This window comes from Polaribacter sp. 2405UD43-2 (assembly GCF_058147125.1).
In genome coordinates this window covers 1-57,671 of the sequence record NZ_JBYVJX010000010.1, presented here as the reverse complement: position 1 = coordinate 57,671, position 57,671 = coordinate 1, and the positions used below count along the sequence as shown (strand labels likewise).

At 30.3% G+C, this 57,671-nt stretch carries 64 protein-coding genes (1 of these 64 running past the window's edge); 46 read left to right on the top strand and 18 right to left on the bottom strand.

Annotation, left to right across the window (positions count from 1 at the left end; all coding sequences use genetic code 11):
* Positions 1-413, top strand: the final stretch of a protein-coding gene (locus ACY2RX_RS12635; RefSeq protein ID WP_490104339.1) for a UDP-N-acetylmuramate--L-alanine ligase. The gene continues 940 nt to the left of window position 1, outside the view; 413 of the gene's 1,353 nt are visible here — the last part of the coding sequence; its start codon lies beyond the left edge, outside the window; it ends in the stop codon at positions 411-413.
* On the opposite strand, the gene ACY2RX_RS12630 is transcribed toward ACY2RX_RS12635, so the two are convergent.
* The 6 genes from ACY2RX_RS12630 to trkA form a co-directional block, all read right to left on the bottom strand.
* Positions 397-1,506 (bottom strand): nucleotidyltransferase domain-containing protein, encoded by a 1,110-nt coding sequence (locus tag ACY2RX_RS12630; protein ID WP_490104338.1) that lies wholly within the window; start codon positions 1,504-1,506, stop codon positions 397-399. The genes ACY2RX_RS12635 and ACY2RX_RS12630 overlap by 17 nt on opposite strands.
* Entirely contained in the window at positions 1,496-2,635 is a 1,140-nt protein-coding gene (locus ACY2RX_RS12625) for a hypothetical protein (protein ID WP_490104337.1), read from the bottom strand. The genes ACY2RX_RS12630 and ACY2RX_RS12625 overlap by 11 nt, the downstream gene beginning before the upstream one ends.
* Before the next feature lie 88 nt (positions 2,636-2,723).
* Positions 2,724-2,891, bottom strand: coding sequence for a hypothetical protein (locus ACY2RX_RS12620; RefSeq protein WP_490104336.1), 168 nt, complete (start codon positions 2,889-2,891; stop codon positions 2,724-2,726).
* A 27-nt stretch (positions 2,892-2,918) separates the two neighbouring features.
* The gene (locus ACY2RX_RS12615) at positions 2,919-5,951 is read right to left on the bottom strand and encodes a DUF8693 domain-containing protein (protein ID WP_490104335.1); all 3,033 of its coding nucleotides are present in this window, start codon (positions 5,949-5,951) and stop codon (positions 2,919-2,921) included.
* A gap of 93 nt (positions 5,952-6,044) precedes the next feature.
* Positions 6,045-7,544: a TrkH family potassium uptake protein gene (locus ACY2RX_RS12610; protein ID WP_490104334.1), complete on the bottom strand. Its 1,500-nt coding sequence runs from the start codon at positions 7,542-7,544 to the stop codon at positions 6,045-6,047.
* 1 nt (position 7,545) lies between these two features.
* Positions 7,546-8,895, bottom strand: coding sequence for a Trk system potassium transporter TrkA (trkA, locus tag ACY2RX_RS12605; protein WP_490104333.1), 1,350 nt, complete (start codon positions 8,893-8,895; stop codon positions 7,546-7,548).
* 195 nt (positions 8,896-9,090) lie between these two features.
* On the opposite strand from trkA, the gene ACY2RX_RS12600 reads away from it, so the two are divergent.
* The 4 genes from ACY2RX_RS12600 to ACY2RX_RS12585 all read left to right on the top strand — a co-directional run bounded on the left by ACY2RX_RS12600 (position 9,091) and on the right by ACY2RX_RS12585 (position 14,470).
* On the top strand, positions 9,091-11,346 hold the full coding sequence (locus tag ACY2RX_RS12600) for a tetratricopeptide repeat protein (RefSeq protein WP_490104332.1): 2,256 nt from the start codon (positions 9,091-9,093) through the stop codon (positions 11,344-11,346).
* A 169-nt stretch (positions 11,347-11,515) separates the two neighbouring features.
* On the top strand, positions 11,516-12,202 hold the full coding sequence (gene radC, locus ACY2RX_RS12595) for a RadC family protein (RefSeq protein WP_490104331.1): 687 nt from the start codon (positions 11,516-11,518) through the stop codon (positions 12,200-12,202).
* A gap of 62 nt (positions 12,203-12,264) precedes the next feature.
* Entirely contained in the window at positions 12,265-13,569 is a 1,305-nt protein-coding gene (locus ACY2RX_RS12590) for a polysaccharide deacetylase family protein (RefSeq protein WP_490104330.1), read from the top strand.
* A 1-nt stretch (position 13,570) separates the two neighbouring features.
* Positions 13,571-14,470, top strand: coding sequence for a hypothetical protein (locus ACY2RX_RS12585; RefSeq protein WP_490104329.1), 900 nt, complete (start codon positions 13,571-13,573; stop codon positions 14,468-14,470).
* Here the strand turns inward: ACY2RX_RS12585 and ACY2RX_RS12580 are convergent.
* From ACY2RX_RS12580 to ACY2RX_RS12570, 3 genes are read right to left on the bottom strand one after another with little or no spacing between them, the layout of a single operon-like run.
* Positions 14,460-15,272, bottom strand: coding sequence for a class I SAM-dependent methyltransferase (locus tag ACY2RX_RS12580; RefSeq protein WP_490104328.1), 813 nt, complete (start codon positions 15,270-15,272; stop codon positions 14,460-14,462). The two genes, ACY2RX_RS12585 and ACY2RX_RS12580, sit on opposite strands and share 11 nt — an antisense overlap.
* Positions 15,265-16,524 (bottom strand): MATE family efflux transporter, encoded by a 1,260-nt coding sequence (locus tag ACY2RX_RS12575; RefSeq protein WP_490104327.1) that lies wholly within the window; start codon positions 16,522-16,524, stop codon positions 15,265-15,267. Before ACY2RX_RS12575 ends, ACY2RX_RS12580 begins: the two co-directional genes overlap by 8 nt.
* A 1-nt stretch (position 16,525) precedes the next feature.
* Complete coding sequence (locus ACY2RX_RS12570) at positions 16,526-17,659, bottom strand: glycosyltransferase family 4 protein (RefSeq protein WP_490104326.1); 1,134 nt, start codon at positions 17,657-17,659, stop codon at positions 16,526-16,528.
* 74 nt (positions 17,660-17,733) lie between these two features.
* Here ACY2RX_RS12570 and ACY2RX_RS12565 point away from each other — a divergent pair, with 74 nt between their 5' ends.
* Genes ACY2RX_RS12565 through ACY2RX_RS12550 form a run of 4 tightly spaced genes read left to right on the top strand, consistent with a single transcriptional unit; the run spans position 17,734 to position 21,131 of the window.
* The gene (locus tag ACY2RX_RS12565) at positions 17,734-18,417 is read left to right on the top strand and encodes a YjjG family noncanonical pyrimidine nucleotidase (RefSeq protein ID WP_490104325.1); all 684 of its coding nucleotides are present in this window, start codon (positions 17,734-17,736) and stop codon (positions 18,415-18,417) included.
* 34 nt (positions 18,418-18,451) lie between these two features.
* Positions 18,452-19,003, top strand: coding sequence for a hypothetical protein (locus tag ACY2RX_RS12560; RefSeq protein ID WP_490104324.1), 552 nt, complete (start codon positions 18,452-18,454; stop codon positions 19,001-19,003).
* Positions 19,000-20,370: a DUF5723 family protein gene (locus tag ACY2RX_RS12555; protein WP_490104323.1), complete on the top strand. Its 1,371-nt coding sequence runs from the start codon at positions 19,000-19,002 to the stop codon at positions 20,368-20,370. The genes ACY2RX_RS12560 and ACY2RX_RS12555 overlap by 4 nt, the downstream gene beginning before the upstream one ends.
* A gap of 5 nt (positions 20,371-20,375) precedes the next feature.
* Positions 20,376-21,131: a hypothetical protein gene (locus ACY2RX_RS12550; protein ID WP_490104322.1), complete on the top strand. Its 756-nt coding sequence runs from the start codon at positions 20,376-20,378 to the stop codon at positions 21,129-21,131.
* On the opposite strand, the gene ACY2RX_RS12545 is transcribed toward ACY2RX_RS12550, so the two are convergent.
* Entirely contained in the window at positions 21,128-22,399 is a 1,272-nt protein-coding gene (locus tag ACY2RX_RS12545; RefSeq protein WP_490104321.1) for a replication-associated recombination protein A, read from the bottom strand. The two genes, ACY2RX_RS12550 and ACY2RX_RS12545, sit on opposite strands and share 4 nt — an antisense overlap.
* A 76-nt stretch (positions 22,400-22,475) precedes the next feature.
* Here ACY2RX_RS12545 and ACY2RX_RS12540 point away from each other — a divergent pair, with 76 nt between their 5' ends.
* The gene (locus ACY2RX_RS12540) at positions 22,476-23,150 is read left to right on the top strand and encodes a rhomboid family intramembrane serine protease (RefSeq protein WP_490104320.1); all 675 of its coding nucleotides are present in this window, start codon (positions 22,476-22,478) and stop codon (positions 23,148-23,150) included.
* 16 nt (positions 23,151-23,166) lie between these two features.
* On the opposite strand, the gene rlmB is transcribed toward ACY2RX_RS12540, so the two are convergent.
* From rlmB to ACY2RX_RS12510, 6 genes are all read right to left on the bottom strand, one after another.
* Positions 23,167-23,910, bottom strand: a complete 744-nt coding sequence (gene rlmB / locus ACY2RX_RS12535) for a 23S rRNA (guanosine(2251)-2'-O)-methyltransferase RlmB (RefSeq protein ID WP_490104319.1) — start codon at positions 23,908-23,910, stop codon at positions 23,167-23,169.
* A gap of 90 nt (positions 23,911-24,000) precedes the next feature.
* Positions 24,001-24,672, bottom strand: a complete 672-nt coding sequence (locus ACY2RX_RS12530) for a lipid-binding protein (protein ID WP_490104318.1) — start codon at positions 24,670-24,672, stop codon at positions 24,001-24,003.
* Position 24,673: 1 nt separating this feature from the next.
* Positions 24,674-25,360: a BT_2262 family domain-containing protein gene (locus tag ACY2RX_RS12525; protein ID WP_490104317.1), complete on the bottom strand. Its 687-nt coding sequence runs from the start codon at positions 25,358-25,360 to the stop codon at positions 24,674-24,676.
* A gap of 14 nt (positions 25,361-25,374) precedes the next feature.
* Entirely contained in the window at positions 25,375-26,895 is a 1,521-nt protein-coding gene (locus ACY2RX_RS12520) for a SusD/RagB family nutrient-binding outer membrane lipoprotein (protein ID WP_490104316.1), read from the bottom strand.
* A gap of 12 nt (positions 26,896-26,907) precedes the next feature.
* Positions 26,908-30,057 (bottom strand): SusC/RagA family TonB-linked outer membrane protein, encoded by a 3,150-nt coding sequence (locus ACY2RX_RS12515; protein ID WP_490104315.1) that lies wholly within the window; start codon positions 30,055-30,057, stop codon positions 26,908-26,910.
* Positions 30,058-30,221: 164 nt separating this feature from the next.
* Positions 30,222-31,886, bottom strand: coding sequence for a ShlB/FhaC/HecB family hemolysin secretion/activation protein (locus ACY2RX_RS12510; protein ID WP_490104314.1), 1,665 nt, complete (start codon positions 31,884-31,886; stop codon positions 30,222-30,224).
* 176 nt (positions 31,887-32,062) lie between these two features.
* On the opposite strand from ACY2RX_RS12510, the gene rpsL reads away from it, so the two are divergent.
* The 36 genes from rpsL to ACY2RX_RS12330 all read left to right on the top strand — a co-directional run bounded on the left by rpsL (position 32,063) and on the right by ACY2RX_RS12330 (position 55,360).
* Positions 32,063-32,437: a 30S ribosomal protein S12 gene (rpsL, locus tag ACY2RX_RS12505; protein WP_015482216.1), complete on the top strand. Its 375-nt coding sequence runs from the start codon at positions 32,063-32,065 to the stop codon at positions 32,435-32,437.
* Positions 32,438-32,524: 87 nt separating this feature from the next.
* Positions 32,525-33,004 (top strand): 30S ribosomal protein S7, encoded by a 480-nt coding sequence (gene rpsG / locus ACY2RX_RS12500; RefSeq protein WP_490104313.1) that lies wholly within the window; start codon positions 32,525-32,527, stop codon positions 33,002-33,004.
* Between the two features lie 5 nt (positions 33,005-33,009).
* On the top strand, positions 33,010-35,127 hold the full coding sequence (gene fusA, locus ACY2RX_RS12495) for an elongation factor G (RefSeq protein ID WP_490104312.1): 2,118 nt from the start codon (positions 33,010-33,012) through the stop codon (positions 35,125-35,127).
* 113 nt (positions 35,128-35,240) lie between these two features.
* Positions 35,241-35,546, top strand: coding sequence for a 30S ribosomal protein S10 (gene rpsJ / locus ACY2RX_RS12490; protein WP_068363283.1), 306 nt, complete (start codon positions 35,241-35,243; stop codon positions 35,544-35,546).
* Between the two features lie 443 nt (positions 35,547-35,989).
* Complete coding sequence (gene rplC / locus ACY2RX_RS12485; RefSeq protein WP_490104311.1) at positions 35,990-36,607, top strand: 50S ribosomal protein L3; 618 nt, start codon at positions 35,990-35,992, stop codon at positions 36,605-36,607.
* Positions 36,607-37,236 (top strand): 50S ribosomal protein L4, encoded by a 630-nt coding sequence (rplD, locus tag ACY2RX_RS12480; protein WP_288955439.1) that lies wholly within the window; start codon positions 36,607-36,609, stop codon positions 37,234-37,236. The genes rplC and rplD overlap by 1 nt, the downstream gene beginning before the upstream one ends.
* 4 nt (positions 37,237-37,240) lie before the next feature.
* Positions 37,241-37,531, top strand: a complete 291-nt coding sequence (gene rplW / locus ACY2RX_RS12475; RefSeq protein ID WP_109403432.1) for a 50S ribosomal protein L23 — start codon at positions 37,241-37,243, stop codon at positions 37,529-37,531.
* Between the two features lie 11 nt (positions 37,532-37,542).
* Complete coding sequence (gene rplB, locus ACY2RX_RS12470) at positions 37,543-38,367, top strand: 50S ribosomal protein L2 (protein WP_490104310.1); 825 nt, start codon at positions 37,543-37,545, stop codon at positions 38,365-38,367.
* 7 nt (positions 38,368-38,374) lie between these two features.
* Positions 38,375-38,653 carry a 30S ribosomal protein S19 gene (rpsS, locus tag ACY2RX_RS12465; protein ID WP_015482224.1) on the top strand — a complete coding sequence of 93 codons (279 nt, stop codon included), beginning with the start codon at positions 38,375-38,377 and terminating at the stop codon, positions 38,651-38,653.
* Positions 38,654-38,660: 7 nt separating this feature from the next.
* The gene (gene rplV / locus ACY2RX_RS12460) at positions 38,661-39,065 is read left to right on the top strand and encodes a 50S ribosomal protein L22 (RefSeq protein WP_397447313.1); all 405 of its coding nucleotides are present in this window, start codon (positions 38,661-38,663) and stop codon (positions 39,063-39,065) included.
* An 11-nt stretch (positions 39,066-39,076) separates the two neighbouring features.
* Positions 39,077-39,793: a 30S ribosomal protein S3 gene (rpsC, locus tag ACY2RX_RS12455; protein ID WP_490104309.1), complete on the top strand. Its 717-nt coding sequence runs from the start codon at positions 39,077-39,079 to the stop codon at positions 39,791-39,793.
* A 22-nt stretch (positions 39,794-39,815) separates the two neighbouring features.
* On the top strand, positions 39,816-40,247 hold the full coding sequence (gene rplP, locus ACY2RX_RS12450; protein WP_490104308.1) for a 50S ribosomal protein L16: 432 nt from the start codon (positions 39,816-39,818) through the stop codon (positions 40,245-40,247).
* Between the two features lie 11 nt (positions 40,248-40,258).
* Positions 40,259-40,450 carry a 50S ribosomal protein L29 gene (rpmC, locus tag ACY2RX_RS12445; RefSeq protein WP_068363305.1) on the top strand — a complete coding sequence of 64 codons (192 nt, stop codon included), beginning with the start codon at positions 40,259-40,261 and terminating at the stop codon, positions 40,448-40,450.
* Between the two features lie 20 nt (positions 40,451-40,470).
* Positions 40,471-40,728: a 30S ribosomal protein S17 gene (gene rpsQ / locus ACY2RX_RS12440; RefSeq protein WP_091891527.1), complete on the top strand. Its 258-nt coding sequence runs from the start codon at positions 40,471-40,473 to the stop codon at positions 40,726-40,728.
* A 1-nt stretch (position 40,729) separates the two neighbouring features.
* Complete coding sequence (gene rplN, locus ACY2RX_RS12435; protein WP_015482230.1) at positions 40,730-41,098, top strand: 50S ribosomal protein L14; 369 nt, start codon at positions 40,730-40,732, stop codon at positions 41,096-41,098.
* Between the two features lie 13 nt (positions 41,099-41,111).
* The gene (gene rplX / locus ACY2RX_RS12430; protein WP_114425995.1) at positions 41,112-41,414 is read left to right on the top strand and encodes a 50S ribosomal protein L24; all 303 of its coding nucleotides are present in this window, start codon (positions 41,112-41,114) and stop codon (positions 41,412-41,414) included.
* A gap of 8 nt (positions 41,415-41,422) precedes the next feature.
* Positions 41,423-41,974 (top strand): 50S ribosomal protein L5, encoded by a 552-nt coding sequence (gene rplE / locus ACY2RX_RS12425; RefSeq protein ID WP_490104307.1) that lies wholly within the window; start codon positions 41,423-41,425, stop codon positions 41,972-41,974.
* Positions 41,975-41,977: 3 nt separating this feature from the next.
* A complete protein-coding gene (gene rpsN, locus ACY2RX_RS12420; protein WP_091891535.1) occupies positions 41,978-42,247 on the top strand; it encodes a 30S ribosomal protein S14 in 270 nt (89 codons plus the stop codon).
* A 162-nt stretch (positions 42,248-42,409) separates the two neighbouring features.
* Positions 42,410-42,808, top strand: coding sequence for a 30S ribosomal protein S8 (rpsH, locus tag ACY2RX_RS12415; RefSeq protein ID WP_490104306.1), 399 nt, complete (start codon positions 42,410-42,412; stop codon positions 42,806-42,808).
* 10 nt (positions 42,809-42,818) lie between these two features.
* Positions 42,819-43,364: a 50S ribosomal protein L6 gene (gene rplF / locus ACY2RX_RS12410; protein WP_490104305.1), complete on the top strand. Its 546-nt coding sequence runs from the start codon at positions 42,819-42,821 to the stop codon at positions 43,362-43,364.
* 11 nt (positions 43,365-43,375) lie between these two features.
* Positions 43,376-43,726, top strand: a complete 351-nt coding sequence (gene rplR / locus ACY2RX_RS12405; protein WP_490104304.1) for a 50S ribosomal protein L18 — start codon at positions 43,376-43,378, stop codon at positions 43,724-43,726.
* Between the two features lie 3 nt (positions 43,727-43,729).
* Entirely contained in the window at positions 43,730-44,254 is a 525-nt protein-coding gene (gene rpsE / locus ACY2RX_RS12400) for a 30S ribosomal protein S5 (protein WP_490104376.1), read from the top strand.
* A gap of 11 nt (positions 44,255-44,265) precedes the next feature.
* Complete coding sequence (gene rpmD / locus ACY2RX_RS12395) at positions 44,266-44,448, top strand: 50S ribosomal protein L30 (RefSeq protein WP_114425983.1); 183 nt, start codon at positions 44,266-44,268, stop codon at positions 44,446-44,448.
* 10 nt (positions 44,449-44,458) lie between these two features.
* A complete protein-coding gene (rplO, locus tag ACY2RX_RS12390; protein WP_490104303.1) occupies positions 44,459-44,911 on the top strand; it encodes a 50S ribosomal protein L15 in 453 nt (150 codons plus the stop codon).
* 13 nt (positions 44,912-44,924) lie between these two features.
* Positions 44,925-46,247: a preprotein translocase subunit SecY gene (gene secY / locus ACY2RX_RS12385; RefSeq protein ID WP_490104375.1), complete on the top strand. Its 1,323-nt coding sequence runs from the start codon at positions 44,925-44,927 to the stop codon at positions 46,245-46,247.
* 1 nt (position 46,248) lies between these two features.
* Positions 46,249-46,464: a translation initiation factor IF-1 gene (gene infA, locus ACY2RX_RS12380; protein ID WP_015482241.1), complete on the top strand. Its 216-nt coding sequence runs from the start codon at positions 46,249-46,251 to the stop codon at positions 46,462-46,464.
* 79 nt (positions 46,465-46,543) lie between these two features.
* The gene (ykgO, locus tag ACY2RX_RS12375) at positions 46,544-46,660 is read left to right on the top strand and encodes a type B 50S ribosomal protein L36 (RefSeq protein ID WP_422160688.1); all 117 of its coding nucleotides are present in this window, start codon (positions 46,544-46,546) and stop codon (positions 46,658-46,660) included.
* Positions 46,661-46,767: 107 nt separating this feature from the next.
* Positions 46,768-47,133: a 30S ribosomal protein S13 gene (gene rpsM / locus ACY2RX_RS12370; RefSeq protein WP_490104302.1), complete on the top strand. Its 366-nt coding sequence runs from the start codon at positions 46,768-46,770 to the stop codon at positions 47,131-47,133.
* 83 nt (positions 47,134-47,216) lie between these two features.
* Positions 47,217-47,600 carry a 30S ribosomal protein S11 gene (rpsK, locus tag ACY2RX_RS12365; RefSeq protein ID WP_036825729.1) on the top strand — a complete coding sequence of 128 codons (384 nt, stop codon included), beginning with the start codon at positions 47,217-47,219 and terminating at the stop codon, positions 47,598-47,600.
* A 162-nt stretch (positions 47,601-47,762) separates the two neighbouring features.
* Positions 47,763-48,368, top strand: a complete 606-nt coding sequence (gene rpsD / locus ACY2RX_RS12360; RefSeq protein WP_490104301.1) for a 30S ribosomal protein S4 — start codon at positions 47,763-47,765, stop codon at positions 48,366-48,368.
* 95 nt (positions 48,369-48,463) lie between these two features.
* Positions 48,464-49,456, top strand: coding sequence for a DNA-directed RNA polymerase subunit alpha (locus ACY2RX_RS12355; protein WP_490104300.1), 993 nt, complete (start codon positions 48,464-48,466; stop codon positions 49,454-49,456).
* 124 nt (positions 49,457-49,580) lie between these two features.
* On the top strand, positions 49,581-50,066 hold the full coding sequence (rplQ, locus tag ACY2RX_RS12350) for a 50S ribosomal protein L17 (RefSeq protein ID WP_490104299.1): 486 nt from the start codon (positions 49,581-49,583) through the stop codon (positions 50,064-50,066).
* A gap of 312 nt (positions 50,067-50,378) precedes the next feature.
* On the top strand, positions 50,379-51,497 hold the full coding sequence (gene carA / locus ACY2RX_RS12345; RefSeq protein ID WP_490104298.1) for a glutamine-hydrolyzing carbamoyl-phosphate synthase small subunit: 1,119 nt from the start codon (positions 50,379-50,381) through the stop codon (positions 51,495-51,497).
* A gap of 128 nt (positions 51,498-51,625) precedes the next feature.
* Positions 51,626-52,912: a phosphopyruvate hydratase gene (gene eno / locus ACY2RX_RS12340; protein WP_490104297.1), complete on the top strand. Its 1,287-nt coding sequence runs from the start codon at positions 51,626-51,628 to the stop codon at positions 52,910-52,912.
* Between the two features lie 174 nt (positions 52,913-53,086).
* Positions 53,087-54,373, top strand: a complete 1,287-nt coding sequence (locus ACY2RX_RS12335; RefSeq protein WP_490104296.1) for a citrate synthase — start codon at positions 53,087-53,089, stop codon at positions 54,371-54,373.
* 72 nt (positions 54,374-54,445) lie between these two features.
* The gene (locus ACY2RX_RS12330; protein WP_490104295.1) at positions 54,446-55,360 is read left to right on the top strand and encodes a dimethylarginine dimethylaminohydrolase family protein; all 915 of its coding nucleotides are present in this window, start codon (positions 54,446-54,448) and stop codon (positions 55,358-55,360) included.
* Positions 55,361-55,626: 266 nt separating this feature from the next.
* Here the strand turns inward: ACY2RX_RS12330 and ACY2RX_RS12325 are convergent, their stop codons facing one another.
* Complete coding sequence (locus ACY2RX_RS12325) at positions 55,627-56,931, bottom strand: MFS transporter (protein ID WP_490104294.1); 1,305 nt, start codon at positions 56,929-56,931, stop codon at positions 55,627-55,629.
* A gap of 91 nt (positions 56,932-57,022) precedes the next feature.
* Positions 57,023-57,607 carry a DUF4996 domain-containing protein gene (locus ACY2RX_RS12320; RefSeq protein ID WP_490104293.1) on the bottom strand — a complete coding sequence of 195 codons (585 nt, stop codon included), beginning with the start codon at positions 57,605-57,607 and terminating at the stop codon, positions 57,023-57,025.
* Positions 57,608-57,671 lie beyond the last annotated feature (64 nt).

Below are 57,671 nucleotides of genomic sequence, written 5' to 3'. Positions count from 1 at the left end.
ATGAATCTACAGTAATTTTTAAAGATTTTGCGCATTCTCCAAGTAAAGTTTCAGCAACTACAAAAGCGGTAAAGAATCAATATTCAGAAAGAACAGTTTTGGCTTGTTTAGAATTGCATACTTATTCTAGTTTAAATGCAGAATTTTTAGCAGAATATAAGGGAGCATTAGATGCAGCTGATAAAGCTGTTGTTTTTTATTCTCCACACGCAATAAAAATTAAACAATTGTCAGCGGTTACAGCGCAACAAATAGCAAATGCTTTTGAGCGAGATGATTTAATTATTTATACAAATCCGCAGGAATTTAAAGATTTTTTGTTTAATCAAGATTTAGAACATACAGCAGTTGTTTTAATGAGTTCTGGTAATTATGGTGGTTTAGATTTTGAAGAGGTTAAGAATTTGGTTTAGGTTTTTTTAAACCTAATTGAACTAATTTTTCTTGTTGCCATTCTTTGTCTGTTATTTTTTTTAAAAGCCAATTTCTGTATTCTTTATCGAATAAAGATTTTTTAATAATTTCTAATCTTCTTTTTATAAAGAGTTTTCGATAAGTTTTTTTATGTTCATTTTTACTTAACTCATTGTTAATAATGTATTTGTAAAAGGTTTTAAGATACAATTCAGTTTCATTGGTTTTTGTGTAAGCTAAAGATTTTGATTTGTTAAAAATCTCAAAACATATAGCTAAAAAACAATTTAAAGGATTTTTTAATTTATCAAAATTTTCAAAAGCTAATTTTGCATTCGTTTTTTTTGAAAGTAAAAAAACATCGTAAGCATTTCTTAAAGCAATATTTTTATAATGGATGCCATCGTCATTAATCTGCTTAGCAATTATTGATAAAGCCAATTGATTTGCATAACTAAAAACTTTAAATCCGTTTACTTCTTGGCTATCAGTTTTAATAAAATTGTAGTTAAATTCTGATGCATATTCTTTAACCAAAAGCTCTTTATGAACTTCTACAGCTGCAATTTTATTTTCTTTTAAAAGCCTAGGATAGTGTTTAAAAGTAGTAAAATCTTGTACGTCTTTTTCAGAATCATAACCATTTTTTTTTAAGATGTTAACAGACCTTATAAAATTATTTTCCGAAACTAAAAAATCAATATCACCCACCATTCTTTCTGCAATATCTTCATAAAGTCCTTCCAAAAGGTTTCCTGTTCCTTTTAAGAAAATGGGCGTGATATTATTTTCTAGTAGTAATTCATTAATTTCTTTGGCTTGTTCAATAATTTGTTGGTTTCTTTCACGATTTAAGTCCGTTATATGTTTCATATAATCAACCAAATCATTGGGTAAAAAATGTAAGAAATTAGCACGTTTTAAATTGCAGTACAAAGCAGGAAAAACATAGTGACTTGTACTAACTTTTACAACATTATCCCAATCAATTTTATCAGATTTTAACTCTTTTTCAACAATAGCTTTATTACTGTTTTCAAGTGAAATTGTTAAGCATTTTCCAATAAAAAATAAGGTTTCTTTATACGTCATCATTAAAAATTTTAGCAACCGTTTTTATCATTTCATCATTATTAGAATAGGTTAATTGATAACAAGTTAAAGAAGCAAACCAGTCTAAAAATATCTCAGCATTTTCTTGAATTGGAGATAGCCAAGAATCGGGTACTAATTTTTGAAAAGCATCTATTTTAGAGATTTTATTACAAACTAAATCCGCATCTTTTTGGTATTTAATAAAAACCAATTGGTTACAAGGCAGATGGTTTAAAAAATTTGTATTATTTGGTTTCAAATACCTTACAATTTTGTTTAATCTTTTAAAATTATATTCGGCTGTAGTTTTTAATTCTGGGTAAATGGGTAATAATGTTTTTAAACTACTTTTTTTAATTGATATGGATGCAGGAAAACTGTAAACTTCTTGTTTTTTGGCATCCATAGGAACAAAATCGTCTGCCAAACAATTAAAACCATTTGCTTGTAAAAGTGCTAATGAAGTGCTTTTTCCATTGCCAGAATCGCCTAAAAATAAGATCGCTTTTTTTTCATTACTAACTGCAGATGCGTGGAAAACGCCCATCCATTCTTTTTCTTCTTTTTGATGAATTTTTTGAATGAGTTCCATAGAAAACTTACCTTGAAAGTAATGTATTTCTTTATTGTTCCATGCACCAATAAACTTTTTATTAGCATAAAAGAAAATAAATTTATTGTTTGTAAAAACATCAAATTCATTGTCAAATTTAGTTTGATGATCTATAACTAAATGAGCAAATTTAGGATGTACATAAGATAACTCTAGTTCATTTGAAAAGGAAACTTTAAAAATGATGCTATTTACCTTGTAATATTTTACATATTTAAACTCTTTAGGAGGTTTAATATCTCTGTAATCGTTTATTAAATAAGGTTCTACAGAGCTTTTAGGTTGATAAATCTTTTTTTCTAAATCCAAAATAAAATCGATGGTTTTATCTAAAGGGACAGACAGTTTTTTTGCTAATGCTTTAGCAATCTCTTTTACAGAAATTCCTTTGCTTAATCTTTTTAAAATATCTGCGGTAGTGTTTTCTAATACCAGATATTCATTACTATTTGCAAACCAAGCAATCGTTTTATTTTCGACTACTTTATATAAGAAATTTGATGTTTTTTTCATAAAAAATAAAAGTAGTTATTTTATCAATTATAAAAAATAAAAACGCCTTTAAATAAGGCGTTTTTTGTATATAAATATTTTTTAGTTTTTAAAATCCTGTTCCTGGGTCTTCAGGACTTGCAGCTTGTGCTTTTTGCGGATTTAAAATTAAATAGGTTCCTAAAGCTGTAAGGGTTGCATATTTACCGTAATTTCCAATCTTGTTAAGAGCTTCTTTACGAGTAATTTCTGTATTTTTATTTTCTTGTTTTTTCATTGTAACGGTTTTAAATTCTCGTAAAAGTTATTCTAATATAATTTTCTTAGTTATTTTGCCTTTAGAAGTTTGCACTTTAACCATATAAACACCTGTAGCTAAATTTGGTAAAGCAATATTATTAGAATTAGAAGCAACAAAAGATGTTTGCATTACATTTTTACCTAACATATTATACAATGAAACCTTAGTTTTACCTTGTTTTAAACCTACAATTTTTAAATTTCGTTGATTTGCAAAAATATGAATACTATTTAAAAATTCTGAATCAGTGTCTAAAACTGATGATGATTTTGTATGCAAATAAAATCTTCCTACTCCGTTAAATGCTTTTTTGGTAGTTATTTTATACTCACTATTAGCTTCATCTAAACGAGTAAATGTATTTGTTACTCTGTCTTCTAAATAGACCTTAATACCCGTTGGTAAATTTAGAGCTTCTGCAGAAAAAGTAATTTCTTTACCACTTATAGTATTTATACCAACAGGAATAATTAAATTTTCATAATCTTTAGGCAAAGATTGAATTTGATAGCTTTTACCTTGACTATCTTTTAAAAGATGAGAATAAATAGCAAAAGGATGAGATACACCACCAAATAATTCACCATCATAACCATTGTCAAAACCTTTAGTTGTTCCATCAATATAATAGATTTTTAAAAATCTAGAATTATCACCATCATTTAAAAATAAATGAACTTCTTGTTTAGATCCTTTTTGAAAAGTGTCTGTAGATTCATGACTTTGCATAGCTTCTGTAAATGTAACATTGTTTGTAGAATTGGCTTCTACAAAAAATCCTTGTCCAGGAGCAATTTTAAAATTATCTCCAGCTACTTTTGTTTGGTAAGTTCCTGAAGCCTCATTCCAAAGCCATAAAGTTGCACTTGCAATATCTGAAGTTGTTACACCTTCTTCATTTAAAAAAGTACCACTATTAATAAATGCTGTAAAAGGATTGCCAATTGCGTTAAAATTATTACCACTAGCTCCTCCTTGTGTTAATGCAATAGAAACATTTGAAGTGTTTATTGTGCCTGTAAACGAAATACTTCCAATTGCAGATAGTTTAGTAGAATATCCTTTAGCATTTATCAAAGCATCTGTAGAAGTTGTATTAAAGTAAGACCATCTATCATCTGCAAGGGCTTGCGAATTGTCATAAGGAGCAAAACTAATTTCACTACTTCCATTGGTAGCGAAACTATTATTTGCTCTCATATCTGTCATTGTTTCACCACTAACTGGGCTAGAAACTAAATACCAATTTGTTGTGCCTAAAGCTCTTTTATATGTTACATTACCAGTAAAAGCATCTTGAGCAATTAAACTAGCTCCAGAGTTTATTGTAACAGAACTAACAGTTACAGCAGCTGCAGCTGTTGGTTGGTTGGTTACTTTTAGTATTTGAACATCATCTCCACTGGTTGGTGCAGTTCCTGTACTCCAATTTGATCCAGTAGCCCAATCATTGTTGGTTGTACCTTTCCAAGTTAAAGTAGTGAAAGGAATATTGGAAACATTATATCTTCCTGGCGAAGCTTTAACTGGGTTTGTTGAAATTGTTGAATGTTTTACAAAACCACCAGTAAAATCATCATTTCTACCAATAGATTGATCATCATTAGCTATACTTCCGTATGCATAAGAGGCTACAGTATTTCCTCCAGAATTTTTAAGAAAGACTGTATCTGAACTATTATTTAAAGATAGACTTCCTGCTGTATCTGTTATACCAGGGATTCCTGTAGGAGTTCCTCCACCAAAAATAACCACAGAACCTCCAGCAGGTATGGTTGTTGAGCCAAATGTGTATCTAACTCCTCCTGCATCTGAAATTGTATAACCTGTTAAGTCGTGTGAAGTAGTATCTAAATTTACTATTTCAACAAATTCATCATTAGTTGAACTTATTGTGCCATCTCCATTTGCATCCACAACTGTACCTGGGTCAGCTAAGATTTCATTGATAACAATATTTGGTAAGTCATCATCTGTAATATTAACTGTATGAACAGAGTTTGAAATTGTAACTCCAGTAGCAGTTGTTTCAGCTAATGTTAGAATTACGGTTTCATTATCCATATCTGCATCATCTTTTATAGTTAATGAAATATTTTGAGTTCCATCTGCACTAAATGTTAAGCTTGTAGTGTTTAAAGTATAATCAGCACCTGCAGCTGTTCCTGATGGAGTTACAGATAAACTTACAGTACTTGTGTGGTTTATCATTGTTACGGGTATCATTACAATTTGATCAGAATCTGTTTCTGTAACTGAACTTGAAGTTGAATCAAAACCTACTGTAGGTGAAGCTGCACCAGTTGTTGCATTAATTACGATATCATCAATTGCGATTTCGTCTCTAGAGCCGCTTCCACTAGAATCATTACTAGACCATCTAATGTAATAAGAAGCTCCTGCAGAAATATTTAAACTACCAATAGTTGTTGATTTATCTGTTGATGCCCAACTTGGACTTCCGTCTGCTGTGGCAGTTGTTGTAAAATCTAATGCACCTACGTCTGTATAGGCAGAATCATCTGAGCTATGTGAAAAATTTAGTGTATTTGCTCTGCCTTGGTCATTATAAACCCAAACTTTGTAAGATACGTCTATTGATGTAATTGGAGCTCCTGTATTATTTGTCATTTTTAATACAATTGTACCTGGTGTAAAATCTCCACCTGTACCTTGAAAGCCTAATGCGTAATTTGAGCTAGCTACTTCAAAAGCATAAAGACCACCACTACTAGCAGTTCCTCCAGTTCCTGTTCCTCTAGCAAAATCTCCACTAGTATTTGTGTTTCCAAAATTATGAGTTCCATCACTAAATCCAGTTATTTTCCATGCATCACTATCTAAATTTCCAGCAGCAGGAGATGGGGCAAGACCGCTTCCATTTATAACTCCGTTATTTACACCAGATAATGTAGAGTCAAAATTAACTGTATAATCTGTAGCCCCAGCAGAAACACTTAGTTGGCTGTATACAATACTGGTAAATGTTAAAAAAGTAAAAAATAAAAAAGTTTTTAAAAAGTATTTTTGTTTCATATTATTGATTTTTAGCCCTCTAAAATAGAAAAAAAAATGACATAAAAAAATCTAACTTGTTAATTAATAATAAGATAATATAAAAAAAGAATATTAATTCTTACGCCAAAAGAAAGGAGTAAACAATATAAGAACAGTAAAGAGTTCTAAACGCCCAATTAGCATTAAAAAAGAACAGAACCATTTAGCAGCTGTTGTAAGATGAGAAAAATTATCTACAGGACTAACAGAACCAATAGCTGGGCCTATGTTTCCTAATGAGGAAGCAGCAGCTCCTAAGGCAGATATAAAGTCTAAACCAAATAATGTTAAAATAACAGAAGATATGATAAATATTAACATATAGATAATAAAGAAGGAAATGATGTTAAAAACAATGGTATGATTTACTGCTTTCTTATCATACCTTACAGGGATTATTGCATTTGGATGTAGTGATTTTTTAAATTCTAAAAAACTATTTTTTAGCATTACAATATGTCTTACTACTTTAATACCTCCACTGGTAGACCCTGCAGAACCTCCTGTAAAAAATAATGCAAAGAAAATGCCTGTGGCAAAGAAATTCCACATAGTAAAATCTGCACTTACAAAACCTGTTGTAGTAACAACAGAAGTTACCATAAATAACGCGTGTCTAATTGCACTTTCTGTTTTTCCGTACACAAAAGGATGTGCAATTGTAGTTTGTAGGTTTTGGTCTTGGAAAAAATAAATAATAATTGCAACTACAGAAGCTACACTAATAATACCAAAGAAATAATACTTAAATTCTTCACTTTGAAAAACTTTCTGAATTTTACCTTTTAGAGCAAAATAAGTGAGTACAAAATTGGTTCCTGCAACCAACATAAAAAAGATAATAATGTATTGTACAAATGGTAGGTTATTATAAAAAGCAACACTACTGTTTTTTGTAGAAAAACCACCTGTACTCATTGTTGCCATTGCGTGATTTATGGCATCGAACCAAGTCATACCAGCAACTTTTAATAAAAAAAACTGTACCAAAGTTAGCATAATATAAATTAGATATAAACGTTTAGCGGTATCAGTAATTCTAGGGTGTAATTTATCTGCAGAGGGTCCTGGAGCTTCTGCCATAAAAAGCTGCATACCTCCAATTCCTAAAAGTGGTAAAATGGCAATGGTAAGTACAATAATTCCCATTCCGCCAATCCAATGTGTGGCACTTCTCCAAAAAAGAATTCCTTTGGGCATAGATTCTATATCTCTTAAAATAGAAGAACCTGTGGTAGAATAACCAGAAATGGTTTCAAAAAAAGCATCGCTTAAATTAGGAATAGATTCAGAAAGTATATAAGGCAACATACCTGTAAACGAAAGTATTAGCCATCCTAAGGTAACAATTAAATAACCTTCTTTTTTTTGTATGTTAGTACTTGTTGGTTTATTAAAAAAATAGAGTAAAAGACCAATAGTAACAGTTACTACTCCTGCACCTAAAATACCCCATTTTGCGTTTTCGTTATGATAAACACTAAAAGGATAAGCAATAAACATAAAAAACCCGTTTAACATAGCTGTGATACCTAAAAAACGAAGTATTATTTTAATGTTTAAGTTTCCCATTTTATGATATAAATAACCTTTCTACAGTTTTTATAGCTTCTGGTAAACAGAAAACAATTACTTTATCGCCAGTTCTAATTTGCATATCGCCAGTAGCCATAATTGCTTTTTCGTTTCTAATAATTCCTCCAAAAACAGCTTCTCTCGGAAAACGTAAATCTTTAATAGGATGTAGCGTTACTTTTGCGCCATCTTTAACTTCAAATTCAAAAACTTCGGCATCAATATTATGTAAATTTGCTAGGGCAAGAATATCTGCTTCTCTAATATGTCTAAAAATATTACTAGCAGCAATCAGTTTTTTGTTGATTAGCGATTGAATTCCTATAGTTTGAGAAATATCTATATAATCCATATTTTCGACCAAAGCAACTGTTTTTTTAACGCCTTTAGATTTTGCTACTAAACATGACATAATATTAGTTTCAGAATTACCTGTAACTGCAATAAAAGCATCAGTTTCTCTAATGTTTTCTTCTTCTAAGAGTTCTAAATCTCTACCATCGCCATTTATAACTAAAGTGTTATTTAATTGTTCTGCTAATAATTCTGCTTTCTCTCTATTTTTTTCAATAAGCTTAACTTTAAAATTGTCTTTACAAAGATTCCTTGCCGTTTTTTCGCCAATACTACTTCCGCCAAGAATCATCACGTTTTTAATACTAAATTGCTTCCTACCAATAATAGGGTAGAGGTCTTTCATACTGTAATTTGGTACGCAAAAATATACTTGATCATTAAGTTGATAAGTGGTGTCTCCTCTAGGAATTATGGTTTGAGAAATTCCTTGTCTTTTTATGGCAATAGTTATAAAATCTACATTGGTAAATTTTTCTTTAGCTTCTTTAACCGTTAATTCTAAAATGGGCGATTTATAAGTTAAAGGAGTTCCCATAACATTAAAAACACCGCTTTCAAAAGCAACAGTATCATTAAAAGAAGATTGGTTTAACAACATTTTAATTTCGTTAGCAGCTAATTCTTGAGGAGAAATCATAAAGTCTAATCCAAATTTTTGAAAATCGACTTCACATTCATTTAAAAATTCAGAATTATCAATTCTAGCAATTGTTTTTTTTACTCCTAAAGACTTTCCAATAACAGAAATAGTAAAATTTGTATTTTGGCTATCAGTTACAGCAATCAACAAATCTGCAGATTCTATACCTATTTCTTTTAATAATTTAATTGAGGTGGCATCTCCTTTTTTAGTAATAACATCTAAATGATTGTTTAAATATTCTAACTTTTCACCATCAAAATCTATGATGTAAGTATCTTGAGATTCGTAAGAAAGTAGTTTAGCTAAGTGAAAACCAACGTCTCCAGCACCAGCTATAATAATTTTCATATTTTAAATATAGAAATAAGAAACAAAGATATAAAGAGTTTTTAAGGAAATAAAAATAAATATAAGTTTTCAATTTTAACAAGCAAGTATAAAATAACAATAAGTATAGTTTTTTTGTTAAAAACGGATAAATATTTTTTTTGGGGAGGATAGAAACTTTAGATTTACTGCTGCAATTTATTTGATAACGATTTTGTGAAATTAAAATATAATAAATCTTCATTTTTTTTAAAGATAGCATTCTTTATTTTAGCTATAGCTATATTTTTATCTTGTAAAAAAGAGGTTGATTATAAAGAGGTTAGTAAAGTTAAAAGTGTTTTTCTTTCTGATGAAATAATCCCTGACAGTCATTTTTTAGGAGATCAAAAATGTAAAGAATGCCATCAAGATCAAGTTAAAAAATGGAAAGGTTCTCATCATAATAAAGCTATGCAAATTGCAGATTCATCAACTGTTTTGGCTAATTTCGATAATCAAAAATTTACAAGCCAAGGGGTTACTTCTAAATTTTTTAAAAAAGGAAAAGACTTTTATGTAAATACAGAAGGGCCAGATGGCAAAAATCACGATTACAAAATTGTGTACACTTTTGGTATTACTCCTTTACAACAATATATAGTTCAGTTTCCTAATGGTCATTACCAATGTTTAAGAACAGCTTGGGACGCTGTTAAAAACAAATGGTTCGATTTATATCCAGACTTTAAGGTAGTACATTCTGAGTGGTTGCATTGGTCTAGAGGTGGTTTAAACTGGAACAATATGTGTGCAGATTGCCACTCTACAAATGTTCGTAAAAATTATGACGAAAAAACACATAGCTATAATACAAAATACGCTATTATTAATGTTAACTGTGAGGCTTGTCATGGACCAGGAAAACAGCATGTTACAGCTGTAGAAAAATTGGGAGAAAAATATGTTGCAAGCGGTAGTTTACAAATGACAACAAAAACGGCACCCAAAGAATTGGTAGATCAATGTGCACGTTGTCATATAAGAAGAGAACAATTTTCTGAAGCTTTTAATTTTAAAGGAACTTTATTAGATCATTATTATCCGCAATTATTAGAAGATAGATTGTACTATGCTGACGGACAAATTTTAGACGAAGTTTATGTATATGGTTCTTTTGTACAAAGCAAAATGTATCAAAACGATGTTACTTGTACAAATTGCCATAATGCACATTCTTTAAAACTAAAGTTTGATGGAAATAAATTGTGTACTCAATGCCACATTCCTGAAAAATACGATACACCAAAACATCATTTTCATCAACAAAATACAGAATCTTCAAAATGTATAAATTGCCATATGACAGGTAAATTTTATATGGGAAACGATTTTAGAAGAGATCATAGTTTTAGAGTACCTAGACCAGATTTAAGTGTAAAATATGGTTCGCCAAACGCCTGTACAGAATGTCATAAAGATAAAGATGATGTTTGGGCTGCAAAGAGTTTTAAAAAATTATTTGGCGAGGTAGACTCCATACACTATTCAGAAAAATTAGCACCAGGAATTTTAAGAGAGCCGAATGCTCATAATGGTTTAATTGAGTTGATGAATGATAAGCATCAACCAGAAATTGTAAGAGCATCTGCAACCAAAGCGTTATCAAATTATAATGCTAAAAACTTTATACAGCAATATATTTTGCTTTTAAATGATGAATCTGCTTTAGTTAGAGGAGCAAGTGTAGATGTTTTGAGCGAAATAAATACTAGAGATTATACTTCTTATTTTTTACCATTATTAGAAGACCCCAAAAGAAGTATCAGAATTAAAGCCTTTTTTGGTTTGGGTGTTTTACCAGAAAATGAAGTGCCAGAAGTTTACAAAGCGCCTTATCAAAAAGTAAAAAAAGAATTTTGGAAACATATGAATACGAATGCAGATTTTGTAGGCTCTAGAGTAAAAAAAGGTAATTATTACATAAAAGAAGGAAATATTAAAAAAGGAATAGAAAGTTATGAAAGTGCTTTAGCATTAGACAATATTAACAATCAGGTTCGTATAAATTTAGCCACTTTATATTACAATAATAAACAATATAAAAAAGCAGAAAAAGCATTTAAAACGGTAATAGAACAAGAACCAGAATATGGGCCAGTGTATTACTCACTTGCTTTAATGTATGCAGAATTAAACAGAGCAAACCAAGCAATAAATCAACTTAAAAAAGCAATGGTATTAATGCCACAAAATATCAGAGTTTATTATAATTTAGGGTTGTTGTACAATAAAAAAGAAGATTTTAAAAATGCAGAAAAAACATTTTTATTGGGGATAAAAGTAGCACCAACTAACGAAAGTTTATTGTATGCGTTGGCGTATGTTTATAATAAATCTAATCAAAAAGAAAAAGCAAAAAACATTGCTAAAAGATTAATAAATTTATATCCTAATAACCAACAATACAAAAGTTTTTTAAGTCAATTGTAATTTTTTTAGTGCATTTTTCCATAGATACTCCATAGATACTCCATAGATACTCCATAGATACTCCATAGATACTCCATAGATACTCCATAGATAGTTCACCTCAAGGCATAGTGAGATTTTGAAAAACAATTAATTTCCATTTTCGTATTTTTATCAAAAATTGATATATATGGAAAAACTGACCATAAAATCTTGGGCGTTAGATGACAGACCTAGAGAAAAACTACTTGCTAAAGGTAAATTATCACTTTCTGATGCAGAATTAATTGCTATTTTAATTGGTTCTGGTAATAGAAAAGAAAGTGCAGTGGCTTTATCTAAAAGAATTTTACAATCTGTAAATGGTAATATAAATGAACTCGCAAAATTATCTGTAGAAAAATTAACGGCTTTTAACGGAGTTGGAGAAGCTAAAGCAATATCAATAATAACAGCTTTAGAATTAGGCAAAAGACGTCAGTTAGAAATTGCTTTAGAAAAACCAAAAATTACCAGTAGTAAAGATGCATTTAATTTAATGCAACCTATAATTGGAGATTTACAACACGAAGAATTTTGGGTGCTTTTTATGAATAATTCCAACAAAGTACTTGCTAAACAGCAAATTAGTAAAGGCGGTTTAACAGCCACAATAGTAGATGTCAGATTGTTGTTTAAAAGAGCATTAGAGTTAGCTTCTGTGGCAATCATTGTTTGCCATAACCATCCATCAGAAAAACTAGAGCCAAGTAATTCAGACAAACAAATTACTCAAAAAATTAAACAAGCAGCAACTACTTTAGATATTAAACTCTTAGACCATTTAATAATTACCGAAAAAGCGTATTTTAGCTTTGCAGATAAAGGACTATTATAAATTGACGAAAGTATTTTATACTTTGCAACTTTATTACTTTGCGACTTTGCAACCTAAGAAAAATGATATTAATTTACACACATAAAATTACGCCAAGAATTCGTTATATTTTTAAGCATATTTTTACAAGAACCTTATTAATTCCTGTAGATTTTACATCAAAAATTGAAACGTTTGTAGCACATAACGGACCTAAATTAACCTATACAAAAACTCCTTTAGGCAATGAGTTTTTTGTAAAAAGTAACGATTTATTGTTTCAGCAAGGTGTAAATGATTTAGAAATTGTCATTCAAAAATGGGATGACGTTCCTTGTTTCTTTAAAACAGGACCAAAATCTGCTATTCCTTTTGATGTTTTTGCAGCAAGTTTTTATCTCATTTCTAGATATGAAGAACATTTACCACACGTAAAAGACAAACACGGGCGTTATACAGCAGCACAAAGTTTAGCCTATAAAAATCGATTTTTAGAAAAGCCAGTTGTAGATATTTGGGCGTATAAATTATTAGCAATTTTAAAAATAAAATTCCCTGATTATCCATATAAAAATCGTTCTTTCGAGTTTATTTCTACCATAGATATAGACAATGCTTTTGCCTATAAACACAAAAGCTTTGTAAGAACTGTAGGTGGTTTTTTTAATGATTTAGTAAACTTTAGATTGATAAATGTTTGGAACCGTTTTGCAGTGGCTTTTAATATTAAAAAAGATCCTTTTAATACATTCGATAAAATTCTTAAAGTAAAAAAAGAAAAAGATATTGAAACTATTTTTTTCTTTCTTGTAGGCGATTATACAACCTTAGACACCAATGTTTCTGCGTCTAAAACAAAATACAGGTTACTTATTAAAGAAATGGTAGATTATGCCAAGGTTGGGTTGCATCCATCCTATTTTTCTATGAATAATGCACCTTTGTTAAAAAAAGAAAAAGAACGATTAGAAGACATTATAAATATGCCAGTTAAACGTTCTAGGCAGCATTATTTAAGGTTTAGCTTGCCAGAAACTTATCAAAATTTAATAGATTTAGAAGTAGATGAAGATTACTCTATGGGGTATGCCAGTAACGTTGGTTTTAGAGCAAGTACTTGTACACCTTTTTATTTTTACGATTTAGATTTTGAAATTCAAACGCCATTAAAAATATTTCCTTTTGCTTTGATGGACACCACTTTGAATGATTATATGAAACTAACTCCAAAACAATCTTTAGGTAGAATTAGAGATTTAAAGAACGAAGTAAAGGCAGTAAACGGAACTTTTATAACCCTTTTTCATAACGAAAGTTTAAGCGATTATGATCGTTGGAAAGGCTGGAAAAGATTGTATGATTCTATGATTAAAATCAGTATGATTTAAGATGATTAAATACATAAAAAGAAAAAATCTGGATGTTAAAAAATACGATGCTTGTATAGAAAATTCGTTGCAATCTAGAATTTATGGATATTCTTGGTATTTAGATATAGTAGCAGACAATTGGGATGTGTTGGTTTTAGATGATTATAAAGCTGTAATGCCTTTACCTTGGAAATCTAAGTTCGGATTAAAGTATATTACTCAACCTTATTTTTGTCAGCAATTGGGTATTTTTTCTATTGAAAAAATAGAAGAAAAAACAAAAAAAAAAATATTGAACAGTATTCCTATAAAATTTATTAAAATTCATTTACAATTCAATTCTTTTAATACCAAATTGATAAAAAATAAAACTATTGAAAGAGCTAATTATATTTTAGAGTTAAAAGATGATTATGATAAAAGTTTTAAAAAATTCTCAAAAGGAAGAAAGTCTGCCATAAAACAAGCTCTAAAAAACGAACTAATTATTAATGATTTTACTGTAGATGAGATAATTAGTGTAGCATTAAAAAATTATAAGTTTGGTTATAATCAAAAAGATTATCAAGTATTAAAAAGCCTGTTAGAGTATTTAAAAACAAAAAATAAAGTTATATTCTTAGGTATAAAAGACAAAAATAAAGATTTATTAGGAGGGTCAGTATTTATAATAAATAAAAATAGAATAACTTACCTTTTTTCTGCAATGACTTTAATAGGAAAACAAAAACAAGTTCCTAGTTTTTTAATAAATACTATAATAAAAAAATATTCTGAAACTAATTATATTTTAGATTTTGAAGGTTCTGTAATACCAGGAATTGCATCTTTCTTTAGAAGTTTTGGAGCAAAATTAGAAAAATATACAGTTCTTGAGTATAACAATTGGTCTTTTTTGCAAAAGCTTTTTAAGAAGTAATCTTATCAGTTTTGATACTTATTTTAAATATTTTTTTAGGAGTAACAGGGAAATCAGGAGCAATTGTTTTTATTTCTTTATTTATATAAATAGCGCACATTGTATTAGAAATATGATATAAATTTTCTTTATATTTATAAGGAATTCCATCTAAAATACCTGATAAAATTTCACTTCTTACTTTTTCAGGATTGTATGCGTAATCGTGCCAAACTACAATAGAATTTTCTTTTAATAGATGTTTAAAAACCTTTTCTGTATCACTTTTTACATAATCGTAATTATGATTTCCGTCTATAAAAATAACATCAAATTTTTTGTTTAAACTCTTAAAATCATACGTTAGAGAATCTCCCAATAGATGTGTGATGTTTTCCTTTCCTTTAGAGAAAAAACTATGCAAATCAGCATATTTTTTTGGTAAACCTAAGTCTATAATTTCATCTTTAGATAAATTTAAAGTATAGCATTCTTTAGCAGTTTCAGATATATTTTTTACACTTTCACCTCTCCAAGTGCCAATTTCAAAATATGAGCAATTTTGTATTTGAGCACACAACCCTTTTAAGAGCATAATGTCTGTAGGTAGAGAGCCACCACCTAAAAATGAAAATGTATGTAAAGTTTCATTAAAATTAGGAATTAAATCATCGATTTGAACAATAGGTAGTTTTGTTTTGTTAGGATATTTTTTTTTGATATAGGCATCCCATCTTTCATCACTTCCTATTATGAGGTTTATTAAACTGGGCTTATTTATCAACATTTTTAAACCTAAAAAGAATTTATTTAATTTATTCATTTAGAAATTTTTTATAAAGAAAGAAAAACCAAATACAAGAAAAAACACCTGTAAACCACATTAATATAGCAGATGTAATAGCAGCTCCTTTTATGCCATATTTAGGAATTAAATAATAATTACTTACAATATTTATGAGTAAAGCAATACAAATAATGTAATAATTTATTTCTATTTTTCCTATAGATGATAATAGGTTGCCAAATAGTCCTCTAAAAATTAGAATTCCACAAACGCCAAAAACTAAGATTAAAAAACTATCAGAATATTTTGTGAAGCTTGCATCAAAAAAAGCAAGAGTTTCATTAGAAAAGCAAGAGAAAAATCCACAGATAAGAATACTTAGAATCAAGAAAAAAAGTATATAACTTTTAATATATTTAAAAATATGATTTTTGTTTGATATTTTTTCGGTAAACGAAACATAATCTGTAGCAATAAAAACTCTGGGCAAAAAAAGAAGGCTTAAAGGTATAATAGATACATATCTATACACAGTTACCATTTCTGCATCTTTAATTAAATAGCCTACCAATAAAATATCAATAATAAAAAGAAGATCTGATACCACACTTGTTAATCCTGCATAAATACCATATTTCCAGAATTTTAAATTAGTAATATTTTTATTTATTTTATTAGAAAAATTAATTTTTAATTTTTTTAAAAATAATAGAAATGTTAGAGTAGGAGCTAGGATTAAAGCAGAAATGTATCCTTTTTCACTAAAGAAATAACATAAAACAAAAACTAGTAATACTAGTATGGAGTTGTAAGTTATTTCTACATAAGAGTATTCTTTGTTTTTATGCTTTAATCTAAATTGAATTTTAATAATTTCTAGTAAAAAAATAGGAATTAAGATTAATGATAGTATTGCTAAATAAAAACCTGTGTTTTTAAATTGAAAAGGAATTAAAAAACTTAATATGATAACTAAAATTGTGATAAAAGAAGAAACTAATAATCCTTTTTTAAAAACGTATACAAACAGCGCATTTTTTTCTTTTTCTTTTTTTAATAAAGCTCCATATCGTACTAAACTTTGATGCAGTCCCAATCCGCTAAAAGGTATAATAAAAACAACAATACTGTAAGCAAATAGGACAATACCTAATATGTTATTAGGTATTAATTTTAAAGCTAACCAAGAAGCTATAAATGAAAATAGCCTAGAAAAAATAGTAGCTATAAAAACATAGTTGCCTTTTCTGCTGAGAAAGTTAGATATAAAAGATATTATTAAATTCAAATTATCTTTTTAGGGATTTGTAATAAAGCAAAGAAAACATATTAGAAATTACTGCTTTATTAAATTTTTCTTTTACAAAAGTATGCATATTGTAAATATCTAAATTAGTAAATATTGTTTTATAATTTATAATAGATTCAAACAACAATTGTTCGTTTTTAATAGGAATTACCTTACAGAATGGAAGCCCTTTAAAGTCTAAGGCTATTCCTGTATTTGTTGAAATAACTGGAGTTCCGCATGCAATTGCTTCTGGAATTACGATTCCAAAAGTTTCATAATTACTAAAAGAAATACAAATAGAAGCTTCTTTAAGATATTGTACAATATCAGAATGCGTTTGATGTTCTAGAAAAGTGATTTTGCAGTTTTTTATATCTAGTTCTTCTAAATATTTTTTGTATTCATCTCCATTATTTCCTATAAAACTCCATTCAAAGTAATCTAATTTTTTACCCAAAAGTTTAGCAACACGTAACATACCTTTAATGTTTTTATGTTCATCTTTTAAGCTAGAAATATGTATTAGTTTTAGAATTGAGTCTTTTTTTATGTTTGGGGAGAATAACTTAGTATCAATAACATTTGATATTACTTTATAGTTTCCTTTAAAGCCTAATTTTTCCATCTCCTTTTTAAGAAGATTACTTACTGGGCAAATTGCATACGACTTTTTGATAATAAGTTTCGAAATCAGTTTTTGAAAAAAACTAATTTTAGATTTAGATCTACTTAAATAACCTGTCCAATGTTCAGAAATTATATAAGGTTTTTTCTTAAATAATTTTAAATACAAACTAAAAATTCCGAAAGGATATGTTTCATTTACATGAACTATATCAATAGGTTTTATTTTTTGTAACAATACTTTAAATGCTGTTATAAAAAAGTATGCTTTTTTTATGGGATTTTTAAAATGCTTTAGATACGCAATATGAGTGTCTATACCATTAATAATTTCGCTGGTATATTCAATGTTTTTTTTACTTCTTTTGTCAGTAATTATATGAATAACTATTACATTATGATTCAAAGAAACAGTTTCAGCGTGTCTTTGAATAAAATCTCCATTATTTGGTAAAACTTTAGAAGGATACCAGCCGCATAAAAATAAAACGTTAAGTTTATTGCTCAAAAAGGTTAGTTTTGTTGGTGCAAATATAACGCACAACAGCTCTTTTTATTATTTATTATTTATACTTTTATCGAATGAATATACAACATATTTTCTTTGATTTAGATCATACCCTTTGGGATTTTGAAAAAAACTCAGACTTAACTTTTCAAAAAGTTTTTAAAATGAACAACATTACTATAAGTTTAGATTCTTTTTTAAAAGTCTATAAGCCTTTAAATTTAGAGTATTGGAAACTCTATAGAGAAGAAAAAGTGACAAAAAGCGAGTTAAGATATGCTCGGTTAAAAAATACTTTTGATGCTGTAAATTACAGTGTTTCTGATAATATAATTGATAAAATTTCAGTAGAATACATTGATTGTTTAGCAGATTTTAATCATTTATTTGACGGTACTTTTCAGCTTTTAGAGTATTTAAATAAAAAATACAAACTTCATATTATTACAAATGGATTTGAAGAAATTCAGAGTAAAAAATTAATCAATTCTAATATTTATCATTATTTCGATAAAATTATTACTTCAGAATCTGTGGGTGTAAAAAAACCAAATCCTAAAGTATTTACTTATGCTTTAGAAATTGCTCAGGCTAAAAAAGAACAATCAATAATGATTGGCGATAATTTAGAAGCAGACATACAAGGAGCTCTTAATGTTGGTATGCAAGCAATACATTGTAATTTCGAAAACATTAATACTAATATAAACAATGTACAAACAGTAACCTCACTTTTAGAAATAAAACAATATCTTTAACTTTTTAAACGTTTTAGTATCATAAAATATAAAAATGCTTTTCAAAAAAATACTATATATCTTAATTTGTTTTTTAGCATTAATCTCGTGTGGAGAGAATTTAGATTTTTCTCAAGCTAAAGACTATACAACAAAACCGTCTTATTCATTTTCTATTGCCCATTTTGAAATTTTGGCAGTAAATTTTACTCCTTCAGCAGGTTCTCCAGCAGTTACAGAAATCACAGAAAATACCGATTTTAAGATACTCCAAGAAAAATATATAAAAAATAACTTAGTAAAATTAGATTTTAAGTTTGAAATTAATAACGAATTTAATAGAAATTTTACCATTAAAATTTTATTACTAGATGCAAATAACAATTTGATTCACACTTTAAGCGATTTAAAAATAAAAGCAAACACATTAAACAAACCACCTGTAGAAACTATTTTAGTAAGCAAAAAACCGAATATTAAAAATACGCTTAGAGTTAGAGTGACCATTGAGTTAGATGATAAAACAACTCCTATAAATCCTTCTGAAAATGGTAGATTTAGCTTTAAATCTGCTTCTACAGTTTATTTAGAAACGTCTTTTAAATGATAAAAAAAATAGTTTATTTCTTTTTGTTTTTTTCGATTTTTCAATCACTTTCACAAAACAAACAAGTTTTATATGGTTTTGCAGAATTGCCTCAAACTTTAATGCAAAATCCAGGAGCTGAAACAAATTATAAATTTCACGCTGGTGTACCTTTGCTTTCAGGTTTGTCATTAGAAGCAAACTCAACTGGTTTTGTTTTATCAGACCTATTTTTGTCTGATAATATCAATTTTAATGATAAAGTTTCAAGAGTTTTAAACATATTAAGTGTTAGAGATTATGTAAAATTTAATTCCCAAATAGAAGTTTTAAATGGAGGTTACAGATATAATGATAAAACCTATTTTAGTTTTGGTTTTTACGAAGAAATAGATGGTATAAGTTATTTTCCTAAAGACATAATCACTCTTTTAAATGAAGGAAATGCATCCTATTTAAATAAAAGTTTTAGTGTATCTCAAGTTAACTACAAACTAGATGTTTTGGGCGTTTTGCATTTTGGTATTAGTAAAAAAATCAATGAGAACCTAACTTTAGGTAGTAGAATAAAAATGTATTCTTCAGCATTAAATATGCAATCGAAAAACAATAAAGGAACTTTTACAACAGTAGAGGGAAATAATAATATTTATGCACATTATTTTAATGAAGTAGATATCGATATTAAAACCTCTGGGTTGATAAAAAATGATGAATATATAAATGATACGTCAACATATTTAAGCAATACTTTTTTGGGCAGTAACTTAGGTTTGGGTTTAGATTTTGGATTAACGTATCACATAAAACCTCAGTTAGAATTTACAGCTAGTATTTTAGATTTTGGTTTTATAAATCACAAAAAAAATATAAAAAATACAACACTAAAAGGCAGTTATGTTTTTGAGGGGGTTCAATTTTTATTTGATAAATCGAACACTAATTATTGGAGTGATTTAGACAAAGATTTGAATGAGAAACTACCTTTAAGTGAAAATGAATCTTCTTATTTTTCTTGGAGACCAATCAAATTCAATGCCTCATTAAAATATAGTTTTGGAGAAAAGAGAAGCAAATATTGTTATGATAATGTTTATAAAGATTACTATAAAAATGCAGTAGGTGCACAGCTTTATTCAGTTTTTAGACCATTAGGACCACAATTGGCCTTTACAGGTTTTTACGAAGCAAGGTTTTCTCAAAAACTATATGCAAAAGTTACTTATACTTTAGATGAGTATTCATTGTATAATATTGGTGTAGGTATTTCTGCTCAAATTGGTAAAATAAATTTTTATGGAATGGTTGATAATCTTGCACAATTTACCGATATTACAAGTTCTAAAAGTGCGTCTATACAGTTAGGTTTTAATATAATTTTAAATTAGTAAAAATGAAAAGAATAATAATCGTATTTTTTCTGCTTTTTTCAATTGTTTCAAAAGCACAAAACGATAAAATTAACAATTACAAATATGTAATTGTGCCACAAAAGTTCGATTTTCTAAAAAAACCTGATCAATATAAAACCAGTTCTCTAACCAAGTTTTTATTAAAGAAATCAGGCTTTACAGTTTTTTTAAATAATGAAAAATTACCAAAAGATTTAGTTGAAAACCAATGTTTAGCTCTAATTGCAAATGTGGTAGATAAATCTAATATGTTTACAACAAAAAGTGTTATTGAATTAAAAGATTGTTTTAACAAGGTTGTTTATGTTTCTAAAGAAGGTAAAAGTAAAGAAAAAGAGTACAAAAAAGCGTATCAAGAAGCAATAAGAAATGCTTATGTTTCAATGTCAGATTTAAAATATTCTTACCAAGAAAATGTTGAAACACCAGTTGTTAAAGTTGATAAAAAGACTCCTACTAAAATTGTTACAGGAATTAAACGTGTTATACTCAAAACAGAAAACAAAACCAATACAATTAGTACAAAACAGGTTTTATATGCTCAGGAAATTAAAAACGGATTTCAGTTGGTAAATACAAAACCAGCAGTTGTTTTTCAAGTTTTAAAAACAAATGTAAAAGATGTTTTTATCATTAATAATAAAAATGGAATTTTATACAAAAGCAATAACAATTGGGTTGCTGAGTATTATGTTGATGGTCTTTTAGTGGTAGAAAATTATCAAATAAAATTCTAGTATTTATACTTTTGTTTCCATCTATTTTTTAAAGTTTCTCTAAAATTATTTTCTCTAGAATTATTTCCTGGATTGTAAATTTTTGTTCCAGAAATTTCATCAGGTAAATATTCTTGAACTACAAAATTGTTTTCAAAATCGTGCGAATATTTATAGTTTTTGCCATAATCTAAATCCCTCATTAATTTTGTAGGCGCATTTCTTAAATGAAGTGGAATAGATAAATCTCCTGTTTGTTGTACTAATTTTTGAGCGTCTTTTATGGCTAAATAAGATGCGTTGCTTTTTGGTGAATTAGCTAAATACACAGCACATTGGCTCAGTATAATTCTAGATTCTGGATTGCCAATTACAGAAACAGCTTGAAAAGTATTATTTGCTAATATTAAGGCTGTAGGATTTGCATTTCCAATATCTTCTGACGCTGAAATTAATAATCTACGTGCAATAAATTTTACATCTTCACCACCTTCTATCATTCTTGCCAACCAATATACAGCACCATTTGGGTCACTACCTCTTATCGATTTTATAAAAGCAGAAATTATATCATAATGTTGTTCGCCTGTTTTGTCATATCTAACGGTGTTTTTCTGAATTTTTTCTAAAACTAAATCGTTTGTAATTTCTATTTCATCATTGGTAGAAACTAATAATTCAAAAATATTTAGAAGTTTTCTAGCATCACCACTTGAAATCTGTAGCAAAGCATCCGTTTCTTTTAAAGTGATTTTTTTGGTTGATAAAATTACATCTTTCTCAATTGCTCTATGCAAAAGAGCAATTAAATCGTTTTTATCAAAAGAATTTAAAATATAAACCTGACAACGAGATAATAGTGCAGGAATTACTTCAAAACTGGGGTTTTCTGTAGTGGCTCCAATTAATGTAACCCAACCTTTTTCTACAGCTCCTAATAAAGAATCTTGTTGAGATTTACTAAACCTATGAATTTCATCTATAAACAAAATAGGATTTTTTGTGGTGAATAATCCACCACTTTTTTTTGCTTTCTCGATAACTTCCCTCACATCTTTTACACCAGAACTAATGGCACTCAAAGTGTAAAAAGGTCTGTTAGATGCTGTTGCTATAATATTTGCAAGTGTCGTTTTTCCTATTCCTGGAGGTCCCCACAAAATTAAAGACGGAATAATTCCTTGTTTAATTAAATTAGTTAAAACACCATTTTTGCCTACCAAATGTTGCTGACTAATATAATCATCTAGAGTTTTTGGTCTAATTCTTTCTGCCAAAGGTTCATTCATTCAGTAAAAATAATAAAGATTTCTGACAGAAATTGTAAAAATTAGATTTGGTTCTATTTTTGTTATTTTTATGCTGATGAATAAAGAAAATCAATTAAAAATATCGAAATCAGTTTTTATAATTCCAATTGCATTTATTGTTTCAATTTGGTTAATTTATTGGATTGAAATACAATTCGGGTTCAATTTTAACAAATTTGGAGTTTATCCCAGAACTTTTAAAGGATTTAGAGGTGTTTTCTTAACCCATTTTATCCATAGTAATATCAATCATCTTTTTAATAATTCCATCCCTTTATTTGTGCTATTATGCAGTGTATTTTATTTTTATAAAGAGGTTGCCTATAAAGTTCTACTTTTTGGAGGTTTTTTTACAGGATTTTTAACTTGGATGATTGCGAGAGAATCTTATCATATTGGTGCAAGCGGAATCGTTTATTTACTGTTTAGTTTTGTCTTTTTTAGTGGAATCATAAGAAAACATTTTAGATTAATTGCATTATCATTAATCATTATTTTTCTTTACGGAAGTATGATTTGGTATGTTTTACCAATAAAAGAAGGAATGTCTTGGGAAGGGCATTTATCTGGGTTTCTAGTTGGATTGATATTGGCAATTATTTACAGAAAAAAAGGAATTATTAAAGAAGAACATCAATTTAAAGAAACAGAATTCGATTTACTTTTTGATGAAAATGGCAACTTTTCTCCACCAAAAATAGAAGAGGAGCAAAATAGTATAACTGAGTAATAAAAATTAATTTTTATTACTTAATTCTCTGTCTAACTGTTTCGTATAAAAAAGCTCCGCAAGCTACAGACACATTTAATGAAGCAATTTCGCCCAATAAAGGTAGTTTAGCTTTATAGTCTACCATTTTTAATATGGATGGATTTACGCCTCTATGTTCAGACCCCATTATTATTGCAATGGGTTGATTAAAATTAACATCAAAAATAGAATCTTCAGTTTTTTCTGTGGCAGCAATAGTTTTTATTTCTGATGCTTGTAAAATAAACAAAGCGTCCTTTATATGATCTACTTTACAAATTGGCATTTTAAAAGCTGCGCCAGCAGAAGTTTTTATGGTTTCAGCATTTACAGGCGCACTGGCATTTTTTTGAATGATAATTCCATTAACACCTGTGCATTCAGCAGTTCTAATAATAGCACCAAAATTTCGCACATCAGAAACTTGATCTAAAAGTAAAAAAAGAGGTATTTTTTTATTTGCAATAGTATTTTCAATAAGTTCTTCTAAATCATAAAATTCAACAGGAGAAATTTGAGCAACTGCACCTTGATGATTGTTGTTTTTAGATAATCTATCTAATTTTTCTACAGGAACAGTACTTGACGCAATCTTTTTTGTTTTTATAAGTTTATCTAACTCGTAAAATAAATTGCCTCTTAAGCCTTTTTGTAAGTATATTTTATTTATCGTAGAACCACTTTCAATTGCTTCTATGATTGCTCTTATACCGAAAATATTTGTTGTTTCTGTTGTCATATTGCAAAGGTATGCTAAAAATATTGAGCATAAAAAAACCACCTAGCAAAAGGTGGTTTAAAAACGTTTTTATAATTTTTATTTTAGGATTTAATATTTATCTTTATCGTAACCTGTATAAAGATGACCAGCAATAACTCTAATAATATCTTTAGTATTGTCATAGGTTACAGAATCATAAACCCATTTAAATTCTTCTACTTGAGGATCAGCTCTTTGAGCTACAGGCACAGCTGCACTTATAAACTTTACAGACCCGCTTAATAATTTAAATTTTACATAAATACTATCTGTAGTATTACCACCTTTGGTTTTAGTAGCTTTTCGCATAATTTTACCCTCCATAACTGAAGCTTTAATATTACTTCTGTTTACAGTGATAGTTTTATTAAGAGCTGTTGGTTTTGATGATGGAATTACAACAGCAGGTAAATTATTTTCTAAATCTGCAAAAACATCAGTAGTAGATTCGAAAGAACTAAAATCTCCTTTTAATAAAAACTTACTTTTAAGATTTATTTTATGTGCATCTTTTTCTACTATCCAAATTTTATTAGCAATGTTTTCAGAGGTGTTAAAAATTTGATACTCATTGTTTTTATAACCTTGGTATACAGTTTTCATATCTTCGGATAATGTTCGTACAATATATCTACCAGAATAATCTAATGTTGCACTATCCCATATATCTATACTTTCATCACAAGAAGAAAAAGATATAGCAAAAATTAATACTATTGCTTTTATTATATTTTTTTTCATTTTATTGTTTTTTTGTTAATTTTACATTAAACCCAAAACCAGATGGGTGTATTACTCTGTGACTCAAAGTTTTCGTACTATTATCGTACGAAGCATTTGTTAGTTTCCAAACAGCACCAAATGGTTTGTTACGAGCACTTATTAATGTAAAAGTATTGTCTAAATTTAAAGAAAATATTGCTTTCCATGCATAAGCAGCACCATAACCTAATGTTTGCTCATAGTAACCAGCAAATAAATCTGTTGCTAAGAATATACCATCTGCGAGTTTAGTTATTTTACATGCTTTATCAACCTTTGCTTTACCCTCTCTGTTACCAAAATAAGTTCCTTCTAAATTAAAAGGAGAAGTGCTAACAGGGGCAACTATAACAAGTCTTTCTACTGTTGTTACATAACCATCTCCACTTGTGGCAGAATACTTTAGGGTATAAGCTCCAAGTTTAGATGTATCTACAGTCCCTTCAACAGATACTTTAGATGTGACATCTTTTTCATTGTCTGTAGCAATATAGCCCTTATCAGTATATGCTGGAGATCCTACTTTTAATATTTCAATATCATTACCTTTTAGTGTAATTTTCACAAAATACACTTCACTAGAAATATTGTCTGTACTACTTTCGCTACAAGAAATAAAACTAGTAACAAGTAATAATGTTAATGCGAGTTTTTTAATAAGTTTCATAATAAAAATTTTAATTAATTTGCAGAATTTTTATTCCACCAAACTTTAACAGCCATATTTGCTTTTTGAGAAGGTGAATTAATATTTCTATTTAATACAGATAAAGGATATATCGCAGACTGAGGTAACGCATCGTTTAATAATGCTCTACCAGTAACAGATAATGTAAAGTCTCCGATAGGGAAATTAAGATGTACAGCTGTACGATCTGCTTTTATATCAACTTTGTTTAAAGATGGATATCTAGTTCTATTTCTTTCTAAAAATGATTCAATATGTTGGTAATTTGCATTAGCAACCCATTTTTGCATCATAATTTGTTTAATGTTTTCTTGAATGCTACCACCTGCAACCCAATTTAAAGAGGCAGGGACTGCTGCAATCTTATGCTGGTCGAATGATTGTTGTATACCTAATTCATAAAAAGACTTTGCTTTTGCCTCATTTGAACTACGAGCATAAACTTCAGCTATAAAAAAGCTTACTTCCCAGTTTGATAATAAAATGATATCAGCTTTTGCTTCAAATTTAGGGTAGCTATATTTTTCATCTTCATCATCTGTTCCATTTCCATCAGTATCCTTTTTAGATTCAAAGTCTCCAAAAAATGCTCCTTTAATATTTCCACTAACATCTGTTAATACTTTTTGTAGTCTAGGATCTCCTTTAGAACGCATATAATCTGTAAAGGTTCTACAGGCTATTAAGGCTCTAGAAAGGTAATTTGCACTTCCTAGTTCGTATTCTCTCATTGGATGACGTTTTCCTTCTTTTCCATCTTCCCATATGCTTCCAGAAATTTTTGCATTCTCAGTTAAAAATGAATTTGAACTAATAAAACTAAGTACAGCTGCATTACTATATGTACTTGTTTCAGAAAGACGCATCATTAACTTTAATTTTAAAGAATTTACAAATAATTTCCATTTAGAAAAATTCCCAGAAAAAATTAAATCTGAATCCTCTACGGGTAGTGAATATCCAGAAGGATCTATATTACTTAAAGCATTTATTCTATTCAATAAATCTTTATAAATATCCTCTCCCTTATCAAATTTTGGATAGTAAATTCCTTCATCTCCTTTAATAGCTTCTGTATAAGGTATATCACCCCAAACATCTGTTAATATTTGCCATGAATATATTGATAATGCTTCAGCTATGTATCCATAACCTTTATACTTATCATTAGCTTTAGCTAATTTTTTTATTTTTTTTGTATCGGCTAAAATCCCACTAGTAAAGTTATTATATGCCGTAGCCATAGAAACTGGTTCGTATTGTGAAGCAGACTTAAATTGACCGTGTGTGTAAGCAGCTGTCCAATATTGAGAATAAAGCCCAGCATTTATACCCATATCCCAACCCATTATTGTATTAGCTATGTTTAATTCTACAGTAGGTAGAAGTGCTTTAGGATCAGTAATCTGATCTGCAGATACAGTATCTGGATCAGTATTTACATCCAAATAATTGTCACAACTAACTGTTAGAAACAAGGATGTAAGTATTAATATTGTTAAATATTTTTTCATTTTTTTTTTAATTTATAGATTAATATTTATCCCAAAAGTATAAGTTTGATTTGGTGGATTTGCAGAAAATTCTCCGAATTTTGCTGATATATCATTACCAAAAGAAGTTGTTTCTGGGTCTATATATTTATTTTCTTTAGGAGTCCACAATAAAATGTTATTTGCACTTAGAGTTACTGATAGTGATTTTAAATTTATTTTTTCACAAAAATTAGAAGGCACATTATAGCCAAAACTAATATTTCTTAACTTTAAAAATGATCTATCTAAAATTGCAAAATCCTCTCCTTTAAGACCTCCTTGGCTATAAAACGTATGTAAAGCAGTAGGGTTTACTGGAGTAGTATTCTCGCTAAAAGTACCATCAGCATTCTTAACAACAGAGTTTTCAATTACAAATGGTTTTCTATCATTTAATACTGTTTCAGGTCCACTACCTGTCCAATGCATATTTGCTTTTGTTTGAGAAAAAATATGACCACCATCTCTGTATTCTAGTGTGCCAGAAAGTGTAAAACCATTCCATTTAAATGTATTTGTTAGACCTAATCTATAATTTTCATTAATGTCCTTTCCAATGTATTCTTCATCAACTGTAGCTACTGGCATTCCATTTCCATCTACAATTGTTTTTTCTACACCATTAATAGTGGTTTTTTGTAATCTAGTAATTCTAAATTGTCCTAAAGCTTCGCCTTTGACTGCATAGATACCTGCTCCACCAAAACCACCAAGAAATACTTCTTTAGTATCAAGTTCTTCTACTTTATTATCGTTTGTTGAGTAATTTGCATCAATTCTCCAAGAAAAATCTTCGGTTTTTAAAGGGGTAACATTTAAATCTACTTCAAATCCTTTATTTCTAACATCAGCTAAATTAACTACCGCGCTTGTGTATCCTGAAGAAGGATCAAATGGAACAGTGTTTATTAGTCCTTTTGTAAGTCTGTTATAATAAGAAACTTCAAAGCCAAATCTGTTATCAAAAAATTGAGCCTCAGCCCCAAATTCTAATTCTGTTGTACGCTCTGGTGCTAACTCTAAATTAGGTAATCTATTAGATGCTGAATAAGAATTTAAACCTCCAATCGGAAAAAATAAATTATCAATATTAGGGAATCCAGGGTTAGATGATGCTCCTGTAACATATCTTTCAAGGATTGAATATACAGGTGCATCTTTACCCGTAGAACCATAAGCAGCTCTCAATTTAGCAAAATTTAATACTCCAGTATTAACATTGATAGAATTTAAATATTCAGATAAAATAAAGCTTAATGTCTGTCCCGAATAGAAGTAAGAATTATTTTTCTTTGGTAATGTAGAAGACCAGTCATTTCTTGCAGAAAGATTTAAGAAAAGATAATTTTTAAAACTTAAGTCTGCAGTAGCATACGTTCCTATTAATCTTCTTAATGATGAACCTTGCGCTGAGGTTGAAGGTGATGTAGAATTATTTAAATGATATCTACCAGGTAAATCTAATTTAGAAACACCAGCTGTTAATACATCAGAACTTATTTGATTCACATTAACCCCAACTAAAGCATTTAGAGATATATCATCGTTAATCTTTGCATCATATATTGCTCTTATATCATGATTAAGTTGCAAGCCATTTCTTTTAACTTGATTATATTCACCATCATCTGTAGCTTGTCCTCTTGTGTTTGCTCTTACAGCAGTATGGGTGTCTGAAGTTGATGTTTCAAAATCTGCTCCAAAAGCATATTGAGCTCTTAAATTACTTAGAATATTATAATCAATCTTAAAGTTTCCGTAAAACTTATATTTTTGTTGGGTAGCGCCATTTTCATTTAATATAAAATATGGGTTTACTCCATAAGGCGTAAAATAATTATCTAGGTTGTTAAATTGATTATTGTAATCTTTTAATTCTGTTATAGAAATATCATTCGCTATTTCGTATAAAGATCTATGTAAAGAGTTGTTTTGCCCTGAAGGGATAGCTCTTGTTTTTTCCGAAGCAACATTTACAGCTGCTTGAACTTTAATTTTATTGTGTTTGTGACTACCTTTAAGAGATACAGTTTGTCTTTTATACGAATCAGCTTTTGTTGGAGCTGGTCCATCAACTTCGTTTTGAGATAAAGACAAATAAAAATTTGTAAATTCATTTCCTCCTGTAGCTGATAACGAATGACTTTGAGATTCTCCCAAAGTGTAAAAGTTTCTAACTCTGTCTTCTAAATAAACATAAGGCTTTATTTTTTGAGTAAAGTCTACAATTCTACCCCAAACTCTATCTTTTCCATCATAAGCTGGACCCCAGTTTCCATTTTCATCCAAAGCTCTATCTCCACTCCAACCTTGACCAAATTGTTTCTGCTCTTCAGGTAAGAAACCTACTCTTGTAAGTGCAAAGTCTCCTGCATAATTAATTCTAATTTTTCCATCAGAATTTTTACCAGATTTTGTAACAATCATTATTAAACCATTTGCAGCTCTAGAACCATACAAAGCTGTTGCAGCTGCTCCTTTTAAAACTGTTAATTCTTCAATGTCATTTGGATTTAAGGCGTTTATACCTGTTCCAAAATCAACTTGATCATTTAAACTACTTCCTGAACTATTACGACCATTACTCATTGGTATACCATCAACAATATACAAGGGCTGATTAGAACCAAAAGAAGATGCTCCTCTAATAATTACGTTCTGACTTGCTCCTGGTCCTGGTGCTGTAGAAATATCTATACCAGATACTTTTCCTTGTAATGCGTCTATTGGATTTGGTGTCTTAGAAACCAATAGTTCTTCATTCTTTAGAGATGTTGCTGCATAACCTAAAGCTTTCTTTTCTTTTGTTAAACCACTTGCAGTAACAACTATTTCTTCTAATACATTAGCATCTTCTTTCATAGTTACATTAATAGTGTTTGAGTTGCCAACTGTTCGCTCAATAACTTTGTAACCAAGATATCTAAAAACTAAAACATCTCCAGTTTTAGCTTTGACAGTGAATTTTCCGTCAAAATCACTTTCTGTACCTTTATTGGTACCCTTAATAAAAATACTAACTCCTGGTAAAGGTCCTGATTCATCAGATACAGTACCGGAAATAGTTTTTTGCTGTGCAAAGGTAATTTGCACCACAAACGCCAGTAATAGCGTTAAAATTCCATTAAACTTTGTCTTCATTTTATAATTATTTGAATTAATTAGTCCCAAAAGTCTTAAATTAATCTTAAAAAAACAATTTTTTAACATAAAAATGAATTGAATGTCAGTAATTTTTATTTTTTTTTGATAAAATTCTACTCAGTAAGTCGTTAAAATTGAGGTGTTTTCAATAGGGATATTATTTAAAAGAAATTTATCCAATTAATGATAATTTGACTTTTATTTATTGTAAAATAGCTGTTATTATCTTTTCTTACTGCAAAAGCTAGATTTATTTGAGATTTATTTGAGGTAAATTTATAGCCTAGTCCAATTCCTAATAAATTATTTGAGTTTGAATTTATTTTTGCAACTCCAATATCTGTAAATGTATATAAGTAAGAAGTTTGTGAAGCTAAATATCTATATTCAATATTAAAATAAGAGTAATTATTTGTAAAAATACTTTGCTCATTAAATCCTCTTAAAGAATTTGCTCCTCCAATCCTAAATAGTTCGTTATTTAAAAATGTATCACTATTAAGATAGCTGGTTTTATTTTTAACATAAATATTGCCTCTATGGCTCAAATTCCAAAGATATGATATTGTCGATTCAATTTTGAATTGATTAGTTGAATTACCATCAGCTGTCCTTTTTCCTATAGTAGGATTAACTTCAAGATTAAATTTTTCATTAAAAAAGAAATCATTATTAGAAATGCTATATTGAAAATTAAAACCTAAAAAGTAATTGCTAAAAGTTTTAATGTTGTTTTTAATTTTTTTGTTTAAATTTTCTGATGATTCTAAATCATAAGTTAATGCAATTTTAATTTTAGAGTTGATGTTGTAAAATAACTTTGTATCAAATTTTGTATTTAAAAAAGTTGAATCTTGTTTGTAGATAGAAAAAGATAGTTCAGGACTTATTTTTGAATTAAAAATATAAGGGATATTTGTTAATACTTTAAACTCCTGTCTTTCATCTCCAATGCGATTCCAATATAAGTTAAATTTTTCGCCAGAGTTTAGTATATTGTTTAATTTTAGGTCAATGTTTCCGTTAAATAAAATGCCACCACTTTCTTTTGATGAAAAATTAACCAATCCGTCAAAGCTATTATTTTGATATTTTTTTAGGTATATATATAATAAGGTAGAATCTTTTGTAAATAAAACTTCAGGTGCTTTTATTTCTTTAGCAAACTGTAGGTTTTTAGATAAAGAAGTAATTTCTTTAAGTTTTTGTTGATTAAAAACAGTATTTGAATTTATAGTAAAGTAGTTTTTTAAATATGATTTCGGAAATTTTTCATACCCTTTTACAATTACCCTATTTATAATTCTTTTTTTTGATTGATGAATATCTAAATCAGCAAACAACGTTTTGTTTTTAATAAGTATGTTTTTTAACTGGGCTTTTGAAAACGAATTTCCTTGTTCATCCAATTTTTTAGAAATACTTAAAAGTGTTTGTTGTAGTTTTTTTATTGGGATGCTAATAGAATCTTTTTTGATTTTAAAACCATTCAGTAGAAATTTATTTTTAGGATTGATTTTAAGAATAACATTTTCTATTCTTTTATTTAAAGAGAAATATGCTAAATAAGAGTTTTTATTTTTTTTGATGCTGTCAATTGTATTTGTAAAATAGCCATCATTTTTTAAAAAATCAGAAACTTTTTCGATTTCTAAATTTATTGAAATTGAGTCTCTGTGGGTTTTTTGATAATCAATTTTCTCTAAAATTTCTTTTTCATAATCATTTTTAGAAGTTATCTGCAAAGTTAAATCTTGAGCAAAAAAACTATGAATAGAAGAAATAAAAAAAAGTATATATAAATAATGAGTAAGTTTTTGCTTCAAAATAACTGTTTTGTAGGGTTCAAATGTAAATTAAATTCGTAAAAACCTTCTAATAAAAAATCGTTTAGAAAAAATAACTTGCTGATATTTGAATAATTAGAAATTAGTTGTACATTTGCGCACCCTTAAAAATAGGGATAATGTTTAATATAAACGAAAAACAGTAATTATTTAGTATGCCAACTATTCAACAATTAGTTCGTAAAGGAAGAACCAAAATAACTAAGAAGAGTAAATCGGCTGCTTTACAAGGAAGTCCTCAAAGACGTGGAGTTTGTACTCGTGTTTATACTACAACGCCAAAGAAACCTAATTCAGCAATGCGTAAAGTTGCCAGAGTTAGATTAACAAATGGTAATGAGATAAACGCATACATTCCAGGTGAAGGACATAACTTACAAGAGCACTCGATAGTATTAGTTAGAGGTGGAAGGGTAAAAGACTTACCAGGTGTAAAATATCACGTAGTACGTGGTGCTTTAGATACTGCAGGAGTTGAAGGAAGAACGCAACGTAGATCAAAATACGGTGCCAAACGCCCTAAGAAGTAAAATTAAGTTATGAGTTATGAGTTTGTGTTTTAGAAATTAAAACCCTAACACCTAACACCTAACACCTAACAACTCAATTTTAAAGACATGAGAAAAAGAGCAGCAAAAAAAAGAGTCTTATTACCAGATCCAAAGTTTAATGATCAGTTAGTAACACGTTTTGTGAATAACTTAATGTGGAGTGGTAAGAAGTCAGTAGCATTTAAAGTATTTTACGATGCATTAGAAATTGTAGAAGAAAGAAAAGGAGAAGGCGAAGAAAAATCGGCTTTAGAAATCTGGAAAGATGGTTTGTCAAATGTAATGCCTCACGTAGAAGTAAGATCTCGTAGAGTAGGTGGTGCAACATTCCAAATTCCAATGCAAATTAGACCAGATCGTAAAGTATCTATGGCTATTAAATGGATGATTTTGTACACTCGTAAGAGAAACGAAAAAACGATGGCACAGCGTTTAGCTGCTGAAATTTTAGCTGCGGCTAAAGAAGAAGGAGCTGCTGTTAAGAAAAGAGTAGATACTCATAAAATGGCAGAAGCTAATAAAGCATTCTCACACTTTAGATTTTAATAGAAATGGCTAGAGATTTAAAATATACAAGAAATATTGGTATTGCAGCACATATTGATGCTGGTAAAACCACAACAACTGAGCGTGTGCTATATTATACAGGTGTTTCACATAAAATTGGTGAAGTACATGATGGTGCAGCTACAATGGATTGGATGGAACAAGAGCAAGAAAGAGGTATTACAATTACTTCTGCAGCAACAACTTGTACCTGGCAATTTCCTTTAGAAAACGCAAAACCAACTCCAGATACAAAAGGATATCACTTTAATATTATTGATACTCCTGGTCACGTAGATTTTACTGTAGAGGTAAATAGATCTTTACGTGTATTAGATGGTTTAGTTTTCTTATTTTCTGCGGTTGATGGTGTAGAGCCACAATCTGAAACTAACTGGAGGTTGGCTGATAACTATAAAGTACCAAGAATTGGTTTCGTTAACAAAATGGATCGTCAAGGATCTGATTTCTTAAATGTAAACACTCAGGTAAAAGAAATGTTAGGTTCTAATGCAGTTCCTATTGTTTTACCAATAGGTGAAGAAGCTGATTTTAAAGGAATCGTAGATTTAGTTAAGAATAGAGCAATTGTGTGGCATGATGAAACACAAGGAGCTACTTTTGATGTGATTGAAATTCCAGAAGAATTAAAAGAAGAAGCAAGAGAGTATAGAGCTTTATTAATTGAAGAAGTAGCAAGTTACGATGAGAACTTGTTAGAAAAATTCATGGAAGATGAAGATTCTATTACAGAAGATGAAGTACATGCCGCTTTAAGAGCTGCTGTTATGGATATGGCTATCATACCTATGATTTGTGGTTCAGCATTTAAAAATAAAGGTGTTCAGTTCTTATTAGATGCTGTATGTCGTTATTTACCATCACCTTTAGATAAAGAGGCTATTATTGGAACAGATCCTGATACAGGAGAAGAAATTTCTCGTAAGCCAGATGCAAAAGAGCCGTTTGCTGCCTTAGCATTTAAAATTGCTACAGATCCTTTTGTAGGTCGTTTAGCATTTTTTAGATCATATTCTGGTAGATTAGATGCAGGTTCTTATGTGTTAAATAATCGTTCAGGAAAAAAAGAACGTATTTCTAGAATCTATCAAATGCACGCTAATAAGCAAAATGCTATCGATTATATTGAGGCAGGAGATATTGGTGCTGCTGTAGGATTTAAGTCAATTAAGACAGGAGATACACTTTCTTCAGAAAAACATCCTATTGTTTTAGAATCTATGGATTTTCCAGATCCAGTAATTGGTATCGCAGTTGAGCCTAAAACAAAAGCAGATGTAGATAAATTAGGAATGTCTTTAGCGAAGTTAGCAGAAGAAGATCCAACATTTACGGTTAGAACAGATGAAGCTTCTGGTCAAACAATTATATCAGGAATGGGTGAATTACACTTAGATATTATTGTAGATCGTTTAAAGCGTGAGTTTAAAGTTGATGTAAATCAAGGTCAACCACAAGTTGAGTACAAAGAAGCAATTACAGCTGCAGCAGATCATAGAGAGGTTTATAAGAAACAATCTGGTGGACGTGGTAAGTTTGCAGATATTGTATTTACTATGGAGCCTGCAGATGAAGGAACTCAAGGTTTGCAATTCGAATCTATTATTAAAGGTGGTAACGTTCCAAAAGAATTTGTACCATCAGTAGAAAAAGGATTCAAAGAAGCAATGAAAAACGGTCCTTTAGCGGGTTACGAAATGGATTCAATGAAAGTAACATTAAAAGATGGTTCTTTCCACCCTGTAGATTCTGATCAATTATCATTTGAGTTAGCTGCAAAATTAGGTTACAAAGCTGCTGCAAAAGCTGCAAGAGCTAAAATTATGGAGCCTATTATGAAGTTAGAAGTGTTAACTCCAGAAGAAAATATGGGTGATATCGTAGGAGATTTAAACAGAAGAAGAGGTCAGGTTTCTGATATGTCAGATAGAGCAGGGTCTAAAGTTGTTAAAGCTACAGTGCCATTATCAGAAATGTTTGGTTATGTTACTGCTTTAAGAACAATGTCTTCTGGTAGAGCAACTTCTACTATGGAGTTTTCTCATTACGCAGAAACCCCATCAAATATATCTGAAGAAGTAATAGCAGCTGCTAAAGGATAAATAATAAGTTAGAAAGTTGAAAGTTTGATAGTTTAAAAGTTGAATGCTAAATTTTAATATTTCCAAACAACAAGAACTAACAACTAACAACTAACAACTAATAACTAAAAAAGATGAGTCAAAAAATTAGAATAAAATTAAAGTCTTACGATTACAACTTAGTAGATAAGTCTGCTGAAAAAATAGTAAAGACGGTAAAAAGTACGGGCGCAGTTGTAAACGGACCAATACCTTTACCAACACATAAAAAGATTTTTACAGTTTTGCGTTCACCACACGTAAACAAGAAGTCTAGAGAGCAATTTCAATTAGCTGCTTACAAAAGATTATTAGACATTTATAGTTCTTCTTCAAAAACTATTGATGCTTTAATGAAACTTGAGTTACCAAGCGGTGTTGAGGTTGAGATTAAAGTGTAATGAAACTTAAACTTTTCAGTAGAAAAGTTTATTAGTTGAATACATTCCGAACTTGTTTCGGAATCTCGAACAAAAATAAAGTGTTAACTTTCGGTTTAATTTTGTTAAGCCGAAAGTTTTTTATACTTTTGCAACCCGAAATAGAGTAGGGTGATGCTGTTTTTTAGTACAAAACTCAATAACAGTAATATGTCTAGAGCGTTTCGCAAAGGAAAAACGGTAAAAACAAATTCAGTATAGAACGCGTTTTTATGCTGATTTTTTTTGAAAGAAACGTGAAAGATGAAAGTGAAACATTAGTTTCAAAAAAATAATTATTAATAATAGACGCGCTGAAATTTTAAGTTTAAGTTCAGGGTTTAAAAGTTTAAGGTTCTGATAAAGAACTAAGAACTAAAAACGAACAACTAAAAACTGATTTTATCGTCTAAAATTTTAACTAAATGTCTGGGTTAATAGGAAGAAAAATTGGAATGACCAGCTTATTTGATGAAAACGGGAAAAATATTCCTTGTACAGTAATCGAAGCAGGTCCTTGCGTTGTTACCCAAGTCAGAACCGAAGAGGTTGACGGCTACAATGCGTTGCAACTTGGTTTCGATGACAAAAAGTCGAAGAGTTCTAACAAAGCGTTAGACGGTCACTTTAAAAAAGCTGGCACCACTGCTAAAAAGAAAGTCGTTGAATTCCAAGGGTTTGAAGAAGAGTACAAATTAGGAGATTCTATCACAGTAGAGCACTTTACTGAAGGAGAATTTGTTGACGTGTCAGGTGTATCAAAAGGAAAAGGTTTTCAAGGTGTTGTAAAACGCCACGGTTTTGCGGGTGTGGGTCAAGCTACTCACGGTCAACATAATCGTTTAAGAGCTCCTGGTTCTATTGGTGCTGCATCTTACCCTGCAAGAGTATTCAAAGGAATGCGTATGGCAGGAAGAATGGGTGGCGAAAATGTGAAAGTACAAAACTTAAGAGTATTAAAAGTAGTTGCTGAAAAGAACTTACTTGTTGTTAAAGGAGCGGTTCCTGGACACAAAAATGCTTTTGTAACTATTCAGAAATAATGAAAGTAGCAGTTTTAGATATTACAGGGAAAGATACAGGTAGAAAAGTTGAACTTTCTAAAGATGTATTTGGTATAGAGCCTAATGATCACGCTATTTATTTAGATGTTAAACAGTACTTGGCAAACCAACGTCAAGGAACTCATAAATCTAAAGAAAGAGCTGAAATTACTGGTTCTACAAGAAAGATAAAAAAACAAAAAGGAACTGGTACTGCAAGAGCAGGTTCTATCAAGTCTGGTGTTTTTAGAGGTGGTGGGCGTATGTTCGGACCAAGACCAAGAAATTATTCTTTTAAATTGAATAAAAACTTAAAGCGTTTAGCACGTAAATCTGCTTTAAGTATTCAAGCAAATGATAAAAATTTAGTAGTAGTTGAAGACTTCAATTTTGATTCTCCAAAAACTAAAAACTTTGTAAATGTTTTAAAAGCATTAGAGTTGGATACTAAAAAATCATTATTTGTTTTAAATGGTGAGAATAGCAATGTTTATTTGTCATCAAGAAACTTGAAAAACTCTAAAGTGATCAACGCTTCAGAAATTTATACTTATGGTGTTTTAAACGCTAATAAAGTTGTGATTACCGAAGGTTCTTTAGAAGGAATTAACTCAAATTTAAGCAAATAGGGAAATGAGTATTTTAATTAAACCTATTATTACGGAAAAAGCGACAAACGATAGCGAATTATTTAATCGTTATTCATTTGTTGTAGATAAAAAAGCTAACAAAGTGGAGATTAAAGATGCTGTTGAGGCAGCTTATGGAGTTTCTATTTCAAGCGTAAAAACTTTAAACTATCCAATTCAAAGAAATACAAAGTATACTAAAAAAGGTTTAGTTACTGGTATTAAGAGCGGATACAAAAAAGCAATTGTGCAGTTAGCGGAAGGAGAAAGTATTGATTTTTATAACAATCTTTAAGAAAAGACAGAATGTCAGTTAGAAAATTAAAACCAATAACACCAGGTCAGCGTTTTAGAGTTGTAAATGGGTTCGACACCATAACAACTGATAAGCCGGAAAAGTCATTATTGGCACCGAAAAAAAGATCTGGAGGTCGAAACAATCAGGGTAGAATGACAACACGTAATATTGGTGGTGGTCATAAACAAAAATACCGTATTATCGATTTTAAAAGAGATAAAACAGGTGTTCCTGCAACAGTAAAAACTATAGAGTACGATCCAAATCGTACAGCATTTATTGCATTACTTAGTTATGCTGATGGTGAAAAACGTTATGTAATTGCTCAAAACGGTTTAAAAGTAGGTCAAACTATTATTTCAGGTAGTGACATTGCTCCAGAAATTGGAAATGCAATGCCATTAAGTGAAATTCCTTTAGGAACAACAATTTCTTGTATAGAATTGCACCCAGGTCAAGGAGCTGTTATGGCGCGTTCTGCTGGTTCTTTTGCGCAGCTAATGGCAAGAGATGGTAAGTATGCTACGGTTAAGTTACCTTCTGGTGAAACAAGATTAATCTTGTTAACGTGTATGGCTACAATTGGAGTTGTATCTAATTCAGATCATCAATTATTAGTATCTGGTAAAGCAGGTAGAAGAAGATGGTTAGGTAGAAGACCAAGAGTAAATGCAGTAAGAATGAACCCTGTTGATCATCCAATGGGTGGTGGAGAAGGACGTGCTTCTGGAGGTCATCCAAGATCTAGAAATGGTATTCCTGCTAAAGGATTTAAAACTAGATCTAAGACTAAGGCTAGTAATAAGTATATTATAGAACGTAGAAAGAAATAATTAAGTTATGGCAAGATCATTAAAAAAAGGACCTTACGTTCACTATAAATTAGAGAAAAAAGTGTTGGCTAATGTAGAAGCTGGTAACAAAACAGTAATTAAAACTTGGTCTAGAGCAAGTATGATTACTCCAGATTTTGTAGGACAAACTATTGCAGTTCATAACGGACGTCAGTTTGTACCAGTATATGTTACAGAAAACATGGTAGGGCATAAATTAGGCGAATTTTCACCAACTCGTTCTTTTAGAGGACACGCTGGTGCAAAAAATAAAGGAAAAAAATAAGTAGGAAATGGGAGTTCGTAAAAAAAATATGGCAGATCAGTTAAAAGCAGATAGAAAGCAACGTGCTTTTGCAAAGCTTACTAACTGTCCTACATCACCAAGAAAAATGCGTTTGGTGGCAGACCAAGTTAGAGGTGTAGAAGTTGAAAAAGCTTTACAAATCTTAAAGTTCAGCCCAAAAGAAGCATCCATCAATTTAGAGAAATTGTTATTGTCTGCAATTGCAAACTGGCAAGCTAAAAATGAAGATGCATCTATAGAAGACGCAGGTTTATATGTAAAATCTATTTGTGTAGATAGTGCAGGAATGTTAAAAAGATTAAGACCAGCTCCACAAGGGCGTGCTCATAGAATTCGTAAGCGTTCTAACCACGTTACTTTAGAGTTAGGTAGTAAAAATTTAAGTAATTAATCAAAGTAGAAATGGGACAAAAAACTAATCCAATAGGAAATCGTTTAGGAATCATCAGAGGTTGGGAATCTAACTGGTATGGTGGTAATGACTACGGAGATAAAATTGCTGAAGATGATAAGATAAGAAAGTATATTAATGCTAGATTATCTAAAGCAAGTGTTTCTAGAGTAATTATAGAGCGTACTTTAAAACTTGTAACCGTTACTATCACTACTGCACGTCCAGGTATCATTATTGGTAAAGGAGGTCAAGAGGTAGACAAGTTAAAAGAAGAGCTTAAGAAAATTACTGGTAAAGAAGTTCAAATCAATATTTTTGAAATTAAACGTCCAGAATTAGATGCAAAATTAGTTGCAACTAGTGTGGCTCGTCAAATTGAAAATAGAATTTCTTACAAGAGAGCAATCAAAATGGCTATTGCTGCAACAATGAGAATGAATGCTGAAGGAATTAAAATTCAAATTTCAGGTCGTTTAAATGGAGCAGAGATGGCGCGTTCAGAGCACTATAAAGAAGGTAGAATTCCTCTATCTACTTTTAGAGCTGATATTGATTATGCACTTGTAGAATCTCATACTACTTATGGAAGAATAGGTGTAAAAGTATGGATTATGAAGGGTGAAGTTTATGGTAAACGTGAGTTATCTCCATTAGTAGGATTATCAAAGCAAAAAGGCGGTGGTAATAAAGGTGGTGGAAAACGTCAACCTCGTAGAAGAAAATAATTTTTAAAATTAGAAATTAAAAATGTTACAGCCAAAAAGAGTAAAATACCGTAAGGTACAGAAGGCGAAAGGAAATATGACTGGTATTTCTGGAAGAGGAAATCAACTTTCTAACGGAATGTTTGGTATCAAATCTTTAGACCAGAACTTATTAACTTCTCGTCAGATAGAAGCAGCTCGTATCGCGGCAACTCGTTATATGAAAAGAGAGGGGCAGTTATGGATTAAAATATTTCCAGACAAGCCTATCACTAAAAAACCTTTAGAGGTTCGTATGGGTAAGGGTAAAGGAGCACCAGATCATTTTGTTGCAGTTATTAAACCAGGTAGAATTTTGTTTGAAGTTGGTGGTGTGCCAATGAATGTAGCAAAAGAAGCTTTACGTTTAGCAGCTCAGAAACTTCCTGTAAAAACGAAGTTTGTAATAGCAAGAGATTTTGATATTAACGCATAATTCGATATACAATGAAACAATCAGAAATAAAAGAATTATCTACAGCAGATCTTAATGAGAAGTTGGGAGCGTTGCAAAAGAATTATACTGATCTTAAAATGGCTCACGCAATAACTCCTATGGAGAACCCATTGCAATTGAGAAGTTTAAGAAGAACTGTAGCAAGAATTGCAACAGAATTAACAAAAAGAGAATTACAATAATTCTATAGTCAGTTTTAAAGATGGAAAAAAGAAATCTTAGAAAAGAGAGAATTGGTGTTGTTTCTAGTAGCAAAATGGAAAAATCTATTGTTGTTTCTGAAACAAAAAGAGTAAAGCACCCAATGTACGGAAAGTTCGTATTAAAGACTAAGAAGTACGTTGCACACGACGAAAAGAATGATTGCAACGAAGGAGATACTGTTAGAATCATGGAAACAAGACCTATGAGTAAATCTAAACGTTGGAGATTAGTAGAAATCCTAGAAAGAGCTAAATAATATGTTACAGACAGAATCAAGATTAAAAGTAGCAGATAATACTGGAGCTAAAGAAGTTTTAGTAATTAGAGTTTTAGGAGGTACAAAAAAACGTTACGCAAGTATTGGAGACAAGATTGTGGTATCTGTTAAATCTGCAACTCCTAACGGAACTGTAAAAAAAGGTCAAGTATCTAGAGCAGTTGTTGTAAGAACTAAAAAAGAAGTGAGACGTAAAGATGGGTCATACATCAGATTTGATGATAACGCTTGTGTACTTTTAAACCCTACAGAGGAAATGAGAGGTACACGTGTATTTGGTCCTGTTGCTCGTGAGCTTCGTGAGAAACAATTCATGAAAATAGTATCATTAGCACCTGAAGTGCTTTAAATCATTATACAAAATGAAGAAGTTCAAATTAAAATCAGGAGATACTGTAAAAGTAATTGCAGGAGATCACAAAGGATCAGAAGGTAAAGTTTTACAAATTATCAAAGATAAGGATAGAGTTTTAGTAGAAGGTGTAAACTTAGTTTCTAAGCACACTAAACCTAGCGCTCAAAACCCTCAAGGTGGTATTGTAAAAAAAGAAGCATCATTACATATTTCTAACGTAATGTTAGTAGAAGATGGTGTTGCTGTAAGAGTTGGTTATAATGTTGATGGAGATACTAAAACTAGAATCTCTAAAAAAACTAAAAAATAAGAATAATCATGAGTTACATACCAAGATTAAAAGCAGAATACAAAGAAAGAGTTATAAAAGCTCTTACTGAAGAATTCAGTTATAAGAATGTAATGCAAGTTCCAAAATTAGAAAAAATAGTGGTTTCTAAAGGTGTTGGTGCTGCAATTGCAGATAAGAAATTAATAGATTATGCTGTAGAAGAGTTGACGAAAATTACAGGTCAGAAAGCAATTTCTACTATTTCTAAAAAAGATGTTGCATCATTTAAATTGCGTAAAGGAATGCCAATTGGCGTTAAAGTTACTTTACGTGGCGATAAAATGTATGAATTCTTAGATAGATTAGTTACAGCTTCTTTACCACGTGTAAGAGACTTTAACGGTATAAAAGCTAATGGATTTGATGGAAGAGGTAATTACAACTTAGGGATTACAGAACAAATCATATACCCAGAGATTAATATTGACCAAGTGAAAAAAATTAACGGTATGGATATTACGTTTGTAACATCTGCAAATACTGATAAAGAAGCAAAGTCATTATTAGGAGAATTAGGTTTACCATTCAAAAAAAATTAAGAAATGGCTAAAGAATCAATGAAAGCTCGCGAACGCAAAAGAGCAAAGACAGTTGCAAAATATGCAGAAAAGAGAAAAGCTTTAAAAGAAGCTGGAGACTATGAAGCTTTGCAAAAATTACCAAAAAATGCATCGCCAATTAGAATGCATAATAGATGTAAATTAACTGGTCGTCCAAAAGGATATATGCGTCAATTTGGTATTTCTCGTGTAACGTTTAGAGAAATGGCAAACCAAGGATTAATACCCGGAGTTAAAAAGGCAAGTTGGTAGAAATCAAAAATAAAGCTTAAAAATAAAAATAGAATGTGTACCTTTGCACGCTCTATTTTTTTAAGTATAAGAAATTTAACTGATTATAGGTTCAATTATCACAGAGAAATCTGTAGCATAAATAGAGGTTTTTGAAAACCGTAATCGCAATTTTATATTAATATGTATACAGATCCAATCGCGGATTTTCTTACAAGAGTAAGAAATGCAATCGCAGCAGGACACAGAGTAGTGGAAATTCCGGCTTCAAACTTGAAGAAGGCAATGACTAAAATTTTGTTTGATCAAGGGTATATTTTAAGTTACCAGTTCAATGACGATAAAGTGCAAGGAACAATTAAGATAGCTTTAAAATATGACAAAGACACAAAAGAGTCAGTAATTAGAAAAATTCAACGAATTAGTACACCAGGTTTGCGTAAGTATGTTGGCTCTTCAGAGATGCCAAGAGTATTAAACGGACTTGGAATTGCTATTGTTTCTACATCTAAAGGTGTGATGACAAACAAAAAAGCACGTCAAGAAAATGTTGGAGGAGAAGTTTTATGTTACGTTTATTAATCTATAAGAAATGAGTAGAATAGGAAAAAATCCCGTTAGCATTTCACAAGGTGTAGATGTAAACATAAAAGACAATATTGTAACTGTAAAAGGGAAATTAGGAGAGTTATCTCAAACTATTTCTGAAGGAATTACAATAAAAGTTGAAGATGCTCAAGTAGTTCTTGAAAGAGCATCAGAAAGTAAAGACCATAAAGCACAACACGGTTTAATGAGAGCCTTAATCAATAATATGATAGAAGGTGTATCTAAAGGTTGGACTAAAGAATTAGAATTGGTAGGTGTAGGTTATAGAGCTTCTAATCAAGGACAAAAATTAGAATTAGCTTTAGGGTTTTCTCATAATATAGTTTTACAATTAGCTCCAGAAGTTAAAGTAGAAACAATATCAGAAAAAGGGAAAAACCCAATCGTTAAATTAACTTCTTATGACAAACAATTAGTGGGTCAAGTAGCTGCGAAAATCAGAGGTTTCCGTAGACCAGAACCATACAAAGGAAAAGGAGTTAAGTTTGTAGGTGAAGTATTAAGAAGAAAAGCAGGTAAATCTGCATAATATATAGCATTATGGCATTATCAAAGCTAGAAAGAAGAACTAGAATTAAGCGTAGAATTAGAAAGATTATTTCTGGTACTGCTACTAAACCAAGATTATCGGTTTTTAGAAGTAACAAAGAAATTTACGCTCAATTAGTAGACGATGTAAACGGAGTAACATTAGCTGCTGTTTCATCAAGAGATAAAGAAATTAAAGCAACTACTAAAGTAGAAGCTGCTACAGCAGTAGGTAAATCTATCGCTGAAAAAGCTACTAAAGCAGGAGTAGAAACAGTTGCTTTCGATAGAAACGGATATTTATATCACGGTAGAGTTAAAGTATTAGCAGATGCTGCAAGAGAAGCTGGTTTAAAATTTTAAGAAATTATGCAAGGTTATAAAAACGTAGAAAGAGTTAAACCAAGCGGATTAGAGCTTGTAGATAGATTAGTAGGTGTACAACGTGTAACTAAAGTAACAAAAGGTGGTAGAGCATTTGGTTTCTCTGCAATTGTAGTTGTTGGCGATGGTAACGGAGTTGTTGGACATGGATTAGGAAAATCTAAAGATGTTTCTTCAGCAATTGCAAAAGCAGTTGAAGATGCAAAGAAAAATTTAGTAAGAATACCAATTTTAGAAGGTACATTGCCTCATGAGCAAAAAGGTAAATTTGGTGGAGCAAAAGTATTCATCAAACCTGCTTCTCCTGGTACAGGAGTTATTGCTGGGGGTGCAGTACGTGCAGTATTAGAGTCTGTAGGGGTACATGATGTATTATCAAAATCTCAAGGTTCTTCTAATCCTCACAATGCAGTAAAAGCAACTTTTAATGCTTTATTACAATTACGAAGTGCAGCTGCAATTGCAAAGCAAAGAGGTATATCTTTAGAAAAAGTATTTAACGGATAAATCTAAGAACGATGGCAAAAATTAAAGTTACACAAGTAAAAAGTCAAATCGGGCGTCTTAAGAATCAAAAGAGAACTTTAGAGGCATTAGGTTTACGCAGATTAAACCAAACTGTTGAGCACGAGGCAACTCCATCAATAGTTGGTATGGTAAATAAAGTTTCACATTTAGTTTCTGTAGAGAAATTAAAATAAGATATTTAAAATGAGTAGTTTACACAACTTAACACCAGCAGAAGGATCTGTAAAAAAGGGAAAAAGAATCGCACGTGGTGAGGGTTCTGGTCATGGAGGAACTTCTACAAGAGGTCACAAAGGGGCAAAATCTCGTTCAGGTTATTCTAGAAAAATAGGTTTTGAAGGTGGACAAATGCCACTTCAAAGACGTGTGCCAAAATTTGGTTTCACAAACATAAACCGTAAAGAATATCAAGGTATCAACTTAGATAAATTACAATCTTTAGTTGATAGTGGTAAGATAACAGATACAGTAGATTTAGATATTTTAATTGCTAATAGACTAGCAGGTAAAAACGACTTAGTAAAAATATTGGGTGGTGGAGAATTAAAAGCTAAATTAAATATAACTGTACATAAATTTACAGCATCAGCAAAAGCTGCTATTGAAGCGGCTGGAGGAGAAGCTATTACTTTATAACACCCCGTAAATGATGAATTTTATTAATAGATTAAAAGACATTTTCAGTATCGAAGAATTAAAAAACAAAATTCTTCTTACTATTGGTTTAATTGCTGTATATCGTTTTATGGCGGCTGTTCCTTTACCAGGGATAGACCCATTACAATTAACAGCATTAAAAGAAAGTACTTCTGGTGGTCTTTTAGGTTTATTGAATGCATTTACAGGAGGAGCATTTGCTAGAGCGTCAGTAATGGCTCTTGGTATTATGCCATATATTTCTGCATCTATTGTAGTTCAGTTAATGGGAATTGCGGTTCCTTATTTACAGAAGTTACAAAAAGATGGAGAAAGTGGACGTAAAAAAATTACGCAAATTACAAGATGGTTAACCATAGGTATTACGTTAGTACAAGCACCAACGTACATTACTGCTATTAAAACTCAGTTTGGTTTAGGACCAGAAGCATTTTTAGTAAGTGGAGCAACTTTTTGGATATCATCAATTATCATCTTAACTGCAGGTACAATTTTTGCAATGTGGTTAGGTGAGCGTATTACAGACAAAGGAGTTGGTAATGGTATTTCATTATTAATTACTGTAGGTATTATCGCAAACTTTCCAGCAGCATTTTTACAAGAATTCGTAGCAAAAACAACAAATGCTGGTGCAGGAGGAATTATGATGGTTTTAATTGAAATCATAGTTTGGTTTGTAGTAATTTTATTAACTGTGCTATTAGTAACTGCCGTTCGTAAAATTGCAGTTCAATATGCCAGAAGAACAGTTGCAGGAAACATACAAAACGTTGCAGGGTCAAGAGATTATATTCCTTTGAAATTAAATGCAGCAGGTGTTATGCCAATTATCTTTGCACAAGCAATTATGTTTTTACCAGTTGCTTTGGCACAAAGATTTCCGGCAATTGCAAGTTTGCAAGATATTAATGGTTTATGGTACAATGTTATTTTTGCATTGTTAATTATCATCTTTAGTTATTTCTATACAGCAATTACAATTCCTACGAATAAAATGGCTGATGATTTAAAAAGAAGTGGTGGTTTTATACCAGGTATTAGACCAGGTAAAGACACAGCAGACAGGTTAGATTCTGTATTGTCTAGAATAACGTTCCCAGGATCGTTATTTTTAGCAGCATTATCTATCTTACCAGCAATTGTAGTTCAGTTTGGAGTGCAACAAAGTTGGGCTATGTTTTATGGTGGTACATCTTTAATTATTATGGTGGGTGTGGCAATTGATACATTACAACAAATTAATTCGTATTTATTAAATCGTCATTACGATGGTTTAATGAAAGCGGGAAATAGCAATAGAAAATCGAATAAATAATATGGCTAAGCAATCAGCAATTCAACAAGACGGAACCATTACAGAAGCATTATCAAATGCAATGTTTCGTGTAGAATTAGAAAACGGACATATTGTAACAGCACACATTTCTGGTAAAATGCGTATGCATTATATTAAATTATTACCAGGAGATAAGGTAAAATTAGAAATGAGTCCTTACGATTTAACAAAGGCAAGAATTACTTACAGATACTAAAAATTAAATAATTGAAAGATTAAAAGATTGAAGTATTTAATTTTTAAATCTTTTAATTTTTAAATAAAACTAAAAACAGATGAAAGTTAGAGCATCAGTTAAAAAAAGAAGTGCCGGCTGCAAAATAGTGCGCAGAAAAGGTAGATTATACGTGATTAATAAACAAAATCCTAGATTTAAACAAAGACAAGGATAAAGTAGACGTTAGATTTTTAGATGTTAGATGTTAGATTTTTTCTAACAAAACTTTTTCAAAAGAGTTATAACTAACAGCTAAAGACTAACAACTAATAACTAATTAATATGGCAAGAATAGCAGGTATTGATATTCCAAAGAATAAAAGAGGAGTTATTGCTTTAACTTACATCTTTGGTATAGGAAACAGTAGAGCTAAACAAGTTTTAGCAGACGCAAAAGTAGACGAAAGTATTAAAGTTCAAGATTGGACTGATGATCAAATCGCAGCAATTAGAGAACAAGTAGGAGCTTTTACAATTGAAGGTGAATTACGTTCTGAGGTTCAGTTAAACATTAAACGTTTAATGGATATTGGTTGTCAAAGAGGAATCCGTCATAGAATGGGACTTCCTTTAAGAGGTCAAAGAACTAAAAATAATTCTCGTACAAGAAAAGGTAAGAGAAAAACAGTAGCTAACAAGAAAAAATAGGTTAGGATTAAACTAGTTGTTGCTCTAGTGTACAGTATTTTTTAAATACACTTTACTAGAAGACAATTACTAAAAACAAAATTATGGCAAAAGCAAGTTCAAAAAAACGTAAAGTAATTATTGATGCAATAGGAGAAGCACATGTAACCGCTTCTTTTAACAACATTATTATTTCTTTAACAAATAAAAAAGGTGACGTTATTTCTTGGTCATCTGCAGGTAAAATGGGTTTTAGAGGTTCTAAAAAGAATACTCCTTATGCAGCTCAATTAGCAGCAGAAGACTGTGCAAATGTTGCAAAAGAAGCAGGTTTACGCAAAGTAAAAGTGTATGTAAAAGGACCTGGTAATGGTAGAGAATCTGCTATTAGATCTATCCACAATGCTGGTATTGAAGTAACTGAAATTATAGATGTTACACCAATTCCTCATAACGGATGTCGTCCACCAAAAAGAAGAAGAGTTTAACGATTTTAGATTTTATAGACACGATTTTCAAACTTTTAGTTCGATTTTAATCGTATGTCATAAATCATCAATCGTATATTAATTAATATTTTAATCAATTAGGAATCAGATTATCGAAGGAGTAAGCCTTAATTCATAATCCCTAGTTATAACAAAAACAAAATGGCAAGATATACAGGACCAAAAACTAAAATTGCACGTAAATTCGGTGAAGCAATTTTTGGCGAAGACAAAAACTTCGAAAAAAGAAATTATCCTCCAGGACAGCATGGTAATGCAAGAAGAAGAGGGAAAAAATCTGAATATGCAACGCAATTAGCTGAAAAGCAAAAAGCTAAATATACTTATGGTATTTTAGAGCGTCAGTTCAGTAACTTATTTAAAAAAGCGTCAGCTTCTCAAGGAATTACAGGTGAAATCTTATTGCAATTATGTGAATCTCGTTTAGATAATGTAGTTTACAGAATGGGAATTTCAAAATCTAGAAGTGGAGCACGTCAGTTAGTATCTCACAGACACATTACTGTTAATGGAGGAATTGTAAATATTCCATCTTATCAATTAAAAGAAGGAGATGTTGTTGCTGTAAGAGAAAAATCTAAATCATTGGTAGCTATTGAAGATGCTTTAGCATCTAGCAACAACGTTTACGAATGGTTGACTTGGAATTCTGATACTAAAACTGGGACTTTTGTAAAAGTACCAGAAAGAATACAGATTCCTGAAAACATTAATGAGCAATTCATTGTAGAATTATATTCTAAATAATAATTTAATAACATTGGTATTTGGCCAAAGGGTATATATGTATTTCTTCAAACATTTAAACCGCGCAACCTAATAACAATTAAAACGAAGAAAAAATGGCAATTTTAAATTTTCAGAAACCTGATAAAGTAATTATGATTGAATCTACAGATTTTTCTGGAAGATTCGAATTCAGACCTTTAGAACCAGGTTTTGGTTTAACAGTAGGTAATGCTTTAAGGAGAGTATTATTATCATCTTTAGAAGGATTTGCAATTACATCATTAAGAGTAGATGGTGTAGAACACGAATTTTCTACGGTTCCAGGAATTGTAGAAGATGTAACAGAAATTATCTTAAACTTAAAACAAGTTCGTTTTAAGAAACAAATAGATGAAACTGATAGAGAAACTGTTTCTGTTTCTGTTTCTGGTCAAGAGCAGTTTACTGCAGGAGACTTACAGAAGTTTATTTCTGGTTTTCAAGTATTGAATCCAGATTTAGTAATCTGTAATATGGATAAATCTGTAAAATTAAATGCTGAAATTACCATTGAAAAAGGTAGAGGATTTGTACCTGCTGAAGAAAATAAAAAAGCTTCTGCGCCAATAGGAACTATCTTTACAGATTCTATTTACACGCCAATTAAGAATGTAAAATATGCAATCGAAAATTTCCGTGTTGAGCAAAAAACAGATTATGAAAAATTAGTTTTCGATATCGATACTGATGGATCAATCAACCCAAAAGACGCATTAACAGAAGCAGCAAAAATATTAATTCACCACTTTATGTTATTCTCTGATGAGCGTATCACTTTAGAGGCAGATGAAATTGCGCAAACAGAAACTTATGATGAAGAATCATTACATATGCGTCAGTTATTAAAAACGAGATTGATAGATATGGATTTATCTGTAAGAGCTTTAAATTGTTTAAAAGCTGCAGAGGTAGATACATTAGGAGATTTAGTTTCTTTTAACAAAAGCGATTTAATGAAATTTAGAAACTTTGGTAAAAAATCATTAACAGAACTAGAAGAATTAGTGATTGTTAAAGGTTTAAGTTTCGGAATGGATTTAACAAAATACAAATTAGATAAAGATTAAAGAAGTTTGAGGTTTGAGGTTTTAATTTTACTTCATACTTCTAGCTTCCATCTTATAACCAGTTTTCATATTTTGCTCCTCAAAATGGGTAGATGCAAGATGAAAGCATAAAACAAACGTCAAAATGAGACACGGAAAAAAACACAATCATTTAGGTAGAAAAACAGCGCATAGAAAAGCGATGTTAGCGAATATGGCTTGTTCTTTAATAGAACACAAACGTATTAACACTACAGTAGCAAAAGCAAAAGCTTTAAGAGTTTTTGTTGAGCCATTAATAACAAAATCTAAAGCAGATACAACTCACAACAGACGTATTGTATTTTCTTATTTAAGAGATAAATATGCAGTTACAGAATTGTTTAAAGAAATTTCTGTAAAGGTAGGAGACAGGCCAGGTGGTTATGTTCGTATTATCAAATTAGGAAACCGTCAAGGAGATAATGCTCCTATGGCAATGGTAGAATTAGTTGATTACAACGAAATTTACAATCCTAAAGGTAAAAAAGCTAAAAAATCTACAAGAAGAAGTAGAAGAGGTGGAGGTAAAAAAACCGAAGCTACTGCACAAGTAGAAGAAACGGCAACAGAAGAAAAATCTGAAGAATAAAAAATGAAAATTTTTTAATTTATACAAAAGGGATAAGCGTTTACGTTTATCCCTTTTTTTATGTTTTCAAAAAGTAATTTAATACCATTTGTTGTTTTATTTTGGTAAATTCAAATTGTAAATGGTATAACTTGTCATTTTGACTTTATGGAGAAATCTAAATTGTTTAAAATAAAATAACAGATTTTTCGTCTCCATTTATTTCGCTCAAAACGACACTTTTAATAATTTTGTTAAAAACCCAAAATCGAATTACAAATAATAAAACTTATAATTTGTAAATTTGTAACGCAAGAAACACAACAACAATCAATGAAATATCAAACACGCAAAAAGGCTTTAGTTTTATTAGCAGATGGCACCATTTTTTATGGTAAATCTGTTGGAATAGAAGGCACATCAACAGGAGAAATCTGTTTTAATACGGGTATGACTGGTTACCAAGAGATTTTTACAGACCCATCTTATTTTGGTCAATTAATGGTAGCAACAAATGCTCATATTGGTAATTATGGAATAAATAATGAAGAAGTAGAATCTGATGGAATCAAAATTTCTGGATTAATTTGTAGAAACTTTAGCTTTACACATTCTAGAGTTGATTCTGATGGAAATTTAAAAGATTGGTTCAACAAACATAATTTAGTGGCTATTTCTGATGTTGATACAAGAGCATTAGTAGCATACATTAGAGATAATGGAGCAATGAATGCAATTATTTCTACAGATGTTGATAATATTGATGCTTTAAAGAAACAATTAGCAGAAGTACCTAGTATGGAAGGTTTAGAATTGGCTTCTAAAGTGTCTACAACAGCACCTTATTTTGTAGGTGATGAAAGTGCTGAGATTAAAATATCAGCCTTAGATATTGGTATCAAGAAAAATATTTTAAGAAATTTAGCAAAAAGAGGTGCCTATATAAAAGTCTTTCCTTACAATACTACATTCAAAGAATTAGGAGCTTTTAATCCTGATGGATATTTTATTTCAAATGGTCCTGGAGACCCAAAACCTTTAGTAAGTGCCCAAGAAGTTGCAAAAGAAATTATTAAAAACAATTTACCTCTTTTCGGAATTTGTTTAGGACATCAAGTAATTGCATTGTCTCAAGGAATTTCAACTTATAAAATGCATAATGGACATAGAGGTATTAATCACCCAGTAAAAAATCTATTAACAGGTAAAGGTGAAATTACTTCTCAAAATCACGGTTTTGCAATTAATAGAGAAGAAGCAGAAGCGAACGAAAATGTAGAAATTACACATATACATTTAAATGATCATACAGTGGCAGGAATTCGTTTAAAAGATAAGAATGTTTTTTCTGTACAATATCATCCAGAAGCAAGTCCTGGTCCACACGATTCTGAGTATTTGTTTGATCAATTTATAGAAAACATTAAAGCTTCTAAAGCAGTTACAAATTAGTATTTCTTTGCCTGATTAAGTAGAAAACGTTTTCGTAAGTAACTGTTTAAAGTCAAGGTAAACAAGGCTATATTTTGTAAATTAGCACTCTAAAAAATAGAGATATAAATTAATTAAATTACAATAAAATGAGTATTATAATTAGCGTTCATGCACGTCAAATTTTTGATTCAAGAGGAAACCCAACTGTAGAAGTAGATGTAACTACAGAAAACGGAATTTTAGGTAGAGCAGCAGTTCCTTCTGGAGCTTCTACTGGAGAACACGAAGCTGTTGAGTTACGTGATGGTGGAAAAGATTATATGGGTAAAGGTGTTTTAAAAGCGGTAGATAACGTTAATAACATTATTGCTCAAGAATTATTAGGAACATCTGTATTCGAACAAAATGCTATCGATAAATTAATGATAGATTTAGACGGAACACCAAACAAATCTAAATTAGGCGCAAATGCAATTTTAGGAGTTTCTTTAGCTGCTGCTAAAGCTGCTGCTAATGAGTTAGGAATGCCTTTATATAGATATGTAGGTGGTGTTTCTGCCAATACATTACCTGTACCAATGATGAACATCATTAATGGAGGTTCTCACTCAGATGCGCCAATTGCTTTTCAAGAATTTATGATAATGCCAGTTAAAGCTGAAACTTTTTCTAAAGCAATGCAAATGGGTTCTGAAATTTTCCATAACTTAAAGAAAGTTTTACACGACAGAAACTTATCTACTGCTGTAGGTGATGAAGGTGGTTTTGCACCAACTTTAGATGGTACAGAAGACGCTATCGAAACGATTGCTTTGGCAGTTAAAAACGCTGGTTATTCTTTTGGTGATGAAATTAAAATCGCTTTAGATTGTGCTTCAGCAGAATTTTTTGTTGATGGAAAATACGATTACACTAAATTCGAAGGAGATAAAGGTGTTATTAGAACTTCTAATGAACAAGCAGAATACTTAGCAGAATTAGCAAACAAATATCCAATTATCTCAATTGAGGATGGTATGGATGAAAATGATTGGGAAGGAACAAAATACCTTACAGAATTAATTGGAGATAAAGTGCAGTTAGTTGGTGATGATTTATTTGTAACTAATGTAGATCGTTTATCTAGAGGAATTAAAGAAGGTATTGCAAATTCAATCTTAATTAAAGTAAACCAAATTGGTTCTTTAACTGAAACTATTGCAGCAGTTAATATGGCTAAAAATGCAGGTTATACTTCTGTAATGTCTCACAGATCTGGTGAAACTGAAGATAATACAATTGCAGATTTAGCAGTTGCATTAAATTGTGGACAAATAAAAACAGGTTCTGCTTCTCGTTCAGATAGAATGGCAAAGTACAATCAATTATTAAGAATTGAAGAAGAATTAGGAGAAACTGCTTATTTTCCAAAAGAACAAGCATTTAAAATCTAATTTCACAAACTAAATTTTTTAGAAGCCTCATATTTTTATGGGGCTTTTTTTGTGTTTTAAACATATAAAGCAAGGTTATTTTAAGATATCAAAAATCTATTATAGACACCTTTTAAAATCCTTCAAAAAATGGTATCTTCGCGTTACTTAATAATACATAAAAACCATCAGTAAATGTCAGATACCGCTAAATTACAAATTGGAGATAATTCTTATGAATTTCCGATTGTAAAAGGAACAGAAAATGAAGTTGCTATTAATATTAAAAATTTAAGAAATGCAACCAATGGCGTAATTACTTTAGATCCTGGTTATAAAAACACTGGTTCGTGTGAAAGCGCAGTTACTTTTTTAGATGGCGAAAAAGGAATCTTAAGGTACAGAGGCTTTTCTATTGAAGAGTTAGCAGACAAAGCCGATTTTTTAGAAGTTGCTTTTACACTTATTTTTGGAAATTTACCTACAAAAGTACAGTTAGAAAAATTTCAGTATGATATAAAAGAGAATTCATTAGTAGATGATGATGTAAGAAAAATTATAGAAGCTTTTCCTAGAAATGCCCATCCAATGGGAGTTTTATCATCTTTAACAAGCGCTTTAACAGCATTTAATCCTTCTTCAGTAAACATTGATTCTGAAGAAGAAATGTACAATGCTATAGTTAGAATTTTAGGTAAATTTCCTGTTCTTGTAGCTTGGACTATGCGTAAGAAAAAAGGATTTCACTTAAATTATGGTAGAAAAAATTTAGGCTATGTAGAGAACCTTATGTATATGATGTTTAAGCAGCCAAATGAAGATTTTGTAATAAATCCAATTATTAAAAATGCCTTAGACAAATTATTAATTTTGCATGCAGATCATGAGCAAAACTGTTCTACTTCTACTGTAAGAATAGTTGGTTCTTCTCATGCAGGTTTATTTGCTTCTTTATCTGCTGGTATTTCTGCACTTTGGGGACCATTACATGGTGGTGCAAATCAAGCAGTTTTAGAAATGCTTGAGGCAATAAAATTAGATGGAGGAGATACAAAAAAATACATGGCAAAAGCCAAAGATAAAAACGACCCTTTTCGTTTAATGGGATTTGGACATAGAGTTTATAAAAACTTCGATCCGAGAGCAAAAATTATTAAGTCTGCTGCAGATGAAGTTTTAAATGATTTAGGTGTAAACGATCCTATTTTAGAAATAGCAAAAGGTTTGGAGCAAGAAGCATTGAATGACGAATACTTTGTAAAACGAAAGTTGTATCCTAATGTAGATTTTTATTCGGGTATAATTTATAGAGCTATGGGAATTCCCACAGATATGTTTACAGTTATGTTTGCTTTAGGACGTTTGCCAGGTTGGATTGCTCAATGGAAAGAAATGAGACTAAAGAAAGAACCAATAGGACGTCCACGTCAAGTTTATGTTGGAAAAAACTTAAGAGAGTTTGTAGATGTAGACAAAAGATAAAAAAATGTATTATTTTTACCAAAAAACAAAAAGCTTCATAAATTATGAAGCTTTTTTTATCGATTTTAAAATATGCTACAACTTAATATAAAAAATGAAACTTCAAGATTAAGAGCTGTTATTTTAGGAACTGCTAAAAGTAATGGAGGTGTACCCAAGGTAGAAGATTGTTACGATCCAAAAAGTATAGAACACGTTTTAGCTGGCACATATCCAAAAGAAGAAGATATGATTTTAGAAATGGAAGCTGTTGCTAATGTTTTTAAAAAGTATGATGTTCAGGTTTTTAGACCAGAAGTTATAGAAAATTACAATCAAATATTCTCTAGAGATATCGCTTTTGTAATTGATGATAAATTTATTGAAGCCAATATTTTACCAGATAGAGAAAAAGAATACAAAGCAATAGACAATGTAATTTCTCAAATAAATTCTAATCACATAATTGTTTTACCAGAAGAATGTCATATTGAAGGAGGAGATGTAATGCCTTGGAATGATTATATTTTTGTTGGAACTTATTCAGGAGAAGATTATTCAGATTATATAACAGCACGCACAAATATTGATGCTGTAATTGCGCTACAAGAACAATTTCCTCATAAAACAGTAAAATCTTTTGAGTTAAGAAAGTCTAATACAGATCCAAAAGAAAATGCATTACATTTAGATTGTTGCTTTCAACCAGTAGGAAAGAATAAAGCAATTCTTCATAAAAACGGATTTTTAGTAGAAAGCGAATACCAATGGTTGGTAGATTTCTTTGGAAAAGAAAATGTTTTTGAAATTACAAAAGAAGAAATGTACAATATGAATAGCAATGTTTTTTCAATTTCTGAAGAAGTAATTATTTCTGAAAAAAACTTTACAAGATTAAATACTTGGCTTAGAGAAAATTGTTTTACTGTAGAAGAAGTTCCGTATGCAGAAATTGCAAAACAAGAAGGTTTATTACGTTGTTCTACAATGCCTTTAATTAGGGATTAATTTTTTTAGGTTAGTTTATTTTTTTGAGAAAGTTAACTAATAAACTTCTTTGTAAAAACAAAGAGGCTGGTTTATTAGTTATTGTGGCTATTAGCTACTATTTTATTAACCTTCGTAAGAAGGTTAATAAAGTTTGTTAGCTTTTTCACCGTGTAAAAGGTTTTGAGATAATCTTGCTAATTTTTGAAGTGCTACAAGTCTATTATAAGATACAGAATTAGGAAACATATTGTTAAATATTATCTGTAATACTTTTTATTATTTCTTTATGTTTTTTTCCAAACAAATAATGCCAATAAAACCGAAAGAGTTGCTGCACCTATCCAAAAAAAAGAGATGGTGTCAAAATTATAAAGTGTTTCTCCGTTTACAATTGTTTTGTTGTTTTCAATTAGATATCCACTTGCAATGTCTTGAATTCCTGCGGCTGCGTAACTCATAATTCCTACAATTCCTAATGCTGCTCCTGAGGCTTTTTTTGAGGCAATATCTACTGCCATTAATCCTCCTAAATAACAAATTAATGCTCCAATACCTAAACCAAAAAGGACCATACTAAAGGCATCTAACCACCACATATTTTTTGGACCTAATAAGAAAAGGGAAAGTGCAAATACATTCATCAATCCAAAAATTAATGCGGGCGCATTTCTTCTTCCTTTAAATAATTTATCGGAAACAAAACCCGAGGAAGCCGTTCCTAAAATTCCACAAACTGCACTTATAGCTACTAAACTATTGGCTTGGGTTAAGGTGTATCCTTTAGCAGCTTCAAAATAATAAGGTCCCCAACTATTTACAGCGTATCTAGAGATGTACATAAAAGCACTTGACAAGGCTAAAATCCATACATAAGGATTTTTTAAAACGCCTCGTTGTTCTTGCCAAGTTGAGGTTTTCTTTTTTGTAAAATCCTTATTTACAGGAGGTAAACCTTTGCTCTCTGGTGTGTCGTGAAAGAAAATAGCAATCATTAAAGCTCCTAAAAGCCCTACTATTGCTGCCGCTCTAAAACCCCATTGCCAACCAAAATAAGAAACCACAACTGCTGTTAGAATGTAGGTTATTGCTTCTCCAATATTGTGGCTAGTGCTCCAAAACCCATAAAAACTACCTCTCTCTGAATCTTTATACCATCTTGATAATGATACAACACTTGAAGGCGCTCCCATAGATTGTACCCATCCATTGACTCCCCAACAGACCGCAAAAAACAAAAATGAACTTGTAAAACCCATTATCAAATTTGCCAATGCTGACACTAAAAGACCTACAGACATAAATCTTTTTATATTGCTATGATCTGCCAAAAAACCATTGGTAAATTTACCCATTGCATAAGCAAAAAATAACGTTGACCCAATAATACCCAATTCTGACTCTGTTAGAACTCCGGCATCTACAATTGGTTTTTTAATAACATTTAAGCTTAATCTACACACATAATACAGCCCATATCCTAAAGTAGCAGAGATAAAAACTTGCCACTTGAGTTTTTTATAATATGTTTTTTGATTGTCTTCTGAAAGTGATATTGGTTTTGGAAGTGATTTTTTAAAAAAATGTATCATTGGTTTTATTTTATTGATGAAAATTTAAAAAGGACATAATAATTTAACTATGCCCTTTTACTAACTAATTCAAATAAATAGTTTTAGAGTTTTATTTGTGTAATCCTCTTTTTCTTAAATAATTGAGTAATAATTGCGGACGGTCTGTTTGAATCATATTGATTCCTTTTTTTACATACCAGCCATAAATGCTATCAGTGTTTTTAACTGCCATATCATCTTCGTAACCAGCATTCAAATTTTTCCAAAGAGAGTTTACCCATACTTTTGTTCCAATAGTTTTTATTGAATCAAACTTTTTTAGTATTGGAGATTTGGTATCAGAAAAAACAAATTCTATTGCAATAGGATTGAGGCTTTTTAAATATTCATTTACTCTTTTAACTGCATTTTTTTTATCCAGTTCAATAACTGGCATAAATGCTACATTATCTAAATATTCTTTAAAATCATTTTTTACCTCCTTAACAGAAACATTTCCTTTCATTAATACTTGATTAGTAGTGTTCGTTTCTTGTAATAAAGGATAGATTGTATTAAAATAATTGTAACATTTATCTAAATTTATCATAATTTTACCTTTAGCTAAATTTAATGCTTCTCTTAATGTTGGAATTTTATGATGAGTTTTATGATTTGCTCCATTTTTTAGATATAAGGTTTTATGGACTTGCAACTAAAAGTCGGACAAATTTTCTAAGACCTATGCTACATATTTGAATTGATTAATTTCTTGTTCA

Bases quoted from the DNA above. Each gene is read 5' to 3' on its own strand.
- ACY2RX_RS12630 (WP_490104338.1), bottom strand. From the start codon at position 1,506: ATGACGTATAAAGAAACCTTATTTTTTATTGGAAAATGCTTAACAATT.
- ACY2RX_RS12625 (WP_490104337.1), bottom strand. From the start codon at position 2,635: ATGAAAAAAACATCAAATTTCTTATATAAAGTAGTCGAAAATAAAACG.
- ACY2RX_RS12620 (WP_490104336.1), bottom strand. From the start codon at position 2,891: ATGAAAAAACAAGAAAATAAAAATACAGAAATTACTCGTAAAGAAGCT.
- ACY2RX_RS12615 (WP_490104335.1), bottom strand. From the start codon at position 5,951: ATGAAACAAAAATACTTTTTAAAAACTTTTTTATTTTTTACTTTTTTA.
- ACY2RX_RS12610 (WP_490104334.1), bottom strand. From the start codon at position 7,544: ATGGGAAACTTAAACATTAAAATAATACTTCGTTTTTTAGGTATCACA.
- trkA (WP_490104333.1), bottom strand. From the start codon at position 8,895: ATGAAAATTATTATAGCTGGTGCTGGAGACGTTGGTTTTCACTTAGCT.
- radC (WP_490104331.1), top strand. From the start codon at position 11,516: ATGGAAAAACTGACCATAAAATCTTGGGCGTTAGATGACAGACCTAGA.
- ACY2RX_RS12590 (WP_490104330.1), top strand. From the start codon at position 12,265: ATGATATTAATTTACACACATAAAATTACGCCAAGAATTCGTTATATT.
- ACY2RX_RS12585 (WP_490104329.1), top strand. From the start codon at position 13,571: ATGATTAAATACATAAAAAGAAAAAATCTGGATGTTAAAAAATACGAT.
- ACY2RX_RS12580 (WP_490104328.1), bottom strand. From the start codon at position 15,272: ATGAATAAATTAAATAAATTCTTTTTAGGTTTAAAAATGTTGATAAAT.
- ACY2RX_RS12565 (WP_490104325.1), top strand. From the start codon at position 17,734: ATGAATATACAACATATTTTCTTTGATTTAGATCATACCCTTTGGGAT.
- ACY2RX_RS12560 (WP_490104324.1), top strand. From the start codon at position 18,452: ATGCTTTTCAAAAAAATACTATATATCTTAATTTGTTTTTTAGCATTA.
- ACY2RX_RS12555 (WP_490104323.1), top strand. From the start codon at position 19,000: ATGATAAAAAAAATAGTTTATTTCTTTTTGTTTTTTTCGATTTTTCAA.
- ACY2RX_RS12550 (WP_490104322.1), top strand. From the start codon at position 20,376: ATGAAAAGAATAATAATCGTATTTTTTCTGCTTTTTTCAATTGTTTCA.
- ACY2RX_RS12545 (WP_490104321.1), bottom strand. From the start codon at position 22,399: ATGAATGAACCTTTGGCAGAAAGAATTAGACCAAAAACTCTAGATGAT.
- ACY2RX_RS12540 (WP_490104320.1), top strand. From the start codon at position 22,476: ATGAATAAAGAAAATCAATTAAAAATATCGAAATCAGTTTTTATAATT.
- rlmB (WP_490104319.1), bottom strand. From the start codon at position 23,910: ATGACAACAGAAACAACAAATATTTTCGGTATAAGAGCAATCATAGAA.
- ACY2RX_RS12530 (WP_490104318.1), bottom strand. From the start codon at position 24,672: ATGAAAAAAAATATAATAAAAGCAATAGTATTAATTTTTGCTATATCT.
- ACY2RX_RS12525 (WP_490104317.1), bottom strand. From the start codon at position 25,360: ATGAAACTTATTAAAAAACTCGCATTAACATTATTACTTGTTACTAGT.
- ACY2RX_RS12520 (WP_490104316.1), bottom strand. From the start codon at position 26,895: ATGAAAAAATATTTAACAATATTAATACTTACATCCTTGTTTCTAACA.
- ACY2RX_RS12515 (WP_490104315.1), bottom strand. From the start codon at position 30,057: ATGAAGACAAAGTTTAATGGAATTTTAACGCTATTACTGGCGTTTGTG.
- rpsL (WP_015482216.1), top strand. From the start codon at position 32,063: ATGCCAACTATTCAACAATTAGTTCGTAAAGGAAGAACCAAAATAACT.
- rpsG (WP_490104313.1), top strand. From the start codon at position 32,525: ATGAGAAAAAGAGCAGCAAAAAAAAGAGTCTTATTACCAGATCCAAAG.
- fusA (WP_490104312.1), top strand. From the start codon at position 33,010: ATGGCTAGAGATTTAAAATATACAAGAAATATTGGTATTGCAGCACAT.
- rpsJ (WP_068363283.1), top strand. From the start codon at position 35,241: ATGAGTCAAAAAATTAGAATAAAATTAAAGTCTTACGATTACAACTTA.
- rplC (WP_490104311.1), top strand. From the start codon at position 35,990: ATGTCTGGGTTAATAGGAAGAAAAATTGGAATGACCAGCTTATTTGAT.
- rplD (WP_288955439.1), top strand. From the start codon at position 36,607: ATGAAAGTAGCAGTTTTAGATATTACAGGGAAAGATACAGGTAGAAAA.
- rplW (WP_109403432.1), top strand. From the start codon at position 37,241: ATGAGTATTTTAATTAAACCTATTATTACGGAAAAAGCGACAAACGAT.
- rplB (WP_490104310.1), top strand. From the start codon at position 37,543: ATGTCAGTTAGAAAATTAAAACCAATAACACCAGGTCAGCGTTTTAGA.
- rpsS (WP_015482224.1), top strand. From the start codon at position 38,375: ATGGCAAGATCATTAAAAAAAGGACCTTACGTTCACTATAAATTAGAG.
- rplV (WP_397447313.1), top strand. From the start codon at position 38,661: ATGGGAGTTCGTAAAAAAAATATGGCAGATCAGTTAAAAGCAGATAGA.
- rpsC (WP_490104309.1), top strand. From the start codon at position 39,077: ATGGGACAAAAAACTAATCCAATAGGAAATCGTTTAGGAATCATCAGA.
- rplP (WP_490104308.1), top strand. From the start codon at position 39,816: ATGTTACAGCCAAAAAGAGTAAAATACCGTAAGGTACAGAAGGCGAAA.
- rpmC (WP_068363305.1), top strand. From the start codon at position 40,259: ATGAAACAATCAGAAATAAAAGAATTATCTACAGCAGATCTTAATGAG.
- rpsQ (WP_091891527.1), top strand. From the start codon at position 40,471: ATGGAAAAAAGAAATCTTAGAAAAGAGAGAATTGGTGTTGTTTCTAGT.
- rplN (WP_015482230.1), top strand. From the start codon at position 40,730: ATGTTACAGACAGAATCAAGATTAAAAGTAGCAGATAATACTGGAGCT.
- rplX (WP_114425995.1), top strand. From the start codon at position 41,112: ATGAAGAAGTTCAAATTAAAATCAGGAGATACTGTAAAAGTAATTGCA.
- rplE (WP_490104307.1), top strand. From the start codon at position 41,423: ATGAGTTACATACCAAGATTAAAAGCAGAATACAAAGAAAGAGTTATA.
- rpsN (WP_091891535.1), top strand. From the start codon at position 41,978: ATGGCTAAAGAATCAATGAAAGCTCGCGAACGCAAAAGAGCAAAGACA.
- rpsH (WP_490104306.1), top strand. From the start codon at position 42,410: ATGTATACAGATCCAATCGCGGATTTTCTTACAAGAGTAAGAAATGCA.
- rplF (WP_490104305.1), top strand. From the start codon at position 42,819: ATGAGTAGAATAGGAAAAAATCCCGTTAGCATTTCACAAGGTGTAGAT.
- rplR (WP_490104304.1), top strand. From the start codon at position 43,376: ATGGCATTATCAAAGCTAGAAAGAAGAACTAGAATTAAGCGTAGAATT.
- rpmD (WP_114425983.1), top strand. From the start codon at position 44,266: ATGGCAAAAATTAAAGTTACACAAGTAAAAAGTCAAATCGGGCGTCTT.
- rplO (WP_490104303.1), top strand. From the start codon at position 44,459: ATGAGTAGTTTACACAACTTAACACCAGCAGAAGGATCTGTAAAAAAG.
- secY (WP_490104375.1), top strand. From the start codon at position 44,925: ATGAATTTTATTAATAGATTAAAAGACATTTTCAGTATCGAAGAATTA.
- infA (WP_015482241.1), top strand. From the start codon at position 46,249: ATGGCTAAGCAATCAGCAATTCAACAAGACGGAACCATTACAGAAGCA.
- ykgO (WP_422160688.1), top strand. From the start codon at position 46,544: ATGAAAGTTAGAGCATCAGTTAAAAAAAGAAGTGCCGGCTGCAAAATA.
- rpsM (WP_490104302.1), top strand. From the start codon at position 46,768: ATGGCAAGAATAGCAGGTATTGATATTCCAAAGAATAAAAGAGGAGTT.
- rpsK (WP_036825729.1), top strand. From the start codon at position 47,217: ATGGCAAAAGCAAGTTCAAAAAAACGTAAAGTAATTATTGATGCAATA.
- rpsD (WP_490104301.1), top strand. From the start codon at position 47,763: ATGGCAAGATATACAGGACCAAAAACTAAAATTGCACGTAAATTCGGT.
- ACY2RX_RS12355 (WP_490104300.1), top strand. From the start codon at position 48,464: ATGGCAATTTTAAATTTTCAGAAACCTGATAAAGTAATTATGATTGAA.
- rplQ (WP_490104299.1), top strand. From the start codon at position 49,581: ATGAGACACGGAAAAAAACACAATCATTTAGGTAGAAAAACAGCGCAT.
- carA (WP_490104298.1), top strand. From the start codon at position 50,379: ATGAAATATCAAACACGCAAAAAGGCTTTAGTTTTATTAGCAGATGGC.
- eno (WP_490104297.1), top strand. From the start codon at position 51,626: ATGAGTATTATAATTAGCGTTCATGCACGTCAAATTTTTGATTCAAGA.
- ACY2RX_RS12335 (WP_490104296.1), top strand. From the start codon at position 53,087: ATGTCAGATACCGCTAAATTACAAATTGGAGATAATTCTTATGAATTT.
- ACY2RX_RS12330 (WP_490104295.1), top strand. From the start codon at position 54,446: ATGCTACAACTTAATATAAAAAATGAAACTTCAAGATTAAGAGCTGTT.
- ACY2RX_RS12325 (WP_490104294.1), bottom strand. From the start codon at position 56,931: ATGATACATTTTTTTAAAAAATCACTTCCAAAACCAATATCACTTTCA.